The 56417-nt window shown below is 51.0% G+C and carries 56 protein-coding genes and 4 tRNA genes (2 of these 60 only partly in view); 27 read left to right on the top strand and 33 right to left on the bottom strand.

Going from position 1 to position 56417, the window contains the following annotated elements:
* Window positions 1–1035, bottom strand: partial view of a PTS ascorbate transporter subunit IIC gene (ulaA, locus tag BSPA111_RS18195; RefSeq protein WP_183272551.1) — the 5' portion only. Its footprint begins 363 nt before the window's first position; the window shows 1035 of its 1398 coding nt (coding positions 1–1035); the start codon lies at window positions 1033–1035; its stop codon lies beyond the left edge, outside the window.
* A gap of 381 nt (window positions 1036–1416) precedes the next feature.
* Here ulaA and ulaG point away from each other — a divergent pair, with 381 nt between their 5' ends.
* Together ulaG and ulaR are read left to right on the top strand one after the other, a co-directional pair.
* Window positions 1417–2481 carry an L-ascorbate 6-phosphate lactonase gene (gene ulaG, locus BSPA111_RS18190; RefSeq protein ID WP_183272550.1) on the top strand — a complete coding sequence of 355 codons (1065 nt, stop codon included), beginning with the start codon at window positions 1417–1419 and terminating at the stop codon, window positions 2479–2481.
* Window positions 2482–2580: 99 nt separating this feature from the next.
* The gene (gene ulaR / locus BSPA111_RS18185; protein ID WP_183272549.1) at window positions 2581–3336 is read left to right on the top strand and encodes an HTH-type transcriptional regulator UlaR; all 756 of its coding nucleotides are present in this window, start codon (window positions 2581–2583) and stop codon (window positions 3334–3336) included.
* On the opposite strand, the gene yjfP is transcribed toward ulaR, so the two are convergent.
* Window positions 3337–4062, bottom strand: a complete 726-nt coding sequence (gene yjfP / locus BSPA111_RS18180; RefSeq protein ID WP_183272548.1) for an esterase — start codon at window positions 4060–4062, stop codon at window positions 3337–3339.
* A 194-nt stretch (window positions 4063–4256) separates the two neighbouring features.
* Between yjfP and bsmA the strand changes: the two genes are divergently transcribed.
* Together bsmA and BSPA111_RS18170 are read left to right on the top strand one after the other, a co-directional pair.
* Window positions 4257–4586: a biofilm peroxide resistance protein BsmA gene (bsmA, locus tag BSPA111_RS18175; protein WP_183272547.1), complete on the top strand. Its 330-nt coding sequence runs from the start codon at window positions 4257–4259 to the stop codon at window positions 4584–4586.
* 155 nt (window positions 4587–4741) lie between these two features.
* Window positions 4742–5017 (top strand): DUF1471 domain-containing protein, encoded by a 276-nt coding sequence (locus BSPA111_RS18170; protein WP_064540730.1) that lies wholly within the window; start codon window positions 4742–4744, stop codon window positions 5015–5017.
* A gap of 50 nt (window positions 5018–5067) precedes the next feature.
* On the opposite strand, the gene BSPA111_RS18165 is transcribed toward BSPA111_RS18170, so the two are convergent.
* The 15 genes from BSPA111_RS18165 to nnr form a co-directional block, all read right to left on the bottom strand.
* The gene (locus BSPA111_RS18165; RefSeq protein ID WP_183272546.1) at window positions 5068–6702 is read right to left on the bottom strand and encodes an isovaleryl-CoA dehydrogenase; all 1635 of its coding nucleotides are present in this window, start codon (window positions 6700–6702) and stop codon (window positions 5068–5070) included.
* A 102-nt stretch (window positions 6703–6804) separates the two neighbouring features.
* Window positions 6805–7536, bottom strand: coding sequence for a 23S rRNA (guanosine(2251)-2'-O)-methyltransferase RlmB (rlmB, locus tag BSPA111_RS18160; protein WP_034492799.1), 732 nt, complete (start codon window positions 7534–7536; stop codon window positions 6805–6807).
* 178 nt (window positions 7537–7714) lie between these two features.
* Window positions 7715–10168 (bottom strand): ribonuclease R, encoded by a 2454-nt coding sequence (gene rnr / locus BSPA111_RS18155; RefSeq protein WP_183272545.1) that lies wholly within the window; start codon window positions 10166–10168, stop codon window positions 7715–7717.
* A 39-nt stretch (window positions 10169–10207) separates the two neighbouring features.
* A complete protein-coding gene (nsrR, locus tag BSPA111_RS18150) occupies window positions 10208–10633 on the bottom strand; it encodes a nitric oxide-sensing transcriptional repressor NsrR (RefSeq protein WP_183272544.1) in 426 nt (141 codons plus the stop codon).
* Between the two features lie 162 nt (window positions 10634–10795).
* Window positions 10796–12094 carry an adenylosuccinate synthase gene (locus BSPA111_RS18145; RefSeq protein ID WP_183272543.1) on the bottom strand — a complete coding sequence of 433 codons (1299 nt, stop codon included), beginning with the start codon at window positions 12092–12094 and terminating at the stop codon, window positions 10796–10798.
* A 102-nt stretch (window positions 12095–12196) separates the two neighbouring features.
* A complete protein-coding gene (locus BSPA111_RS18140; protein WP_183272542.1) occupies window positions 12197–12394 on the bottom strand; it encodes a DUF2065 domain-containing protein in 198 nt (65 codons plus the stop codon).
* Between the two features lie 63 nt (window positions 12395–12457).
* Window positions 12458–13462, bottom strand: coding sequence for a protease modulator HflC (hflC, locus tag BSPA111_RS18135; RefSeq protein ID WP_183272541.1), 1005 nt, complete (start codon window positions 13460–13462; stop codon window positions 12458–12460).
* A gap of 2 nt (window positions 13463–13464) precedes the next feature.
* Window positions 13465–14727, bottom strand: a complete 1263-nt coding sequence (hflK, locus tag BSPA111_RS18130) for an FtsH protease activity modulator HflK (protein ID WP_183272540.1) — start codon at window positions 14725–14727, stop codon at window positions 13465–13467.
* Window positions 14728–14801: 74 nt separating this feature from the next.
* On the bottom strand, window positions 14802–16082 hold the full coding sequence (gene hflX / locus BSPA111_RS18125; RefSeq protein ID WP_183272539.1) for a ribosome rescue GTPase HflX: 1281 nt from the start codon (window positions 16080–16082) through the stop codon (window positions 14802–14804).
* 76 nt (window positions 16083–16158) lie between these two features.
* A complete protein-coding gene (hfq, locus tag BSPA111_RS18120; RefSeq protein WP_034461169.1) occupies window positions 16159–16467 on the bottom strand; it encodes an RNA chaperone Hfq in 309 nt (102 codons plus the stop codon).
* A 102-nt stretch (window positions 16468–16569) separates the two neighbouring features.
* Complete coding sequence (gene miaA, locus BSPA111_RS18115; protein WP_183272538.1) at window positions 16570–17517, bottom strand: tRNA (adenosine(37)-N6)-dimethylallyltransferase MiaA; 948 nt, start codon at window positions 17515–17517, stop codon at window positions 16570–16572.
* Window positions 17510–19405, bottom strand: coding sequence for a DNA mismatch repair endonuclease MutL (gene mutL, locus BSPA111_RS18110; RefSeq protein ID WP_183272537.1), 1896 nt, complete (start codon window positions 19403–19405; stop codon window positions 17510–17512). The genes miaA and mutL overlap by 8 nt, the downstream gene beginning before the upstream one ends.
* 9 nt (window positions 19406–19414) lie before the next feature.
* A complete protein-coding gene (amiB, locus tag BSPA111_RS18105; RefSeq protein ID WP_183272536.1) occupies window positions 19415–20752 on the bottom strand; it encodes an N-acetylmuramoyl-L-alanine amidase AmiB in 1338 nt (445 codons plus the stop codon).
* Window positions 20753–20765: 13 nt separating this feature from the next.
* A complete protein-coding gene (tsaE, locus tag BSPA111_RS18100; RefSeq protein ID WP_183272535.1) occupies window positions 20766–21227 on the bottom strand; it encodes a tRNA (adenosine(37)-N6)-threonylcarbamoyltransferase complex ATPase subunit type 1 TsaE in 462 nt (153 codons plus the stop codon).
* Entirely contained in the window at window positions 21220–22746 is a 1527-nt protein-coding gene (gene nnr, locus BSPA111_RS18095) for a bifunctional ADP-dependent NAD(P)H-hydrate dehydratase/NAD(P)H-hydrate epimerase (RefSeq protein WP_183272534.1), read from the bottom strand. The genes tsaE and nnr overlap by 8 nt, the downstream gene beginning before the upstream one ends.
* Here nnr and queG point away from each other — a divergent pair.
* Window positions 22745–23884: a tRNA epoxyqueuosine(34) reductase QueG gene (queG, locus tag BSPA111_RS18090; RefSeq protein ID WP_183272533.1), complete on the top strand. Its 1140-nt coding sequence runs from the start codon at window positions 22745–22747 to the stop codon at window positions 23882–23884. The two genes, nnr and queG, sit on opposite strands and share 2 nt — an antisense overlap.
* A 270-nt stretch (window positions 23885–24154) precedes the next feature.
* On the opposite strand, the gene BSPA111_RS18085 is transcribed toward queG, so the two are convergent.
* The 4 genes from BSPA111_RS18085 to orn all read right to left on the bottom strand — a co-directional run bounded on the left by BSPA111_RS18085 (window position 24155) and on the right by orn (window position 25205).
* A tRNA-Gly gene (locus tag BSPA111_RS18085) sits at window positions 24155–24230 on the bottom strand.
* Between the two features lie 37 nt (window positions 24231–24267).
* Window positions 24268–24343: transfer RNA gene (locus tag BSPA111_RS18080), tRNA-Gly, on the bottom strand.
* 67 nt (window positions 24344–24410) lie between these two features.
* Window positions 24411–24486: transfer RNA gene (locus BSPA111_RS18075), tRNA-Gly, on the bottom strand.
* Between the two features lie 173 nt (window positions 24487–24659).
* Entirely contained in the window at window positions 24660–25205 is a 546-nt protein-coding gene (gene orn / locus BSPA111_RS18070; protein ID WP_183272532.1) for an oligoribonuclease, read from the bottom strand.
* A gap of 113 nt (window positions 25206–25318) precedes the next feature.
* Here orn and rsgA point away from each other — a divergent pair, with 113 nt between their 5' ends.
* From rsgA to mscM, 3 genes are all read left to right on the top strand, one after another.
* On the top strand, window positions 25319–26374 hold the full coding sequence (gene rsgA, locus BSPA111_RS18065; RefSeq protein WP_183272531.1) for a small ribosomal subunit biogenesis GTPase RsgA: 1056 nt from the start codon (window positions 25319–25321) through the stop codon (window positions 26372–26374).
* A gap of 204 nt (window positions 26375–26578) precedes the next feature.
* Entirely contained in the window at window positions 26579–27544 is a 966-nt protein-coding gene (gene asd, locus BSPA111_RS18060; protein ID WP_183272530.1) for an archaetidylserine decarboxylase, read from the top strand.
* A 57-nt stretch (window positions 27545–27601) separates the two neighbouring features.
* The gene (mscM, locus tag BSPA111_RS18055; protein WP_183272529.1) at window positions 27602–30940 is read left to right on the top strand and encodes a miniconductance mechanosensitive channel MscM; all 3339 of its coding nucleotides are present in this window, start codon (window positions 27602–27604) and stop codon (window positions 30938–30940) included.
* Window positions 30941–31068: 128 nt separating this feature from the next.
* Here mscM and epmA read toward each other — a convergent pair whose 3' ends face one another.
* The gene (gene epmA, locus BSPA111_RS18050) at window positions 31069–32046 is read right to left on the bottom strand and encodes an elongation factor P--(R)-beta-lysine ligase (RefSeq protein WP_183272528.1); all 978 of its coding nucleotides are present in this window, start codon (window positions 32044–32046) and stop codon (window positions 31069–31071) included.
* 329 nt (window positions 32047–32375) lie between these two features.
* Here epmA and frdA point away from each other — a divergent pair, with 329 nt between their 5' ends.
* The 6 genes from frdA (at window position 32376) to BSPA111_RS18020 (ending at window position 37543) form a co-directional block, all read left to right on the top strand.
* A complete protein-coding gene (frdA, locus tag BSPA111_RS18045) occupies window positions 32376–34169 on the top strand; it encodes a fumarate reductase (quinol) flavoprotein subunit (protein ID WP_183272527.1) in 1794 nt (597 codons plus the stop codon).
* 4 nt (window positions 34170–34173) lie between these two features.
* Window positions 34174–34899, top strand: coding sequence for a succinate dehydrogenase/fumarate reductase iron-sulfur subunit (locus tag BSPA111_RS18040; RefSeq protein ID WP_373925643.1), 726 nt, complete (start codon window positions 34174–34176; stop codon window positions 34897–34899).
* Window positions 34900–34909: 10 nt separating this feature from the next.
* Window positions 34910–35305 (top strand): fumarate reductase subunit FrdC, encoded by a 396-nt coding sequence (gene frdC, locus BSPA111_RS18035; protein ID WP_183272525.1) that lies wholly within the window; start codon window positions 34910–34912, stop codon window positions 35303–35305.
* A gap of 9 nt (window positions 35306–35314) precedes the next feature.
* A complete protein-coding gene (gene frdD, locus BSPA111_RS18030) occupies window positions 35315–35674 on the top strand; it encodes a fumarate reductase subunit FrdD (protein ID WP_064540797.1) in 360 nt (119 codons plus the stop codon).
* A gap of 90 nt (window positions 35675–35764) precedes the next feature.
* The gene (ampC, locus tag BSPA111_RS18025; RefSeq protein ID WP_183272524.1) at window positions 35765–36916 is read left to right on the top strand and encodes a CMY2/MIR/ACT/EC family class C beta-lactamase; all 1152 of its coding nucleotides are present in this window, start codon (window positions 35765–35767) and stop codon (window positions 36914–36916) included.
* Window positions 36917–37015: 99 nt separating this feature from the next.
* Window positions 37016–37543: a lipocalin family protein gene (locus tag BSPA111_RS18020; protein ID WP_183272523.1), complete on the top strand. Its 528-nt coding sequence runs from the start codon at window positions 37016–37018 to the stop codon at window positions 37541–37543.
* 11 nt (window positions 37544–37554) lie between these two features.
* On the opposite strand, the gene sugE is transcribed toward BSPA111_RS18020, so the two are convergent.
* The gene (gene sugE, locus BSPA111_RS18015) at window positions 37555–37872 is read right to left on the bottom strand and encodes a quaternary ammonium compound efflux SMR transporter SugE (protein WP_183272522.1); all 318 of its coding nucleotides are present in this window, start codon (window positions 37870–37872) and stop codon (window positions 37555–37557) included.
* A 373-nt stretch (window positions 37873–38245) separates the two neighbouring features.
* On the opposite strand from sugE, the gene BSPA111_RS18010 reads away from it, so the two are divergent.
* A complete protein-coding gene (locus BSPA111_RS18010) occupies window positions 38246–38761 on the top strand; it encodes a LuxR C-terminal-related transcriptional regulator (RefSeq protein WP_255459301.1) in 516 nt (171 codons plus the stop codon).
* 47 nt (window positions 38762–38808) lie between these two features.
* Here BSPA111_RS18010 and ecnB read toward each other — a convergent pair whose 3' ends face one another.
* From ecnB to efp, 3 genes are all read right to left on the bottom strand, one after another.
* Window positions 38809–38955, bottom strand: coding sequence for a lipoprotein toxin entericidin B (gene ecnB / locus BSPA111_RS18005; protein WP_034492730.1), 147 nt, complete (start codon window positions 38953–38955; stop codon window positions 38809–38811).
* 102 nt (window positions 38956–39057) lie between these two features.
* Window positions 39058–39192 (bottom strand): entericidin A/B family lipoprotein, encoded by a 135-nt coding sequence (locus tag BSPA111_RS18000; RefSeq protein WP_183272520.1) that lies wholly within the window; start codon window positions 39190–39192, stop codon window positions 39058–39060.
* Between the two features lie 61 nt (window positions 39193–39253).
* On the bottom strand, window positions 39254–39820 hold the full coding sequence (gene efp, locus BSPA111_RS17995; protein ID WP_034461125.1) for an elongation factor P: 567 nt from the start codon (window positions 39818–39820) through the stop codon (window positions 39254–39256).
* A gap of 40 nt (window positions 39821–39860) precedes the next feature.
* Here efp and epmB point away from each other — a divergent pair, with 40 nt between their 5' ends.
* Window positions 39861–40889: an EF-P beta-lysylation protein EpmB gene (gene epmB / locus BSPA111_RS17990; RefSeq protein WP_183272519.1), complete on the top strand. Its 1029-nt coding sequence runs from the start codon at window positions 39861–39863 to the stop codon at window positions 40887–40889.
* A 172-nt stretch (window positions 40890–41061) separates the two neighbouring features.
* On the opposite strand, the gene BSPA111_RS17985 is transcribed toward epmB, so the two are convergent.
* From BSPA111_RS17985 to BSPA111_RS17970, 4 genes are all read right to left on the bottom strand, one after another.
* Entirely contained in the window at window positions 41062–41415 is a 354-nt protein-coding gene (locus BSPA111_RS17985; protein ID WP_183272518.1) for a DUF4156 domain-containing protein, read from the bottom strand.
* 157 nt (window positions 41416–41572) lie between these two features.
* The gene (groL, locus tag BSPA111_RS17980; protein ID WP_183272517.1) at window positions 41573–43216 is read right to left on the bottom strand and encodes a chaperonin GroEL; all 1644 of its coding nucleotides are present in this window, start codon (window positions 43214–43216) and stop codon (window positions 41573–41575) included.
* 48 nt (window positions 43217–43264) lie between these two features.
* Window positions 43265–43558 carry a co-chaperone GroES gene (locus BSPA111_RS17975; protein WP_034461121.1) on the bottom strand — a complete coding sequence of 98 codons (294 nt, stop codon included), beginning with the start codon at window positions 43556–43558 and terminating at the stop codon, window positions 43265–43267.
* Window positions 43559–43696: 138 nt separating this feature from the next.
* On the bottom strand, window positions 43697–44182 hold the full coding sequence (locus BSPA111_RS17970; RefSeq protein WP_183272516.1) for an FxsA family protein: 486 nt from the start codon (window positions 44180–44182) through the stop codon (window positions 43697–43699).
* Window positions 44183–44534: 352 nt separating this feature from the next.
* On the opposite strand from BSPA111_RS17970, the gene aspA reads away from it, so the two are divergent.
* From aspA to BSPA111_RS17915, 11 genes are all read left to right on the top strand, one after another.
* Window positions 44535–45971: an aspartate ammonia-lyase gene (gene aspA / locus BSPA111_RS17965; RefSeq protein WP_183272515.1), complete on the top strand. Its 1437-nt coding sequence runs from the start codon at window positions 44535–44537 to the stop codon at window positions 45969–45971.
* A gap of 112 nt (window positions 45972–46083) precedes the next feature.
* A complete protein-coding gene (locus tag BSPA111_RS17960) occupies window positions 46084–47385 on the top strand; it encodes an anaerobic C4-dicarboxylate transporter (protein WP_183272514.1) in 1302 nt (433 codons plus the stop codon).
* A 98-nt stretch (window positions 47386–47483) separates the two neighbouring features.
* Window positions 47484–47807 carry a divalent cation tolerance protein CutA gene (gene cutA / locus BSPA111_RS17955; RefSeq protein ID WP_183272513.1) on the top strand — a complete coding sequence of 108 codons (324 nt, stop codon included), beginning with the start codon at window positions 47484–47486 and terminating at the stop codon, window positions 47805–47807.
* Window positions 47783–49609: a protein-disulfide reductase DsbD gene (locus BSPA111_RS17950; protein ID WP_183272512.1), complete on the top strand. Its 1827-nt coding sequence runs from the start codon at window positions 47783–47785 to the stop codon at window positions 49607–49609. Before cutA ends, BSPA111_RS17950 begins: the two co-directional genes overlap by 25 nt.
* 105 nt (window positions 49610–49714) lie before the next feature.
* The gene (locus BSPA111_RS17945; RefSeq protein ID WP_183272511.1) at window positions 49715–50290 is read left to right on the top strand and encodes a transcriptional regulator; all 576 of its coding nucleotides are present in this window, start codon (window positions 49715–49717) and stop codon (window positions 50288–50290) included.
* A 114-nt stretch (window positions 50291–50404) separates the two neighbouring features.
* Window positions 50405–50480 (top strand) — tRNA-Phe (locus BSPA111_RS17940).
* A gap of 288 nt (window positions 50481–50768) precedes the next feature.
* Window positions 50769–51176: a PPC domain-containing DNA-binding protein gene (locus tag BSPA111_RS17935; protein ID WP_183272700.1), complete on the top strand. Its 408-nt coding sequence runs from the start codon at window positions 50769–50771 to the stop codon at window positions 51174–51176.
* 45 nt (window positions 51177–51221) lie between these two features.
* Window positions 51222–51800: an ECF transporter S component gene (locus BSPA111_RS17930; RefSeq protein WP_183272510.1), complete on the top strand. Its 579-nt coding sequence runs from the start codon at window positions 51222–51224 to the stop codon at window positions 51798–51800.
* Window positions 51800–52510: an energy-coupling factor transporter transmembrane component T gene (locus BSPA111_RS17925; RefSeq protein ID WP_183272509.1), complete on the top strand. Its 711-nt coding sequence runs from the start codon at window positions 51800–51802 to the stop codon at window positions 52508–52510. Before BSPA111_RS17930 ends, BSPA111_RS17925 begins: the two co-directional genes overlap by 1 nt.
* The gene (locus tag BSPA111_RS17920; protein ID WP_183272508.1) at window positions 52495–53169 is read left to right on the top strand and encodes an energy-coupling factor ABC transporter ATP-binding protein; all 675 of its coding nucleotides are present in this window, start codon (window positions 52495–52497) and stop codon (window positions 53167–53169) included. Before BSPA111_RS17925 ends, BSPA111_RS17920 begins: the two co-directional genes overlap by 16 nt.
* Window positions 53163–53837: an ABC transporter ATP-binding protein gene (locus BSPA111_RS17915; protein ID WP_183272507.1), complete on the top strand. Its 675-nt coding sequence runs from the start codon at window positions 53163–53165 to the stop codon at window positions 53835–53837. The genes BSPA111_RS17920 and BSPA111_RS17915 overlap by 7 nt, the downstream gene beginning before the upstream one ends.
* A gap of 16 nt (window positions 53838–53853) precedes the next feature.
* Here BSPA111_RS17915 and BSPA111_RS17910 read toward each other — a convergent pair whose 3' ends face one another.
* From BSPA111_RS17910 to BSPA111_RS17900, 3 genes are all read right to left on the bottom strand, one after another.
* On the bottom strand, window positions 53854–54312 hold the full coding sequence (locus BSPA111_RS17910) for a GNAT family N-acetyltransferase (RefSeq protein WP_183272506.1): 459 nt from the start codon (window positions 54310–54312) through the stop codon (window positions 53854–53856).
* 97 nt (window positions 54313–54409) lie between these two features.
* Complete coding sequence (locus tag BSPA111_RS17905) at window positions 54410–55531, bottom strand: DUF4056 domain-containing protein (protein ID WP_183272505.1); 1122 nt, start codon at window positions 55529–55531, stop codon at window positions 54410–54412.
* Window positions 55531–56417, bottom strand: the 3' portion of a protein-coding gene (locus BSPA111_RS17900) for a BamA/TamA family outer membrane protein (protein WP_183272504.1). 247 nt of this gene lie beyond the right edge of the window; the window shows 887 of its 1134 coding nt (coding positions 248–1134); the start codon falls outside the window, past its right edge — the gene reads right to left on this strand; its stop codon occupies window positions 55531–55533. The genes BSPA111_RS17905 and BSPA111_RS17900 overlap by 1 nt, the downstream gene beginning before the upstream one ends.

The following is a 56417-nucleotide window of genomic DNA, read 5'->3' as shown; positions in this document are numbered from 1 at the left end:
AATCAGAATACCCACGGCAATAAGCTGACCTATCGTTCCCCAGATAAAGCCCCACACCACGGCATTCGGCGCAAAGCTGTATATCGCTGCGCAGTCGATGGCGAGTACTGCGCCGGGGATGAGCCGTTGTGAAATACCATTGAAAGCTTCTGACAGTTCCGCAACGAACATGCGGACACCTTGTACGATGATGAAAATCGCAACGGCGAACTGGAAACCGGTTTGCAGGATGTAGATGGTCCAGTGAGTTTTACCGGCCATCGCTTGCACGACATCAATCCCGAATGAGCAAAGAATGACCCCGAAGAATAGTGTCATCACAATCGCGGTAGAGACGATGTTGTCATGGAAAATATTCAGCCAGCCTGGCAGGTTGAGGTCCTCAACACTTTCCTCTTTTTTGCCGAGATACGGGGCAATTTTGTAGGCAATCCACGACGCGAATTGTTGCTGATGACCAATGGAGAATCCGCTATTTTCAGTAATAGCTTGCGTGGGTTTGAACATCATATTGGAGGTAATTCCCCAATACAGCGATACCAGAATGGCGGTACATATGATCGTCGTCCACATTGAGTAGCCGAGGATAAAGAAGAACACCGCAATCAGCCCGGCTTGCTGGAACATGATGTGCCCAGTAAGCATGATGGTACGAATCCCTGTGACTCGCCGCAGCAACACATAGCCAATATTGAGCGCCAGAGCCAGTAAAACGGCGTATCCCACCCAACTATAGGCATCACCCATTCTTTCGATGGTTGCCATCATCGATGCGTAGGTATCCGAAATTGCGCCGTTGATCCCGTAGACCTCTGACATTTTTGCCACCACGGGTTTAAAGGTGCCGGTCAAAATCCCGGAGCCCGCCTGTAGCAACATAAAACCGATAATTGTTTTGATCGTTCCTTTGATGATTACATTCGCACTTTTACGCAACAGCACGTAGCCCAGGCAAGTGACAATCCCCAGTAGTAAAGGGGCATTAGTCATTACCTGATTAAAGAAAATAGTAAAGGCGCTGTAGAGGGTCTCCATAAAGCTCTCCGTTGGGTAGTCGCTCCCTGTCCCCGGTCAGAAAACAGGCGGATGTTGTGTTCGCACTCACTCTATTCGTCAAATATAATCACAACAAGATTGAATTTGATTATTTGTGAGATGCGCCGCAAATTATTATCCATGGTTAGAATATGGCTAATAGCCATCAAAAAAATAAATGATAAATTACATAAAAATCAATTATTTGAATGATTATAGCAACAACTAATCAAACCAGTCTCAGCTGAGCAACACCTAAAAACCTGACATGACGCACATAAAAATGACTTCTCAATGATGATTTTTAATGTCAGTATCAATCATATCAAGTCAATAAATGATTATTTTTGATTAAAACCGTATTAACTGAGGAGAGATTGAATGAGCAAAGTGGCAACCATTACTCGTGAATCCTGGATACTAAACACCTTCCCGGAATGGGGTAGCTGGCTAAATGAAGAGATTGAGCAGGAAGTGGTCGCACCAGGTACCTTTGCTATGTGGTGGTTGGGCTGTACCGGTATTTGGCTGAAATCACAGGGAGAGACAAATATCTGTGTCGATTTCTGGTGCGGTACAGGTAAACAAAGCCACGGTAACCCACTGATGAAAACGGGCCATCAGATGCAACGCATGGCTGGCGTGAAGAAGTTACAGCCGAATCTGCGAACCACGCCGTTTGTACTCGATCCTTTTGCTATTCGCAGTATTGATGCGGTACTTGCCACTCATGATCACAACGATCATATCGACGTGAACGTTGCAGCGGCAGTGATGCAGAACTGTGCCTCTGATGTGCCATTTATCGGGCCGCAAACTTGCGTTGATATCTGGGTTGGCTGGGGTGTACCGCGTGAGCGCTGCATCATGGTGAAACCAGGTGATATCGTAAAAGTGAAAGATATTGAAATTCATGCACTTGACGCATTCGATCGCACCGCTCTGATCACCCTCCCTGCGGAAGAAAAAGCGGCTGGAGTGCTGCCGGATGGTATGGACGAACGGGCGGTGAACTATCTGTTTAAAACGCCGGGCGGTTCGCTGTATCACAGCGGTGACTCCCATTATTCCAATTACTACGCCAAACATGGTAACGACCATCAGATTGACGTTGCACTGGGTTCCTATGGTGAAAACCCGCGCGGCATTACAGACAAAATGACCAGCTCAGACATCCTACGCATGGCTGAATCTTTGAACACCAAAGTGGTGATCCCATTCCATCATGATATTTGGTCAAACTTCCAGGCTGATCCACAAGAGATCCGCGTGCTGTGGGAGATGAAGAAAGATCGTTTGAAATATGGCTTTAAGCCATTTATCTGGCAAGTGGGTGGCAAATTTACCTGGCCATTAGATAAAGATCAGTTTGAATACCACTATCCACGCGGGTTTGAGGACTGCTTTACGATCGAACCGGATTTACCGTTTAAATCCTTCCTTTAATGTTAAGCCGGGTAATACCCGGCTTTTTCAGTTTACTCATAGGTATTTCATCCTATTTCAAATATCATCTTTAAAAATCATCATCCATCGGAAACACGCATGACTGAAGCACAACGCCACCAGATACTGCTCGAACTGCTACAGCAAACAGGGTTTGTTACTGTCGAGCAAGTGATGGAACGTCTCGCCATTTCGCCAGCAACCGCACGGCGCGACATCAATAAATTGGATGAAAGTGGCAGGCTGAAGAAAGTCCGTAACGGTGCCGAAGCTATCAGCCAACAGCGCCCACGCTGGACTCCGATGAACATTCATCTGGCGCAAAATCATGATGAGAAAAGCCGTATTGCCAGTGCGGCTTCAGCGCTGGTAAAACCAGGAGAAAGCGTCGTTATTAACTGTGGCTCAACTGCTTTTTTGCTTGGGCAGCAAATTTGTGGGAAGCCGGTACAAATCATCACTAACTACCTGCCACTGGCAAATTATCTTATCGATCAAGAGCATGAAAGTGTTGTGATCATGGGCGGTCAATACAATAAAAGTCACTCCATCACGCTTGGTCCGCAGGACAATGAAACCTCGCTCTACGCGGGACACTGGATGTTTACCAGCGGAAAAGGGCTGACAGCAGAAGGCCTTTATAAAACAGATATGCTGACTGCCATGGCAGAACAGAAAATGTTGGGTGTGGTGGGTAAACTGGCGGTACTGGTCGACAGCACAAAGATTGGTCAGCGTGCTGGAATGCTATTTAGCCGGGCAGAACAAATTGATTTGGTCATTACCGGTAAACAAGCAAACCCTGAAGTCATCAAAAAGCTTGAAGAACAGGGTGTGCAAGTCATTCTGGTTTAGTCATAAATTTGTGTTAAAGAAGCGGCTTGTTGCCGCGAGTGCGGAGGGGGTAATACGATGCTTCACGCCCGGCTCGCGTAAACAGATCAGCTGTTTATCCAGCCCCTTCTCAATCATCGCCTGTTGTAAGCGCCATGTTTCGGCTGCCGGAACCACATCATCTTCCTCGCCGTGCCACAACATAAGTGGCCGGTTACCGAGAGTTTCCAGTTGGTGGCTAATGTCATAGCCCGCGAGTGCGTTAAGCGATTCGGGCTCTTCTACTCGAGGCGGGAACAGTGTTTTCCCAAGCGACAGGAAATATCCAGAGCCCATCAGACATGCCACACAGCGCACTTGTGGGTAACGCGCCATAATACCTAGAGCGGTCATGCCTCCCATCGAAGCGCCGCCCACGGCGACACGATGCTCATCGACAGGATAATTCTCGCAGAGTGCCTGGTGAAGTAGAGAAAACTCATCAATGTTTTGTTTGAGAATCGACCAGAATTGATAAAGGCGTGCCGTGTCATCACCATCGAAGCGGGAACCATGCTGTTCGGCATCGGGCATAATCACTCGCATGCCGGCCTGAGCGAGTGCTACAGCAAAGTAGCTGTACACCAGTTTGGATGAAGTAAAACCATGATAGAAAAAAACCACCGGCAGCGTGTTCTCTTTTTTCCCGGCAGGTACCGCATGCAGAACTTCGATACCGCCTAACTGTTCAGTGTACATTTCTATCATTGGAATCGCTCCGTATCATTGTGCGCATTCCTTTGTAAGCCAGCATTCACTACATGGCAAGCCAAAGGCTTACAGAGATTATTATTCACTATGCGATCTGCTTAGCGATTTTCATTCGAAAGTGATTAAAAAGCGCGGGGAAGCTAACAGAATGGGAACATTCCCTCTTCCCAGAAAAAAACCGGGGCTACAATATGGCTATTAAGAGACGAGAAACGATCATGCGACTGCTATCTGCTTTGCTACTTGCGACAGCACTCAGTGCTTGTAGCGTGTTACAGGGTACACCACAACCCGCACCACCGGTAACCGGAACTCCCCAGGAAATTCAGCGTTCGCAAACGCAGGGATTAACCAAAATAGGGACAGTATCAGCACTCGAACGCGGCTCTCCAATGGACTCAGAGCGGGTGATAAAAGAGAAAGCTGCTGCTGCGAAAGCGGATTACTACCAAATCGTGTTAAACGATGAGACGGTGATTCCAGGCCAATGGTATGCCCAGGCAATTTTGTTCCGCAAGTAATGTAGCGCTGTGTTTACTTTATTAAGATTTACATAGCTTTGCGCCAACTGATCGTTTGTTATGCACAATGAGCTTCAGCCACTGGACAGGCCAGGAGTTCACCTAACGCGAAGGAATGCCCTACTGATTTAGGGTAAGTATTAAAGGAGCTCACTATGAAACGATCGCTTGCCTTAACGTCATTACTGCTGTCCGTGGGGCTAATCACAACGTCGGCGCAATCGGCAGAGGATGTTGCCGCAGATTGTGTGACGGGCTTGAACGAAATCGGCATGATTTCAGTTAATGGTATCGCCGGTACCGTACAAGATGTGGAAAAAGTCATTGCCTTAAAAGCTGATGAGCATGGTGCGTCGTACTATCGCATCGTTAAAATGCAGGAAAACCAGCTTGCCGAAGGTTGGCGTGTACAAGCCATTATTTATGCGTAAATAAGCCAGCGACCATTTAATTCAACTGTATGGCGCTGGCTTTTATATTTCTATCCTGTTCGCCCCGTCGCTCGCAACAGCACATCAGTCAATACTTGATTCGGTAATACACTTTCCCCTCGCGAATCCAGCATCATACGACACCATGCCTCGCCCAACGGTGGAGAGAGATGTTGTAATACTTGCGCACCAGTTGCCAGTAGTGCCAGCAGCCGTGTGAGTTCCCTGCCCCACTCCTCTTGTGGTTTATGCAAACGTTGTTGCAATTGCCGCCAACTACGATCGAAATGCCGGTTTTGCCCCTTCACCTCATCAAATTCAGCGTGCAACATTTCCATCGAACCCGGTTGTTTGGCCAGAACACGCAATACATCCAGGCTCATGATATTACCGGAGCCTTCCCAAATACTGTTCACCGGCATTTCTCTATAGATACGTGGCAGTTCGCTGTCTTCGCAATAACCGATACCCCCGAGAACTTCCATCGCCTCCGCAACAAACGGGATACCCGATTTACAGACGCTGAACTTGGCGGCTGGGGTAAAGAGTCGGCTATATGCCAATTCATGCGGGTTACCGGGTGATTCCCAGGCGCGCGCCAGACGGAACAGAAACGCCGTTTGGCCTTCAAGTTGTAAAGCCATACGCCCAAGCACCTGGCGCATAATGGGCAAGTCGATCAGCGTTTTGCCGAATGCTTGTCGTTGATGTGCGTGATACAACGCAACCGAAAGTGCACGACGCATCAGGCCATGACTGCCCAACGCGCAATCAAAGCGCGTATAACCGCCCATTTGCAGAATCGAGCGAATCCCCTCGCCTTCTTCGCCGATAAGCCATGCTGTTGCATCGAAAAATTCAGCTTCACTGCTGGCATTTGAGCGATTACCGAGTTTATCTTTCAGGCGCTCAAAGCGAACCTGATTGCGTTGCCCATCGGGTAAAAATCGCGGCAGGAAAAAGCAGGATAGTCCGCCTTTCGCCTGAGCAAGTACCAAATGCGCGTCGCTTTGCGGAACGGAGAAAAACCATTTATGACCTACCAGGCGATACATTTCACCTGCGCCACGTTTGTCGATAGCTTCCGCTCGCGTGGTGTTGCTGAGTACATCCGAGCCACCCTGTTTTTCGGTCATGCCCATGCCAATCAGCAGGCCACGTTTTTGGGAGCCAGCAGAGAGATGCGCATCATACCGATCGCTAAGTAACGGTTTCAGCCACGACTGAAACTCCTTAGGAAGATGCTTTTGCAACAATGGGATCGCACCAAAAGTCATGGTTATCGGACATAACGTGCCTGCTTCCACCTGTGCGTGCTGAACAAAACGCGCGGCACGGGCAACGAATGAACCCTGGCGAGCATCTTCCTGCCACGGCAAATTGTGTACTCGATTGGCACACAATCCCTGCATCAGCAGATGCCAGGCCGGATAAAAACGTACATCATCGAGTCGTTCGCCGCTGGCGTCGTAACGCAGTAATTCGGGAGGATTGGTGTTTGCCAACCGCCCGAGCTCCAGTGATTCAGCCGAGCCCAGTTGCTGACCAATACTCGCCAGAAGCTCAGCATCCCAACTCGCACCTTCACGGGCAACAGCTTCAGTTAACGAGATATCAGAAAGAAAAAGATTACTGTTATTGAGGGGTATTGGTTGGTTAAAAACGGTATGAGTTTGCCAGCGCATCGTGTTCCCTCCATTTATGGCAATGCCATTAGTATGGACGGTGACAGCAGTTATGCATGGAGGAGGATCACAAAGCGGGGTGCGAGCGCACCCCACTGGGAATTAACTGCGTTGACGCACAGCTTCGAACAGGCAAATACCCGTCGCAACAGAGACGTTCAATGAAGAAACCGTCCCGGCCATTGGGATGCTTATCAGCTCATCACAATGCTCACGCGTCAGGCGACGCATGCCTTCACCTTCAGCGCCCATCACCAGTGCCATTGGGCCAGTCATTTTGCTCTGGAATAAAGTGTGGTCAGCTTCACCCGCTGTACCGACGATCCAGACGTTCGATTCCTGCAATAAACGCATAGTCCGAGCCAGGTTGGTCACACTGATAAGCGGAACGTGCTCTGCGGCACCGCAGGCCACTTTCTTGGCAGTCGCGTTCAACTGGGCAGATCTATCCTTCGGAACGATAACCGCATGCACGCCAGCGGCATCTGCGCTACGCAGGCAGGCACCGAGGTTGTGGGGATCGGTAACGCCATCCAGAATGAGCAGGAACGGGGTATCGATACTGGCAAGCAGGTCCGGAATATCATTTTCCTGATACTGACGACCCGGTTTCACACGAGCAATAATGCCCTGGTGCACCGCGCCTTCAGATTTTTCATCCAGCCATTGGCGGTTTGCCATTTGCACTGGCACACCCTGAGCTTCCAGCGCATGAATTAAAGGCATCAGACGTTTGTCTTCGCGGCCTTTAAGAATAAAGACTTCCCGAAAACGCTGGGGGGCGTTATCAAGTAGCGCCTGGACGGCGTGGATGCCGTAAATCATTTCACTCATTGATGTCACTCGTTTCAGCCGCTGATGCGACTGTGTTTAATGCTGATATGGTTGCCCTCACCCCAGCCCTCTCCCGCAGGAGAGGGAGAAAACAGATCCGGTTCCCCATCCCTCAGCAGAGGGAGAAAACAGATCCGGTTCCCTCTCCCTCAGGGAGAGGGCCAGGGTGAGGGTGGTGTTAGCTTGGTTGCTTTTTCGCTGCACGCTTAGCTTTAGTCGCTGCGGCTATTTTACGGGTTTTATCAGACGGAGTTTTTGCTTTCTTCTCCTTCTTCTCGTTCTTGTCAGCTTTCGCTTTCTTCGGTTTGGCAGGTCCTTTCTCTTTACGGAAAGCACTGTCTGGCTCGAAGTTTACGCGTTTACCACCTTGACGACGTTTTGGCCCGTTGCCGTTAGCACCTTTTTTAGCTTTGTCTTTTTCCGTTTTACCAGCACCACGTGGTGCACGAGTACTGGAGATCAAAGCAAAATCAATCTTGCGTTCATCCATGTGGACGGCTTCAACACGCACTTCTACGCGATCACCCAGACGATATGTCTGACCACCAGATTCGCCAATCAGGCGTTGCCCAATTTGGTCGAAACGGTAGTAATCGTTATCCAGAGACGAAACATGTACCAGACCATCGATGAACAGGTCCGTCAGACGTACAAAGAAGCCGAAACCGGTAACGCTTGCGATGATCCCGGTAAAGGTCTGGCCGACTTGATCCTGCATAAAGTCACACTTCAGCCAGTCAGAAACATCACGAGTGGCTTCATCGGCACGACGTTCCGCCATAGAACAGTGCTGGCCAAGTTGCAGCATCTCTTCCATGTCATAGTGCCAGCCACCAGACTCGGTGCTATTGCCTTTGTGCCCCTGCTCTTTTGCCAGCAGATATTTAATCGCACGGTGCAGCAGCAAGTCCGGATAACGGCGAATCGGCGAGGTAAAGTGCGCATAAGATTGCAGCGCAAGACCAAAGTGACCGCGGTTTTCTGGGTCATAAACCGCCTGTTTCATGGAACGCAGCAACATCGTTTGCAGCATTTCATGATCCGGACGATCGGCAATCGAATTCAGCAATTCGGCGTAATCACGTGGTTCAGGCTTCTGCCCGCCAGGCAGTTCCAGGCCCAGCTCTGCCAACACAGTACGGAACGAGGTGATCGCATCAGTACTTGGGCGATCGTGATCGCGGAACAGTGACGGTTCGTTATGTTTTTCAACAAAACGCGCCGCCGCAATGTTCGCAAGGATCATGCACTCTTCGATAAGCTTGTGCGCATCGTTACGAACGGTTTGTTCGACGCGCTCAATACGGCGCTCGGCGTTGAAGATAAACTTCGCTTCTTCGCTTTCAAACGAGATGCCACCGCGCTCGGCACGGGAAACATCCAGCACTTTATACAGGTTATGCAGCTCTTCGATGTGTTTGACCAGCGGCGCATACTGCTCACGCAGTTCCTGGTCGCCCTGCAACATATGCCACACTTTGGTGTAGGTCAGACGTGCATGGGAGCTCATTACCGCTTCGTAGAATTTCGAACCCGTCAGGCGCCCCGTCGAAGAGATGGTCATTTCGCAAACCATGCACAGACGATCAACCTGTGGATTCAACGAGCACAAACCGTTGGACAGCACTTCCGGCAGCATCGGGATAACCTGCGACGGGAAGTAGACTGACGTACCACGGTTGCGCGCTTCGTTGTCCAGCGGAGTTGGTGGACGAACGTAGTAACTTACGTCGGCAATGGCCACCCACAAACGCCAGCCACCGCCACGTTTTTTCTCACAGAACACGGCGTCATCGAAGTCACGCGCATCTTCACCATCAATGGTGACGAGCGGCAGGTCACGCAAATCGACGCGGCCCACTTTGGCTTCTTCCGGCACTTGTTCTTTCAACGACGCAACTTGCGCTTCAACTTCTGGCGGCCAGACATAAGGGATTTCATGGGTGCGCAGCGCCATATCAACGGCCATGCCAGTGCCCATGTTATCGCCCAACACTTCGACAATTTTACCGATCGCTTTAGTGCGGCGAGTTGGGCGTTGGGTGAGTTCAACCACCACTACAAAGCCCATTCGTGCGCCCATCAGTTCTTCTGGTGGGATCAGAATGTCGAAGCTCAAACGGCTGTCGTCTGGCACCACAAAACCAATGCCTGCATCGGTAAAGTAGCGGCCAACGATTTGCCCTGTTCTTGGCTCCAGCACACGTACAATACGCGCTTCGCGGCGACCTTTACGATCGGCCCCCAGTGGTTGCGCCAGTACGATGTCGCCATGCATACACATTTTCATTTGTTCAGATGAAAGGTAGAGATCGTCTTTACGGCCTTCTACACGCAGGAAGCCGAAACCATCGCGATGGCCAATAACTTTGCCTTTTAGCAAATCAAGACGTTCTGGCAGGGCGTAACACTGGCGACGGGTAAAGACCAACTGACCATCGCGTTCCATGGCCCGCAGACGGCGGCGCAACGCTTCTAGTTGCTCTTCACCGGTAATATTGAGTTCTTCAGCCAGTTCGTCACGATTGGCTGGTTTTTCACGTTTGGAGAGATGGGCGAGAATAAACTCCCGGCTTGGGATCGGGTTTTCGTATTTTTCGGCTTCTCGTTCCTGAAAAGGATCTTTTGACATTGCGGTTCCTCCGTTGTCATCTGCTGAGGAAATCGTAATTTATTCCACCAGCAATAATTTGTAGAGCGGTTGGTTTTGGTCCACCAAATCGGCCAGCGTGTGCTTATCTAGCTCTGTTAGAAAGCTTTGCACCGCCTGGGCCAGTGCCTGTTTCAGGCGACATGCGGGTGTAATATGACAAAACTCACTACTACAGTTCACCAAAGAAAGCGGTTCCAGCTCGCGCACCACATCACCAACGCGGATAGATTCCGCCGGTTTGCCGAGGCGAATGCCACCGTTTTTGCCGCGCACTGCCGTCACGTAGCCTGCACGGCTGAGTTGATTGATGATTTTCACCATATGATTACGTGACACGCCGTACACCTCTGTCACCTCAGAAATGCTAGTCATCTTGCCTTCTGGCAAAGACGCCATATAAATCAAAGCACGTAAACCGTAATCAGTAAAACTCGTTAACTGCACATCAACCTCTTGGGTGGGAGGGGAAACACTTGTCGCCATTGTGGCGATATATTGATGATAAACCAGCCGTATGTTTGGCGGCTAATTTATTTAACGGGGAAGGTGGATAAAACGACAGGGGGAAAACAATATGGGGCGTGCCAGGCACACCCCATCACACAATTATGCGTCGAACGGATCGCGCAGAATCATGGTTTCAGAACGGTCTGGACCAGTAGAAATAATATCTACAGGAACTTCAGTCAGTTCTTCAATACGTTTGATGTAGTCCAGCGCTGCCTGAGGCAAACCACTACGCTCTTTCACACCAAAGGTGGTTTCGGACCAACCAGGCATCGTTTCGTAGATTGGCTCGATGCCTTCCCAGTCGTCCGCAGCCATTGGGGTGGTGGTCACTTCGCGACCATCTGGCAGGCGGTAACCGATGCAGAGTTTAACTTCTTTCAAGCCGTCCAGTACGTCCAGCTTGGTCAGGCAGAAACCTGACAGGGAGTTAATCTGCACTGCGCGACGCACAGCAACGATGTCCAGCCAGCCTGTACGACGGCGACGACCCGTTGTTGCACCGTACTCGTTACCTTGTTTGCACAAGAACTCGCCGATGTCATCAAACAGTTCAGTTGGGAATGGACCTGCGCCAACGCGAGTCGAGTACGCCTTAATAATACCCAGAACGTAATCAACATAACGTGGACCGATGCCGGAACCTGTTGCCACGCCACCCGCGGTGGTGTTGGAAGAGGTTACGTACGGATAGGTACCGTGATCGATGTCCAGCAGCGTGCCTTGAGCACCTTCGAACATGATGAAGTCGCCGCGCTTACGTGCCTGATCCAGCAGATCGGACACATCAACTACCATGCTGGTCAGAATGTCAGCCACTGCCATGACATCGTCCAGGACTTTCTGGTAATCAACCGCTTCAACTTTATAGAAGTTAACCAGTTGGAAGTTATGGTATTCCAGAACTTCTTTCAGTTTGTCTGCAAAGGTGGCTTTGTCGAACAAGTCGCCAACGCGCAGGCCACGACGGGCCACTTTGTCTTCGTATGCAGGACCGATACCACGACCGGTAGTCCCGATTGCTTTAGCACCACGAGCTTTTTCACGAGCCACATCCAGCGCTACGTGATAATCAAGGATAAGTGGGCATGCTTCAGATAACAGCAGGCGCTCACGTACCGGAATCCCACGGTCTTCCAGCTCTTTCATCTCTTTCATCAGTGCAGCAGGAGACAGCACAACGCCATTACCGATGATGCTGGTAACGTTATCACGCAGAATACCTGATGGAATAAGATGAAGAACGGTTTTTTCACCGTTGATTACGAGAGTATGGCCTGCGTTGTGACCGCCCTGGTAGCGCACAACATATTTAGCCCGTTCAGTCAGAAGATCTACGATCTTTCCTTTACCTTCGTCACCCCATTGGGTGCCCAGTACGACGACGTTGTTACCCATTTTTCAAAATCACCGTTTGCTTAAAAAAGGATTCTACCATCGGTTTCCCTGATGATCAGCCCTTTTAGTCCACAAAATGACAATCAGTATCCTGAATGATATTCAGCCACTCATACGACTCAACATATAGTAGATAACGACTCCCGCAACCACTAGTCCGCCACCAAAACGGCGCAACGTGTTGTCGGGAAGCTGAGTTAAAGCGGCAATCATTCGGCGCCACATACGCGGATAAAGCACTGGCCCGAGTCCTTCGAGCACTAAAACTAACGCTAATGCCATCCAGATAGTCGAATTCATATTTCCCTCAAACACCAATAAAAAAAGAGCCGGTTAGACCGGCTCTTGTATCACTCGCGAAGATTAACGTGAGCTGTTCGCTGGTGTTTTCATGTAGCGGAAGAAATCGCTATCCGGGCTTAACACCATCACGTCCTGGCCAGACTGGAAGCTTGATTCATAAGCACGCAGGCTACGAATAAAGGCATAGAAGTCTGGATCCTGGCTGAATGCGTCAGCAAACAGTTTGGCAGCTTCAGCATCACCTTCACCACGGCTAATACGGCCCTGACGCTCAGCTTCTGCCAAAGTACGAGTGACCTCGTAGTCGGCGGTAGCACGCAGCTTCTCAGCTTCTTCCTGACCTTGTGAACGGTGACGACGAGCAACAGCTTCACGCTCTGCACGCATACGGTTGTAGATGGCTTCAGAAACTTCTGCTGGCAGGTTGATCTGCTTGATACGCACATCGACCACTTCGATACCCAGCGCCGCCATACTGTTCGGGTTCACCACTGGCACTTTGCCTTTGGTTTCCGCCGTTACACGTGCAGCCGCCGAGGCAATGGCATCGTCCGCAGCAGGTGTTGACACTTCATCATCAGCGCCCGCGGTACCAGAGTTCAGCGCATCACGTACATCCAGAGTCAGACGGCCACGAGAATCAGTCACGATGTCTTTTACATCAAGACGACCAATTTCAGAACGCAGACGGTCACTGAATTTACGTTTTAACAGCACTTCTGCCTGAGAAACATCACCACCACCGGTTGCCAGGTAGTAACGACTGAAATCGCTGATACGCCATTTGATATAAGAATCAACGATCAGGTCTTTTTTCTCTTTGGTAACAAAGCGATCGGCCTGGTTGTCCATGGTCTGAATACGCGCATCAAGCGTTTTTACCGACTCGATAAACGGTACTTTGAAATGCAGACCTGGCTCATAGACCACGGGTTTGTTTTCATCGTCACGCAACACTTTACCGAAGCGTAACGTAATCCCGCGCTCGCCTTCCTGTACCACGAAGACCGAGGTAAACAGCACTACCAGCACGATGATAATTAAAGCAATGACTGACTTACGCATCGTTATTCACTCCCTACGCGCTGGTTATCAGTGCGCTGTGCATCGGCACGGCGCTGATCCATGATATCGCCCCGACTTGATGAGGACTGTGTGCTGGCGCTACCGCTGCTAGAGCTGGATGCCGGCGGCAGACGTAACAAGTTGTTTGCCGCACTGGTGTCACTCTTTGCTGCTGGTTGTGAGCCACCTTTCAGCATCTGATCCAGAGGCAGAACCATCAGGTTGCCACCTTTGTCGTTAACCAGAACTTTACGGGTATGGCTAAGCACTTTTTCCATGGTTTCGATATACAGACGCTCACGGGTAATTTCCGGTGCGGCTTTATATTCCGGCAACATCTTGGCAAAGCGAGCAACTTCACCCTGCGCTTCTAACACGGTCTGTGTTTTATAAGCACGAGCTTCTTCAAGAATACGTTGCGCCTGACCATTAGCACGTGGCTGAACTTCGTTGGTATAGGCTTCTGCTTCACGGATATATTGCTGTTCGTTTTCACGTGCGGAAATCGCATCATCAAACGCAGCTTTCACCTCTTCCGGCGGACGAGCAGCCTGGAAGTTAACGTCCAGCAAGGTGATACCCATGTTGTACGGGCGAATGGTTTCTTCCAGCTCGCGCTGAGTATCATTACGAATGATGGTACGACCCTCTGTGAGGATCTTATCCATGGTGTATTTACCAATTACACCACGCAGTGCGCTGTCGGTAGCCTGTCGCAGGCTGTCGTCTGCGCTGGTTACGCTGTACAGATAGTTGCGTGGATCGGTCACACGATACTGGACGTTCATTTCGACACGAACCACGTTCTCATCGGACGTCAGCATCACACCAGAAGCCGCCAATTCGCGGACTGCTTCAACGTTGACTGCTGTGACTTTGTCAATAAAGGTCGGTTTCCAGTTCAGGCCCGGCTCAACCAAATGGCTGAATTGACCAAAACGCGTCACAACACCACGTTCAGCTTCTTTAATGGTATAGAACCCAGTTGCAGCCCAAATAACCACGGCTACAGCAGCAACGATGCCGACCATACGGCCACCGACGTGAGGACGCGGAAGTTGTGAAGAACCACCACCGGTACCACCACCACCGCTTTTACCGCCACCGAGGCCGCCGAGTTTTTTGCTTAATTTCCGGAAGATATCATCCAGATCAGGAGGCCCCTGATCCCGCCCTCCTTTCTTCTCCCCAGAGTCGCCGCCAGGTTTGCTGCTTCCCCACGGGTCGCGGTCCTGTCCGTTATTACCGGGCTGATTCCACGCCATGTTTATGCTCCATATTTGTTGTGCGGTGATATCCCCCGAAGGGGAAAAAGTCTTCAGGACATTCCCTTGACTTGCTAGACAATATAGTCAGCGAGTGCCGGTTCTTGTTTACAGAGGCGGCGCCAGTCAACAATAGGCATACGAATTTGTAAGCCAACACTGCCGTCCTCCTCCATCCACTCTTTTTCTATTGCCTGAAGCTGATAAAAACGGCTTCGCAGTCGCCCAGCCTGGGGGGGCAAGCACAATGTATGTTGTGCAATTTCACCAGATAAACGCTCAGTCAAAGCCTGGAAAAGCAGTGGAACGCCGTCACCGGTCTGGGCAGAAAGCCAGACCCGTATCGGCATATTTTCATCATCTCTGTCGATACGCGGAACAAAGTCATCCAACATATCTATTTTATTCATCACTAGCAGCGTAGGAATTTCATTGGCCTCAATCTCTTCGAGAACGGTATCAACCGCGGCAATGTTTTCCTGGATCCTGAGGTCGCTTGCATCAATGACATGTAATAACAATGTCGCCTGACGCGTTTCCTGCAAGGTCGCTTTAAAGGCAGCCACTAAGTCATGTGGCAGATGACGAATAAAACCTACTGTATCTGCCAGAATGGTTTCGCCAACATCCACCACGTCAATACGACGCAATGTTGGATCCAGTGTGGCAAATAACTGATCTGCGGCATACACGTCAGCCGCTGTTATTTGGTTAAACAGAGTGGATTTACCGGCGTTGGTGTAGCCCACAAGAGAAACGGTTGGAACGTCAGCCTTGGCACGCGATCTTCGCCCTTGTTCACGCTGTTTTTCGACTCGTTCTAAGCGACCAAGGATCTGCATTATCCGATTGCGCAGCAAGCGGCGGTCGGTTTCGAGCTGAGTTTCCCCAGGGCCTCGTGAACCTATCCCCCCTCCCTGACGCTCAAGGTGGGTCCAGCCGCGCACAAGGCGAGTTGCCATGTGACGTAACTGAGCCAGTTCAACCTGCAACTTACCTTCATGGGTACGTGCACGTTGAGCAAAAATATCTAATATCAGGCCGGTTCTGTCGACGACACGACATTCACACAGCGCTTCGAGGTTACGCTCCTGAGCTGGAGACAACGCATGATCAAACAAAATGACCGATGCCCCAGTGGCTTTCACTGCATCGGCAATTTCACTTGCCTTACCTTCACCAACAAAATACTTCGGGTGAGGAGCTTTACGGCTACCAGTAACGACCTCTAACGCTTCGACGCCAGCTGAAGAGACCAGGGATTCAAACTCATCCAGATCTTCTTTATTTTTGTCTTGCGTAAAATAGATGTGTACCAGCACCGCCTGCTCACCGGCATCATAACGGTCAAACAAGCGTATAACCTCTTAAAAAAGACCAGCGGGGAACCCAGCATCCCTGGTTCCCCGGCTTGGAAAAACAACGTTAGCCTTATTCGGCGTCTTCGTTGTCTTGTTGTGGCGCAGAACCTTGCGCACTTCCACCATGGTGGTAGCTGCCAGAACCGCTAGTACCGGTGTTATTGCTGTGATGAGATACCGGACGAGACGGAACAACAGTTGAAATCGCGTGCTTATAGACCATCTGGCTAACCGTGTTTTTCAACAGGATCACAAACTGATCAAAAGACTCAATCTGACCTTGCAGCTTAATACCATTCACCAAATAAATAGAAACTGGAACACGTTCGCGACGCAGTGCGTTCAAGAACGGATCTTGTAATGATTGCCCCTTAGCCATTCTATCTTTTCCTTATATGCTTGTTGTTTGTAACTCAAGAACCCTGAGGCTCTGAAAAACTGCGTAAGATACTGCGCACCATAACGATTCAATTGTACACATTCATTGATGCTTCGCACTAACTACCTGTACTACTTCGTTGTAAGACTGAGACGGATTATCACTGTCTAACCAGTGAACCCCTTCCCAACCTCGCAACCAGGTCATCTGTCGCTTAGCCAATTGTCTCGTCGCGCAAATACCACGATAAACCATTTCATCATGTGAAATTTCACCCGCCAGATAAGACCACATCTGTCGGTAACCCACACAACGAATGGAAGGCATGTCCGTATGCAAATCACCACGGGCAAAAAGAGCCCGTACTTCAGCTTCAAATCCGGAAGCTAACATCTGATGAAAACGCTGCTCAATTCTTTGATGGAGCAGTTCACGGCTCGCCGGGGCGATGGCGAACTGATGCACCTGGTAAGGCAGAGCTTCTCCTGACGTTTGTGTCAGTTCCGTTAAAGTTTTACCCGAAATGAAAAAAACTTCCAGTGCTCGGGAAAGCCTTTGTGGATCATTTGGATGAATACGAGCAGCGGCTACCGGATCAACCTGTGCCAGCTCACGATGCAACGCATCCCATCCTTGCTCTGCCGCCTGTTTTTCTATCCGCTCCCTAACGTGTGGATCGGCGGATGGCAACGGCGATAAACCTTCTAACAATGCCTTGAAGTAGAGCATCGTTCCCCCTACTAACAAGGGGATACGTCCGCTCGCGGTAATTTCCGCCATTTCAGCCAGCGCATCACGCCGGAAATCTGCGGCGGAATAAGACAGTGCCGGATCGAGAATATCAAGTAACCGATGCGGAGCCTGGGCTTGTTCTTGTGCCGTTGGCTTCGCTGTACCGATGTCCATCCCTTGATAGATAAGGGCCGAATCGACGCTTATCAACTCTACCGGCAACGTTTTACGCAAATTAATGGCTAACGCTGTCTTACCTGAGGCCGTCGGCCCCATCAGAAAAATTGCCTGTGGCAGGTTTTGCTTAACTTCAGTCATGTTTCAGGGCGTTCATCGCCAATTGTAAATCAACAGGTTGTAACAAACCGCCAGGTGGTGATTTCACCAGCTGCGGACAAAGGCGCTCCACATCAGCGAGCAGGGCAATAGCCTGCGCCTGGTTCCATTGCTCATGAGAGCCGTCCATTTGACGAGCAAACCATTGAGCAATCTGTGTTGCGTTAACCTCTGTCTGTTGCGCCAGGTATCCTGGCAGTTCGTGAATCAAGATTTGTAAATTTTGTTTACGCAAAGGTAAAGGTACCGTGCGAATTGTTATTTGACGCGACTCCACAACAAATTCGATGCCCATTTCCAGCAAAAGCGGCTGATTTTTCACCAAAACGTCCTGCTCTTCTTTGGTGACTTTTAAACGAACAGGGATCAGTAATGGTTGAGCTCGCGCACCTTCACTACCAGGTACGAGCTGCGCCATTCTCAACCAGCGCGCAGCGACGCTCAGTGAGAGCAGCATCAATTTGCCATCGCGTTCCAATAGGGCGACATCCGGCGCAAGAACCATCAGCACGCGGCCAAAACTCTGCGCATGTGCATCTAACACGTCGAATACTTCAGGCTCAGCAACACGATTTTCCACCGCAGGTGCAGGCGTATTCAGTAATTCGCGGTACAACGCGCCTTCTTTCTTTTGAAAACCCGGTGCCGCGTGGGGCCACAACGGTGCACTTTTATTCGTGCTACCGCCACTATCCCCAGTGAAATTTTGCCCAGAACTGCGAGGTGCAGTTTCACGATATGGCGCTTCGCGATGTGCCGTCGCAGGAGTCGGCGTCGTAAATTGATTACGCCCCGACGCCACGCGGTTTTCGGGTTCCCAGCGCGGCTGCGGAACTTCGGCTGATTCCTCCAGCGGCAGACGATTTTCGCTCTGCTGCTGTAAGACGCTCAGCACCCCCTGGTAGATAAAATCATGCACCAGGCGCGACTGATGAAAACGAACTTCATGCTTAGCCGGATGTACATTCACATCCACTTGATGGGGGTCAATTTCAAGATATAGCACAAACGCAGGTTGCTGAAGGGCCCCAAGTTTATCTTCACAGGCCTGGCGAATCGCATGGTTGATCAGGCGATCGCGCATCATACGTCCGTTCACATAGCAGTATTGGATTTCAGCTAATGCAGGCGTCGTCGCTGACGGTTCAGCCACCCAGCCTCGCAGCGCCAAATCACCATGCTGCCATTCGATGGCCAACGCGTGTTCGAGAAACGCGGTACCACAAATCGCCCCAAGGCGTCGCTCACGTGGTGCGCCTTCCGCGACTGCACGATATTGGCGTATCACTTTGCCGTTATGCGTGAGATTAATCGACACATCAAACCGCGCCAGCGCAATACGTCTGACGATCTCATCAATGTGGTTAAATTCGGTTTTCTCGGTGCGCATAAATTTGCGACGTGCTGGCGTGTTGTAGAACAGGTCCAGCACTTCGAGCGTAGTTCCAACCGGATGCGCGGCGGGTTTCACCGTCACAGCTTGCTCGCGTCCTTCGGCATAGGCCTGCCACGCCTCGCTTTGTTCAGCGGTTCGAGACGTTAGCGTCAGCCGTGCAACCGAGCTAATACTCGCTAGCGCTTCGCCGCGAAAACCGAGGCTAATAATGGCCTCCAGGTCATCAAGTGTGGCGATTTTACTGGTGGCATGACGAGCCAGCGCCAATGCCAGCTCGTCTTTTTTAATACCGCAGCCATTGTCACGGATGCGAATAAGCTTGGCGCCACCGCGTTCGATATCAATATCAATCCGCGTCGCGCCTGCATCAAGGCTGTTCTCAACCAACTCTTTCACCACCGACGCGGGGCGCTCTACCACTTCGCCAGCAGCAATCTGGTTGGCAAGTTGCGGCGGCAAAACCTGAATCGGCATGAAATATCCTTATTGAGTAATCGCGACCTGATCAATACCCACGCCAGAGCGTGCGGTCTGAGAAGATTCAGGGGCAGATTGTAACGGATGCGTCTGGAAATAATCCCTTAACCCTTGATAAATAGCCTGGGCAATTTTTTGCTGATAGTCATCGCTATCCAGCAGACGCTCTTCCGAGTTATTACTGATAAACCCGGTTTCCACCAGCACAGAAGGAATATCAGGGGAACGCAATACCCCGAGGCTCGCATGTTCAGGACGACGTTTATGTAACGATCCTACTCGCTGCATCTGCGACAGCACTTTGGTTGCCACATCATACCCGACACGCTGCGAATGGCCGAATTGCAAATCCAGTACCGCCTGGCTGAGATAAGGGTCAGCCTGGCTGTTGGCCAGTACGTCACCCGCACCGCCGAGTAGCTCAGATTGTTTTTCGTGTTGCTCGAGCCAACCCGCCATTTCGCTATTCGCACGCCGATTTGATAGCACCCAGACTGAAGCCCCGGTTGCATCACGATTAGGTGCGGCATCAGCATGAATCGAAACCAGAATATTGGCGTTCTGCTTACGAGCAACATCCGAGCGCCCCATTACCGAAATGAAATAGTCTCCATCGCGGGTCAGCACGCCTTTAAACATAGGGTCGTCATTAAGCAGTGAGCGAAGTTTACGCGCAATCGAGATGGTGACATTTTTCTCTTTGGTGCCACCAGGCCCAATTGCGCCAGGATCTTGACCACCATGCCCGGCATCAATAGCGACTACGACAGCATCAGATTGGGTGCTGACACGCTTAGGGTGTTCTGTACGTGCGGGGTGCATCGCAGTATTCGAACTTATTGCGCCAGTAACGGTTTGTGAATTAAAGGGATTTTTTGCTGGTTCCGTTGAGCGGGTAACCGCTGGCACTTCAACGCGTTTGGCCACGACTGGCGGCGGAGGTGGCGGTGGAGGAACATCAGCATTGATGGTGAACACCACTGTGTAATTAGCACCATTTTGCTGTTTCACGGCGCGCGTTTTACCCGCCTCGGTGAGATCAACAACAAGACGCAGGGAATCGCTATCTTTCGGTTGCCCCGAACGGATGCTTTTCACCAGGTTATTACCACTGAATAGCAATGGCAGACCTTTGATCACACCGGTTTGTTTGATGTCCAGAGCAACGCTTTTCTTATCATCCTGAGAAAATGCATATTCAGGATCGCCAATAAAACTGAACGTGATTCTGGCCTGAGAATCACCGTTTGATACCTGAATATCTGCCAAATTTGCGGCGCTGACCTGTGACGTCAACACCAGTATACACACAGCCATCAACCAACTTTTTACGCGATAGATCATCCCGTCATCCTTGTTATTTGGCTAACCGCGCCAGTAACGACTCACCAGATGAGGAAACTGCTTTCAGACACGCTTCGCGCCCGTCAGCCTGGTAACTTAGGTGGATTTCGACATCCGGTTCTGGAAGCACACCCTGACCTTTTTGCGGCCACTCCACCAGACTGATAGCGTCATTAGTGAAATAGTCACGAATTCCCATAAACTCGAGTTCTTCTGGATCGGCAAGTCGGTACAGATCAAAGTGATACACCATTAATTCGCCGAGCGTGTAAGGCTCCACCAATGTATATGTTGGGCTTTTAACGTTCCCTTTATGGCCTAGCGCTTGCACAAAACCGCGGCTGAATGTGGTTTTCCCCGCGCCCAGGTCACCATACAAATGAATGACGGTAGCACCGACACAGGCTTTAGCCAGACAGGCGCCTAACGCTAATGTCGCGTCTTCATCAGGTAATGCGATAACTCGATTAATCATTTTCTTTGCTATTCAAATCCGGGTTAACAAAAGGGTAAAGCATCGTTAATAAGTCGCTTGCTAACATGCCACGTGTACCGTAGCGATGGGCCAACATGTCAGCAGCGGCTCCATGAGCAACGCATCCAGCGCAAGCTGCATCATACGGGGTTAGCTTCTGTGCCAGCAATGCTCCGATAATTCCGGATAGCACATCCCCCATTCCACCACTGCCCATTCCAGCATTGCCCACATCAATGATTGCGCATTCACCGTGTTGGCTGGCAACAACCGTACCGGCACCTTTTAAGACCACAATTCCGCCATAACGTTTTACCAGGCGGTCAGCTGAAAGTAAGCGGTCACTCTCAATTTGAGATATTGAGCAATTTAATAACCGGGCAGCTTCGCCAGGATGCGGCGTAATCACGCGATTCTGACGTTTATCGGGATTGATTGCCAGAAGGTTCAACGCATCGGCATCCCAGAGCATCGGTTTGCGGCTGTTCTCTACTTTTTGCAGGGCTTTTTTTCCCCATTCTTGTAATCCTAAACCTGGCCCAATGACCACGACATCTGCCCATTCAAGGCATTCATCCAGTGAATGTGGTGTCAGTTCCTGGACCATTAATTCAGGACGTGCCGTCAGCAATGGAGCGACGTTCTCAAGGCGAGTCAACACCTTGACCAGGCCAGCTCCTGCACGTAATGCGGCCTCACCCGTCATGCGAATCGCGCCCGCCGTTCCGTGGTCGCCACCAATAATCACCAGACGCCCGTTACTACCTTTGTGCGATGTCGGTTTTCTTGGGTGCAGCCAGCCGGATAATTGCGCGCTATCCACGCGAGAAATTGGCGCGGTCTGTCCGCTCAACCACTCTTCAAGTCCGAGTGCATTGAAATGCAGCGTTCCCACGACATCACGCGCTTTTCCAGTCAGTAAACCAGGTTTGAGGGTAATAAACGTAAGGGTATGTGACGCGTGTATCACCGCACCGGGTGTTTCGCCTGTTTCTGCAAGCAAACCGGAAGGAATATCAAGCGCTATGACGGGCGCTGAACACTGATTACACTTTTCGATAAGCTGTGCGGCAGCTTCGCGCGGGGCACTATTCAGACCGATTCCCATCACGCCATCAATGACAAGGTCGATATCATCAGCCCAGAGATGTTCAGCTGCATGTATGACGCCCGCAGCATTCAGCCAGGCTTCCCGCGCAGTGGCGGCTTCTTCTGGCAATGCTTTATCACTTTCTAGCGCCAACAATGTCACACGGATCCCGGCAGCCTGAGCGAGGCGAGCCACCACGTATCCATCACCGCCGTTATTCCCATGCCCGCATACCACGAGCCAATGCTGACTCTGTGGATAGAGTTCGCGAGCCAGATTAAACGCCGCCGCTCCCGCTCGCTGCATCAATTCATACAGCGTTAATCCTAAGTCATCTGCTGCCTGCTTTTCCGCTGTACGTAGCCAGTCTGCTGACCAGACTGAGTGTGGTATACTTTTAGCGGTTATTTTTAGGCTCAGGTCCGTCATGTCACAGCCCCTCGATCTCAATCAATTAGCGCAAAATATTAAACAGTGGGGAATCGAACTCGGCTTCCAGCAAGTGGGGATAACCGATACCGATCTCACCGCCAGTGAGCCCGCGCTTCAGTTGTGGCTGGATAAACAATACCACGGCGAGATGGACTGGATGGCTCGTCACGGCATGATGCGTGCCCGACCTCACGAATTGCTCCCCGGTACATTACGTGTGATTAGCGTGAGGATGAACTATCTTCCAGCTAATGCCGCGTTTGCATCAACGCTCAAAAACCCCAAAATTGGCTATATCAGCCGTTATGCCCTGGGACGCGATTACCACAAACTGCTGCGTAATCGGCTCAAAAAACTGGGTGAAATGATCCAGTCACACTGTTCCACGCTGAATTTTAGACCTTTTGTGGATTCAGCGCCGCTTCTTGAGCGCCCTCTGGCTGAAAAGGCCGGTTTGGGTTGGACAGGTAAGCACTCACTTATCCTAAATCAAGAAGCAGGCTCGTTCTTTTTCCTGGGGGAATTGTTGGTCGACATTCCTCTTCCTGTTGATGAAGCAATCGAGGAAAAGTGCGGGCGCTGCGTGGCCTGCATGACAATTTGCCCTACCGGCGCAATTGTTGAGCCTTACACCGTGGACGCCAGGCGTTGTATCTCTTACCTGACCATTGAACTGGAAGGGGCAATTCCAGAAGAGTTCAGACCGTTAATAGGTAACCGCATCTATGGTTGTGACGATTGCCAGCTGATTTGCCCGTGGAACCGTTTTTCGCAATTAACCGTAGAAGACGATTTTAGCCCGCGCCGCGCGTTGCATGCACCGCCACTCGTTGAGCTATTTGGCTGGAGTGAAGATTACTTCCTCCGCGTGACGGAAGGTTCAGCGATTCGACGGATTGGACATTTGCGCTGGCTGCGAAATATTGCTGTGGCGATGGGCAATGCACCCTGGGACGAAACAATGTTGGAAGCGTTACAACAGCGAAAAGGTGAGCACCCACTTCTTGATGAACACATTGACTGGGCGATTGCGCAACAATTAACCAAGCGAAGCGCGGATGCTACGGAAGTCCAGCTACCGCAAAAACAGCGTCTGGTCCGCGTCATTGAAAAGGGGTTAAAACGTGATGCGTGACATGTCCACAGGATGTGAATAAAAATTAGAACACCTTATGGCGTAAAAAGAAAAAAAACGTCAAGCGATAGAGTTAACATTTCTAATTATTTAAAACATGATAAAAATCAATAGTTTAAAATATTCATGTAAAAGTTAAGAAATAATTAGCAATCTAAGAGAAAGGAAGCGAGCTGTGGATAACTCTGTTTACAACAATTTATCAGGAACGTAAAAACCACCACCGACGCTGCTTAGCGTTGTGGATAATTTGTACTGGAGATAAGAATTTGGAGCGGGAAACGAGACTCGAACTCGCGACCCCGACCTTGGCAAGGTCGTGCTCTACCAACTGAGCTATTCCCGCTTGGGTGGTGCTGGCTTTTAAAAGCCAAATCAAATTTTGGAGCGGGAAACGAGACTCGAACTCGCGACCCCGACCTTGGCAAGGTCGTGCTCTACCAACTGAGCTATTCCCGCATATTCTTCGTCTTTTAAGCTGATGCTTAAAAGCCATCGAATTTGGTGGTACTGCTGTAATCAAATTTGGAGCGGGAAACGAGACTCGAACTCGCGACCCCGACCTTGGCAAGGTCGTGCTCTACCAACTGAGCTATTCCCGCTCTGTGTAACGCTGCAAATTCTGCATCGGTACGGGAGGCGCATTATACGAGAAATCGTTTTAGTCGCAAGCCCCTCAAACCACTTTTTTCAAAAATTATGTTCAAGTGGTTACTTAACCAACAAGATGATTACTTTATCAACGAAGGAGGCGAAATGCCTCCTTCCGTAAGCTTTAAAGCTTAATAAAATTCTCACGGTAGAATGCTAACTCTGCCACCGACTCGCGAATATCGTCCATTGCCTGATGAGTGCCCTGCTTTTTGAAATCAGCCAAAATTTCAGGTTTCCAACGACGAGCCAGCTCTTTTAGCGTGCTGACATCCAGATAACGGTAGTGGAAGTACTCTTCCAGCTCAGGCATGTACTTAAACAGGAAACGGCGATCCTGGCCTATGCTATTACCACAAATTGGTGAGCTATTTGCCGGAACCCACTGTTTCAGGAACTCAAGCGTTGCCAGTTCCGCCGCACGGTCATCCATTGTACTGGCTTTAACACGCTCAACCAGGCCGCTGCCGGTATGGGTACGCACATTCCAGTCATCCATCAGTGCCAACTGCTCATCAGACTGATGAACAGCGATAGTTGGCCCTTCGGCGAGGATATTCAAATTGGCATCAGTAACCAGAGTGGCAATTTCAATTATGCGATCCCGCTCGGGGTCCAGGCCGGTCATTTCTAAATCAATCCAAATGAGATTGTTTTCATTTCCACTCATGCTATTTTCCACCCTTCTTGTGCGTAGCCCACCTTTGTCGATGGGTTAATTCGTATAAAATAGTGTGTATCATAGAGGTTTTGCCCATCACGGGCGACCAGGAGCCAGTAAGATTGAGCAAAAATAAACTCTCCAAAGGACAGCAGCGCCGGGTTAGTGCAAACCACCAGCGTCGGCTTAAACAGACTGTGGAGAAAGCCGATCCTGACGACTCTCAGTTTGGCGAGCCGCGCGATGGTCGCGTAATCAGCCGCTTCGGCCAACATGCCGATGTTGAATCTCCCGGTGGTGACATTCACCGCTGCAATATTCGTCGCACCATCCGTTCGCTGGTAACCGGCGATAACGTGGTCTGGCGTCCAGCGAAAGAAGCTGCGACAGGTGTCACAATCAAAGGCATCGTTGATGCAGTACACGAACGCAAAACCGTTCTGACACGCCCTGATTTCTATGATGGCGTAAAACCGATTGCCGCCAACATCGACCAAATCATCGTTGTTTCCGCAATCTTGCCTGAGCTGTCACTGAATATTATTGACCGTTATCTGGTCGCGTGCGAAACCCTCGACGTTGAACCGCTGCTGGTGCTGAACAAAACCGATCTGCTCGACGAAGAAGGCCTGAAGTTCGTCAACGAACAAATGGATATCTACCGCCGCATTGGTTATCGCGTGCTGTTGGTTTCCAGCCACAAAGTAGAAGGCCTGAAAGAGCTGGAAGAAGCGCTGATTGGGCGCGTCAGTATTTTTGCCGGGCAATCGGGCGTGGGTAAATCCAGCCTGCTGAATAACCTGCTTGGTTTTAAAGAAGTCCAGATTCTGGTCAATGACGTTTCTGACAACTCCGGTTTGGGTCAGCACACAACCACAGCTTCGCGTCTGTATCATTTCCCAGGCGGCGGCGATGTTATCGACTCCCCAGGCGTGCGTGAATTTGGCTTGTGGCACTTAGAGCCGGACCAGGTGACCCATGGATTCACTGAATTCCATGACTATTTAGGCCATTGCAAATACCGTGACTGCAGCCACACCAACGACCCAGGCTGCGCACTGCGCGAGGCCGTGGAACGTGGGGAAATAGCCGAAACGCGTTTCGAAAACTACCATCGCATACTGGAAAGCATGTCCGAGGTAAAATCGCGTAAAACCTTTTCCGATACTGACCGCTGACAATTAAGCTGGGCATCGCTAGAATCGCGCTCCATTTTTCTTTTTGTGTACGCATATATCTCTATGCCCAATGTATTTTGAGTTGCAGGAAGGCGGCAAGAGAACGAGGCCCGATGAGCTTACATAAGTAAGTGATTCGGGCGAGCGAACGTAGCCAACACGCCTGCGGCTTGAAAGACGACGGGCATTAGCCAGGAGGCTATCTTGTTAGATAAATTTAAACTTTCACTCCAATACATTCTGCCTAAACTTTGGCTAACTCGCCTGGCAGGCTGGGGTGCAAGCAAACGAGCTGGCTGGTTGACCAAACTGGTTATCGACCTGTTCGTCAAATACTACAAAGTCGACATGAAGGAAGCACAGAAGCCGGACACCGCCAGCTATCGCACCTTCAATGAATTCTTCGTACGCCCGCTGCGTGACGATGTTCGTCCTGTGAATACCGATCCGAATGTACTGGTGATGCCAGCAGACGGCGTTATCAGCCAGTTAGGCCCAATCGAAGAAGACAAAATCTTGCAGGCAAAAGGCCACAACTACAGCCTTGAAGCCCTGCTTGCGGGTAATTACTTAATGGCAGATTTGTTCCGTAACGGCAGCTTCGTTACGACGTATCTGTCACCGCGCGACTACCACCGCGTTCACATGCCGTGTAACGGTATTTTGCGCGAAATGATTTACGTGCCGGGCGACCTGTTCTCCGTAAACCATTTAACGGCGCAAAACGTACCGAATCTGTTTGCTCGTAACGAGCGCGTTATCTGCCTGTTCGACACAGAGTTTGGCCCGATGGCGCAGATTCTGGTGGGTGCCACCATTGTTGGCAGCATCGAAACCGTTTGGGCTGGGACGATCACTCCACCGCGTGAAGGCGTTATTAAACGTTGGACATGGCCTGCGGGTGAAAGCGAAGGTTCTGTGGCCCTGTTAAAAGGCCAGGAAATGGGTCGCTTTAAACTGGGTTCGACGGTCATTAACTTGTTCGCCCCAGGTAAAGTGAATCTGGTCGAGCAGTTACAAAACCTGTCAGCCACGAAGATTGGTGAGCCGCTGGCTATTTCCACCGAATTCAGAAACGAACCAGAAGTGCCAGTGAGCGAAATCCCTGAAGCAGAAATTGCAGCGGAAACGGAAACCAGCCCACCGCCAGAAAACAAGCCAGACGTTTAACTCGTTATCCTCAGCCCTCATAACGAGGGCTGTTTCACCTATAGGAACCGACGTGCCGTGCGCCTGATAATCACATTTCTGATCGGTTTGTGCCTTAGCTCACCGCTGTACGCCGCAACGGCCCCTGACGCCAGGCAAATCTCCCAGGAACTTGAACAAGCTAAGTCTGCAAAAGACAAACCAGGTAACGCTGAAATCGTGGAAGCGCTTCAGGCTGCCCTCAATTCGCTTGATGAACGCAAAGTCTCCCTGGAACGAGCCACTCAATATCAGCAAGTCATAGATAATTTCCCCAAGCTCTCTGACACCTTACGCCGACAGATCAACAACCTGAGCGATGAACCGCAAAAAGTGCCGGAAGGCATGTCGACCGATGCGCTGAATCAGGAAATCCTGCAAGTAAGCAGCCAGTTGCTGGATAAAAGCCGCCTTGCGCAGCAAGAGCAGGAACGTACTCGCGAAATCACTGATTCACTCAGCCAACTCCCGCAGCAGCAAACCGATGCGCGCCGTCAGTTAAACGACGTTGAACGCCGGATTGGAACCCTGCCGGCCACCAGCACACCGTTAGCACAGGCGCAAAGTTTCTCTTTGCAGGCCGAATCCGTGCGCCTTAAAGCGCTAGTCGATGAACTGGAGCTGGCGCAACTGTCAGCCAGTAACCGCCAGGAACTCGCGCGCCTGAGGGCAGAACTGGCTCAAAAACAGAGCACGCAGTTGGATGCTTATCTTCAGGCATTGCGTAACCAACTTAATAACCAGCGCCAGCGTGAAGCTGAAAAAGCCCTGGAAAGTACCGAATTGCTGGCAGAAAGCAGCGCAAACCTGCCCGCAGATATTGTTGAGCAGTTTAAAAATAACCGCGAATTATCCCAGGCGCTGAACCAACAAGCTCAGCGTATGGATTTAGTGGCGTCTCAACAGCGCCAGGCATCCAGCCAGACGTTGCAAGTTCGTCAGGCACTGAACACGCTACGCGAGCAGTCACAATGGCTTGGCGTTTCGAACGTTCTGGGCGAAGCATTACGTGCGCAGGTTGCTCGTTTGCCTGAAATGCCAAAACCCCAGCAGGTGGATACCGAACTCGGCCAATTGCGCGTTCAACGCCTGCATTACGAAGACCTGCTAAACAAGCAGCAGCAATTACGCCAGATTCGGCAAGCTGATGGCAAGGAGCTCACCAGCGAGCAAAATCGTATCCTGGAAGCGCAACTGCGTACCCAGCGCGAACTGCTCAATTCCCTGCTGCAAGGCGGCGATAACCTGATTCTCGAACTGACCAAACTGAAAGTGGCGAACAGCCAGCTTGAAGATGCGTTAAAAGAGGTGAACGAGGCGACCCACCGTTACCTGTTCTGGACCTCGGATGTCAGCCCGATAGGTATCACCTGGCCGGTTGAGATCGTGCAGGATTTACGCCGCCTGGTGTCGATGGATACATTCAGCCAGCTCGGCAGCGCTACCATCATGATGCTGACCAGTAAGGAAACCCTGCTGCCGTTGTTCGGCGCATTAATACTGGTGGGCTTCAGTATCAGCTCACGCCGCCATTTCACAGCCTTCCTTGAACGATCCAGTGCAAAGGTTGGCAAGGTCACTCAGGATCATTTCAGCTTAACGTTGCGGACGGTGTTCTGGTCAATTCTTGTGGCGCTGCCTTTGCCGGTGCTGTGGGCAACACTCGGGTTCGGACTGCAAGCCGGTTGGCCGTACCCCCTGGCGGTGGCGATAGGTGATGGCGTGACAGCGACAGTTCCACTGCTGTGGGCTGTGATGATTTGTGCGACGTTCGCCCGTCCGAATGGCTTGTTCATTGTGCATTTTGGCTGGCCTCAGCACCGCGTGGCTCGCGCCATGCGTTACTACATGCTGAGTATCTGCCTGATCGTGCCACTGATTATGGCATTGATTATGTTTGATAATCTCAACGACCGAGAGTTCTCCGACTCGCTTGGACGGCTGTGCTTTATTTTAATTTGCGGCGCGATGGCGCTCGTGACTTTAAGCCTGAAACGCGCCGGTATTCCGCTGTATCTGGATAAACAAGGTAATAGCGAAAACATTGCGAACACGATGCTGTGGAACCTGCTACTTGCGGCCCCGTTAATTGCCATTCTGGCAGCGGCTGTCGGCTACCTGGCCACTGCGCAAGCGTTGCTCGCAAGGCTAGAAACGTCCGTCGCTATCTGGTTCCTGTTGCTGGTTGTTTACCATATCTTCCGCCGTTGGATGCTCATCCAGCGCCGCCGTCTGGCATTTGACCGTGCCAAACATCGCCGCGCGGAAATCCTTGCTCAACGTGCCCGTGGCGAAGAAGAACCCGCACATGCCCACAGCACTGAAGGTTCGGCGGAAGCCATCGAGGAGCCGGAAATCGATCTGGATACCATCAGCGTACAATCCTTGCGTCTGGTGCGTTCGATTCTGATGTTGATTGCGCTGTTGTCGGTCATTGTATTGTGGTCAGAAATACATTCCGCCTTTGGCTTCCTTGAGAACATCACGTTGTGGGATGTGACCTCAACGGTACAAGGTGTGGAAAGCCTTGAACCGATTACGCTCGGTGCCGTGCTGATTGCTATTCTGGTGCTGATTATCACCATGCAACTGGTGCGTAATCTGCCTGCGCTGCTCGAGCTCGCGCTGCTTCAGCATCTGGATTTAGCACCGGGCACAGGTTACGCCATTACCACCGTGACCAAATACCTGCTGTTGCTGGTCGGGACGTTGGTGGGCTTCTCAATGATTGGTATTGAGTGGTCGAAGTTGCAGTGGCTCGTCGCCGCTCTGGGTGTGGGTTTAGGTTTTGGTTTGCAGGAGATTTTCGCCAACTTTATCTCTGGCCTGATCATCCTGTTTGAAAAGCCGATTCGTATTGGCGATACCGTAACAATCCGCGATCTCACCGGTAGCGTCACCAAAATCAACACCCGAGCGACCACGATCAGCGACTGGGACCGCAAAGAGATAATCGTCCCTAACAAGGCTTTTATCACCGAGCAGTTTATCAACTGGTCACTCTCGGACTCCGTCACGCGTGTGGTGTTAACGGTCCCGGCACCTTCCGATGCTAACAGCGAAGAAGTAACGAAGGTGCTGTTGCAAGCGGCAGAGCGTTGTTCACTGGTGATTGATAACCCAGCGCCAGAAGCATTCCTGGTGGATTTACAGGCCGGTATTCAAATCTTTGAACTGCGTATTTACGCCGCAGAGATGAACCACCGTATGCCGCTGCGCCACGAGATTCATCAGCTGATTCTGCAAGGGTTCCGCGAACACGGTATCGAACTGCCGTTCCCTCCATTCCAGATGCGTCTGGATAGTTTGGGCGGGCAACGTAGTAGTAAGACGCTGACATCGTCAGGTAAAGCGGGCAGAACGCCGGGGAGTTTGTAAACGTTCCCCCCTCATCCCGGCCTTCTCCCCAGGGAGAAGGAGAAAACCGTACACCCTCTATTTCAGGGGAGAAGGGGAAAACTGTAAATCCCCTCTCCCTCAGGGAGAGGGCCAGGGTGAGGGTTGTTCTATGCCCGGTCTACCGGGAACGCTAACACGTCAGCCAGTCTTTCAGCCTTCAACGCCAGCATAATCAAACGATCCACACCTAACGCCACGCCTGAACAATCCGGCAATCCGGCTTTCAACGCTTCCAGCAAATTCACATCTATTGGCTGTTGCGGTAAACCGCGAGCGGCACGTTTACGGTTATCCTGCTCGAAACGTTGTTGCTGTTCACGCGCGTCCGTTAATTCGTGGAAACCATTCGCCAGTTCAATGCCTCGGAAATAAACCTCAAAGCGCTCGGCTACGCGGTGATCTTCGGTGCTGATCTGCGCCAGTGCGGCCTGGCTTGCCGGGAAGTGGTAAACAAACGTCGGCTTGTCTTTACCAATGTGCGGCTCTACACCCATGCTGAAAAGCAATTGCAGCAATGTGTCGCGGTCTTCTTCCTGATCGGCAATATTGCTCAAATCAAGTTTCGCTGCCGCTTCGCGCAGTTGGTTTTTGTCCGCAGAAAGCGGATCAATCTCCAGGTGGCGCTGGAATGCTTGCTGATAAGAAAGAGTCTCGGCAGCATCGGTTTCCAGAACTAGTTGCAACAAATCATCAACTTCGTTCATCAGACGATACATATCGTAGTGCGGGCGGTACCACTCCAACATGGTGAATTCTGGATTATGGTGGCGACCCATCTCTTCGTTACGGAAGCTACGGCACAGCTGGAATACCGGGCCAACGCCCGCCGCCAGTAGGCGTTTCATGTGATATTCCGGGCTGGTCATCAGGTACAAATTGACGCCCTGAGCGTGGCCTGGGCCAACAAAACGGGTTTCAAACGGGAACAGATTGATGTCCGTTACCGTAGCCTGGCTCATGCAGGGTGTTTCCACCTCCAGTACACCGCGGTCGGCAAAAAAACGCCGAATAACCGCCATGATCGCGGCGCGTTTCAACAGGTTGGGGATGGATGCGCTCGGCTGCCAGGTGGCCGTTTCGCTCATGTGGATGTCTCCGTATTCAAACAAGGCGGAGAAGTCTACTCGCAACGTATTAGGGAGACAAATTTTGCGCAGTAATTTTTCATCGCCAGCCGCACCGATCTGGCGGTACTAATTTGAATTTCGTGACATAACTCATCACCAAAATTAATTAATTGCTGCACTGAACAGCAAAAAAATCGAACACGTCAAATTTCCATAGTAAGCCTACGGCTATAATCCGCTACCTACAAAGGAGCAGGGATAACCCTTTCGCTATAGCTAGCGCCGTATCGGTGAACTACCTTTGGTTAAATCAGCTAAGCGGAATAACTAAAATCTGGAGGAATGTCGTGCAAACCTTTCAAGCCGATCTCGCCATAATAGGCGCTGGCGGAGCGGGCTTACGAGCTGCCATCGCGGCAGCACAAGCCAATCCACAAGCCAAAATTGCTCTGATCTCCAAAGTCTACCCGATGCGTAGCCACACCGTGGCCGCCGAAGGGGGTTCTGCCGCCGTTGCGCAGGATCACGACAGTTTCGAATACCATTTTAATGACACCGTTGCTGGTGGTGACTGGTTGTGTGAGCAGGATGTGGTCGACTACTTCGTCCACCACTGCCCAACTGAAATGACTCAACTTGAGCAATGGGGTTGCCCGTGGAGCCGTCGCCCGGACGGTTCAGTCAACGTGCGTCGCTTTGGGGGCATGAAGATTGAGCGCACCTGGTTTGCCGCGGATAAAACCGGCTTCCACATGCTCCACACCCTGTTCCAGACTTCATTGCAGTTCCCGCAAATCCAACGTTTTGACGAGCATTTCGTGCTCGATATTCTGGTTGATGACGGGGCAGCACGTGGCCTGGTCGCCATGAATATGATGGAAGGTACGCTGGTGCAGATCCGCGCAAATGCTGTGGTGATGGCAACCGGCGGTGCGGGTCGTGTTTACCGCTACAACACCAACGGCGGCATCGTGACCGGCGATGGTATGGGTATGGCGTTAAGCCACGGCGTACCGCTACGTGATATGGAATTCGTGCAATATCACCCTACTGGCCTGCCAGGTTCCGGCATTCTGATGACGGAAGGCTGCCGTGGTGAAGGCGGTATTCTGGTCAACAAAGATGGCTATCGCTATCTGCAAGATTACGGCATGGGGCCTGAAACTCCGCTGGGCGAGCCACGTAACAAATACATGGAACTCGGTCCGCGCGATAAAGTTTCTCAAGCTTTCTGGCACGAATGGCGTGCTGGCCGCACCGTTCCAACGCCACGCGGCGATGTGGTTTATCTCGACCTGCGTCACCTGGGTGAGAAAAAACTCCTCGAACGTCTGCCATTCATCTGTGAGCTGTCAAAAGCCTATGTCGGCGTAGACCCGGTAAAAGAACCGATTCCGGTTCGTCCTACCGCGCACTACACCATGGGGGGTATCGAAACGGATAGCCAATGTGAAAGCCGTATCAAAGGGCTGTTTGCCGTTGGCGAATGCTCTTCAGTTGGCTTGCACGGGGCAAACCGTCTGGGTTCTAACTCCCTTGCTGAGCTGGTTGTATTTGGCCGTATGGCGGGTGAAAGTGCGATGCGTCGTGCGAACGAAGCGCAACCTGCTAATGATGCCGCGCTGAATGCACAAGCCGCTGACGTAGAAACGCGTCTGAAGAAGTTGGTTAATCAGGAAGGTACTGAAAACTGGTCGAAGATCCGCGATGAAATGGGTCTGTCGATGGAAGAAGGTTGCGGTATTTATCGCACTCCAGAACTGATGCAGAAAACTATCGATAAGCTGGCTGAGCTGCAAGATCGCTTCAAACGCGTGCGCATCACTGACACCTCCAGCGTGTTTAATACCGATTTGCTCTACACCATCGAGTTGGGCCACGGCCTGAATGTGGCGGAATGTATGGCGCACTCGGCGATGGCACGTAAAGAGTCTCGTGGGGCACACCAGCGCTTAGACGAAGGTTGTACCGAGCGTGATGACGTGAATTTCCTGAAACATACTCTCGCATTCCGTGACGCAAATGGAACCACGCGCCTGGAATACAGCGATGTGAAAATCACGACTTTGCCACCGGCTAAACGCGTCTACGGTGCGGAAGCAGAAGCGGCCGATAAGAAGAAGGAGACGTCGAATGGCTGATGCGATGAAAACTCTGAAGATTGAAATTGTGCGCTACAACCCGGAAACGGATAGCAAGCCGCACAGCGAAATGTATGAAGTGCCTTATGACGAGCAAACCTCGTTGCTTGATGCGCTGGGCTACATCAAAGACAATTTGGCACCAGACCTGACCTACCGCTGGTCATGCCGTATGGCTATCTGCGGCTCTTGCGGCATGATGGTCAACCGCGTGCCTAAACTGGCCTGTAAAACCTTCCTGCGTGAATACACACAGGGCATGAAGGTTGAAGCGCTGGGCAACTTCCCTATCGAGCGCGATCTGGTGGTCGACATGACCCACTTTATCGAAAGCCTGGAAGCCATTAAGCCGTACATCATCGGCAACCCGCGCACGCCAGATCAGGGGCCAAACACCCAGACGCCAGCACAGATGGCGAAATACCATCAGTTCTCCGGCTGCATCAACTGTGGCTTGTGCTACGCGGCTTGCCCTCAGTTTGGTTTGAATCCTGAGTTCATTGGCCCAGCGGCCATTACGCTTGCTCATCGTTACAACCTGGATAACCGCGACCATGGCAAGAAAGAGCGTATGGCGCAGTTAAACGGCCAGAACGGCGTCTGGAGCTGTACTTTCGTGGGCTATTGCTCCGAAGTTTGCCCGAAACACGTCGATCCGGCAGCGGCCATCCAGCAGGGTAAAGTCGAAAGTTCGAAAGACTTTTTGATTGCCACCCTGAAACCACGCTAAGGAGTGCAAAATGACTACGAAACGTAAGCCATATGTACGGACGATGACTCCGACCTGGTGGCAAAAGCTGGGCTTCTACCGTTTTTATATGATTCGCGAAGGTACAGCCGTGCCGACCGTCTGGTTCAGCATTCTGCTTATCTGCGGTCTGTTTTCACTGAAAAGCGGCCCTGAAAGCTGGGCGGGATTTGTCAGTTTTCTGCAGAACCCGATTGTGGTTATCCTCAATCTGATCACCTTAGCGGCTGCTTTACTGCATACCAAAACATGGTTTGAACTGGCACCGAAGGCCGCCAATATCATCATTAAAGATGAGAAAATGGGCCCTGAGCCGGTGATTAAAGGATTGTGGGCGGTGACGGCTGTCGCCACTGTCGTCATTCTGTTTGTTGCACTGTTCTGGTAAGGGGACGTCATGATTAATCCAAATCCAAAACGCTCCGACGAGCCGGTATTCTGGGGTCTGTTTGGCGCAGGCGGTATGTGGGGGGCGATCATCGCACCCGTCATCGTGTTGCTGGTTGGTATTATGTTGCCGCTGGGTCTGTTCCCGGGCGATGCGTTGGGCTATGAGCGTGTGCTGGCATTTTCTCAAAGTCTGATTGGCCGCTTGTTCATCTTCCTGATGATTGTTCTGCCGCTGTGGTGCGGGCTACACCGTATTCACCATGCGATGCACGACCTGAAAATTCACGTGCCATCTGGCAAGTGGGTGTTCTACGGTCTTGCGGCGATCTTGACCGTTGTGACCTTTATCGGTGTAATTACTCTCTAATTACGCGGATTGTTAAAAAGGCCTGCCATTGTGCAGGCCTTTTTATTTGTACCAGCGCGAACTAAAGTGTCACTTTATGGAGGAACACCAATGATAAAAAAAACGCTTTGCTGCATGTTGATGCTCACGGCCTCTTACCCTGCTTTTGCCGCCCAGAAAACCCTCACCGAAAAGCAGCTTGCTCAGACCGTTGATAGTGTTATCGCTCCATTGCTCAAAGAACAGAGTATTCCAGGTATGGCGGTCGCCGTTATTTATCAGGGGACACCGCATTACTTCACTTATGGCCAAGCGGATATCAGCCACAATTTACCCGTAACGAAAGAGACATTGTTTGAACTCGGCTCGGTCAGTAAGACCTTTACCGGCGTTCTTGGCGGCGATATTGTCGCTCGCGGTGAAATTAAGCTCAGCGACCCGGTTACGAAGTACTGGCCTGCATTAACCGGTAAACAATGGAAAGAGATAAATCTGCTGCAACTTGCCACCTACACCGCAGGTGGATTGCCGTTGCAGGTGCCTGATGACGTCACCAACCAGACGTCCCTGCTCCACTTTTATCAGAACTGGCAGCCACAATGGGTTCCGGGCTCGACTCGTGTGTATGCCAACGCCAGCATTGGCCTTTTCGGCGCGCTGTCAGTGAAACCTTCAGGGATGAGCTTTGAAGACGCGATGTCCAAACGTGTATTCCAGCCGCTGAACCTTTCGCATACCTGGATAACAGTGCCCGCATCTGAACAAAGCAGCTATGCCTGGGGTTACCGCGACGGCAAAACCGTACACGTTTCACCAGGTATGCTGGATGCTGAAGCCTATGGTGTGAAATCGACGATTGAAGACATGGCAAGTTGGGTGCAAGCCAATATGAAGCCTGAACATGTCGGCGACCAAACGTTACGGCAAGGCATCGAACTGGCACAAACGCGCTACTGGCGAATTGGCAGCATGTATCAGGGATTAGGTTGGGAGATGCACAACTTGCCGGTGGATGCCAAAACGCTGATTAATGGTAGCGACAATAAAGTGGCACTCGCCCCGCAAAAAGCAGTAGCCATCGAGCCACCCGCTCCTGTTGTTAAAGCATCCTGGGTCCACAAAACAGGGTCAACCGGAGGGTTTGGTACTTATGTGGCATTTATCCCCGAGCAACAACTCGGCATTGTGATGTTGGCAAATAAAAGCTACCCCAACACCGAGCGCGTAAAAGCAGGATACGCAATCCTCGAAGCATTGCAGTAAAACAAACGGGCCTGCGCAGCAGGCCTTTTTATTTCCAGCCATTCCCCGCATTTTCCCCACCACAATCTACACTTAGCAAAAACAGACAAGGATTTTTCTATGCGCATCTGGCCGATTATCACCACCATTGCAGTTGCGTTTCTCGTCGTCTCTTGTAGCACCCCGACTCCACCACCAGGCACCACGGTGGTTAATAATTTTGATGCTAAACGGTATCTCGGCAAGTGGTATGAAATTGCCAGACTTGACCACAAATTTGAAAGCGGACTGGAGCAAGTGACAGCCACGTACAGCGCCATGGATGATGGCGGTCTTCGAGTGATAAATAGAGGTTTTAACCCGGACAGGCAGATGTGGCAGCAAAGTATTGGCAAAGCCTATTTCACGGGTGACCCAAGCCGTGCGTCACTTAAAGTTTCGTTCTATGGGCCGTTTTACGGTGGTTACAACGTGATTTCGATAGATAAAGATTACCGACACGCACTGGTGTGCGGGCCGGATAAGGACTATCTGTGGATATTGTCACGCACGCCAACCATCAGCCCTGAGGTGAAAGAGCAAATGCTGAAGATCGCGACACAACAGGGCTTCCCGGTGGAAAAACTTCTGTGGATTAAACAGCACTGATGGGATGGCTCTTAATGCGTGCTGATTTTCAGGCCAATAATCCCGAGGACAATCAGCGCCAGGCTCGCAATGCGGGCCAGGCTTGCTGATTCGCCTAACAGCAAGATACCCGTCGTCGCAGCACCCACAGCACCAATACCTGTCCAGATAGCGTATGCCGTGCCGGTCGGCAAGGTTTTCATCGACCATGACAGCAACACGATGCTGACAATCATCGCTACCACCGTGATAACGCTAGGCCACAAGCGGGTAAAACCGTGGGTATACTTCAGGCCGACAGCCCAGACAACTTCTAATAAACCAGCAATAACAAGAATCAACCAGGCCATAAACAGCTCCAGCAATGGGGCCGTCCCCGGAAATCAAGAAGCGCTTAAGGGTCGTCCCCTAAGGCTGGTGAGGCGATGATTCTAGCAACCCATCACGCGCAGAAAAACCAAAATGACACTTTGCTGCCAACAAACCAGTAACGTTTAGTTGCCACGTGTGGGGGTACGCTGACGCTAAGCCAAGAATTGACTGCTAATTAACCCGTAAATCCACAATTCATTTCAGCAGTTTTCTTCATATTATAATGTTTTCTCGAACATTCAGAAAAGGCTGTAATAGTGAGTCACGCGAACGGTAAGTATGCATAAGATATTGTTAGTGGACCGATGTCATTATAGTCGACAAGGTTTTAAAAGCTGGCTGAGCAACAATATGGCATTCTCTATTGTTGAAACAGACAATTTGCTTTTAGCTCGCGAAAAAATAATACAATGGCGGCCAAACCTTGTTATTGCCGACTTTACTAGCTTCGCCAACTCATTACATAATATCCAGCAACTCTCATCTATTTATTCAGCTTGTGGAAAATCTATTCGCCTAATGATATTTAATAGTATTCGACACGAGAAGATTGAAGAATACTGCTTATCACAAGGCTCGCACTCTATATTAAGTAAATCACTGCCGTTACCTGAACTTTATGCGGCTATTCAGGCACAGCTTAGCTCCCGCCCTCCGTTTTACTCTAAGCGTCAGTATACCTCTCCCTTGCTCACGCTGCGGGAAGAACGGATATTAAAATTATGGACCGATGAGGCCAACAATGATTTTATTGCCAACATGATGGGAATTAGCACTAAGACGGTATATACCTACAAACGAAATATCCGGATGAAACTCGGGATAAACAATCGATTTTCATTGTTCATAGAACAGCATCAGCAATAATGAATTAACAACGGTACGGCATGAATACCGTACCGTCCGCTAATATATTAATTCTGTGCTTTTGTTGCTGCACCAGAAATCGCTTGACCACCATCTTGAATATCTTCACCCATGCCTTTAGTCGTATTACATGCAGTCAATAATGACGAAAGCACTATGAGAGAAAAAAACGCTGCAATAGTTTTCTTAATCATGACCGTATCCTTTTTTGACGATTTTGTTTGTGTATAGCAGTTAAAGCATAGTCAAAAAATGGCAGGCTGACGGAAAAAGCAGATTTTTAGGAGTGTTGGAAATTATTTGTTTGCTGCGCGCTCAATAGCGCCGCCAAGGTGTTTCAGGTCTTCGCCAAAGCCGCGGGTGGCGTTACAGCCCGTCAGAATCGTGGTTAGCAACGTGATGAAAAGTAAATGTTTAATTAAACGGCTCATCTTCCCTGCCTTTAGCAATCGGCGGTGATGCGTCAAACGCCCCACCGCCAACCATCACGTATTACTTAACGCGAGAAACGTATTCGCCAGAGCGAGTGTCAACTTTGATGACTTCGCCAGTCTGAACGAACAAAGGTACTTTAACCACAGCACCAGTAGACAGTGTTGCAGGCTTACCGCCGGTACCAGCAGTATCACCTTTCAGACCTGGATCCGTTTCAACGATTTCCAGCTCTACGAAGTTTGGTGGCTGTACTGCGATTGGACGGCCGTTCCACAGGGTCACGATACACTCGGCCTGATCCAGCATCCATTTAGCGTTGTCACCAATCGCTTTCTCATCAGCTGCCAGCTGCTCGAAGGTTTCGTTATTCATGAAGTGGTAGAACTCACCGTCGTTGTACAGGTAAGTCAGGTTCATATCGATAACGTCTGCGCCTTCAGCGGAGTCGGTAGATTTGAAGGTCTTCTCAACGCGGGTGCCTGTCAGCAGGCGGCGCATTTTAACGCGAGCAAAGGCCTGGCCTTTACCTGGTTTCACGAATTCACTGGATTCGACTGCGTAAGGTTCGCCTTCGAACATGATTTTAAGACCGGCACGAAAATCGTTGCTAGAATAAGTCGCCATAAGGCCCTCTGAAATTGTTAATTGGTAGCTTAGCCAAAAAATGGCACACATTGTAACCCTAAATCCCCCCCGCAGAGAAGATTGGTTAACGCAACTTGCCGATGTTATAACCGATCCTGATGAACTGCTGCATATTTTAGAGCTGGACGCCGACAAAGAGTTGTTGGCGGGACGTGATGCACGTCGACTTTTTGCCTTGCGTGTGCCGCGATCTTTTGTCGCGCACATGGAAAAAGGCAACCCAAATGACCCATTGTTGCGCCAGGTACTGACTTCCAGGGAGGAATTTATTGCCGCCCCCGGCTTTAGTACCGATCCGCTCGAAGAGCAGCACAGTGTTGTTCCAGGCCTGTTGCACAAATACCGCAACCGGGCGTTGTTGCTGGTTAAAGGTGGCTGTGCCGTCAACTGCCGTTATTGTTTCCGCCGCCATTTCCCGTATTCCGAAAATCAGGGCAACAAACGTAACTGGCAAGCAGCCATTAACTACATCAGCGAACACCCGGAACTGGATGAAATTATCTTCTCTGGTGGCGATCCGCTGATGGCGAAGGATCACGAGCTCGACTGGTTAATCACCGAAATCGAAGCTATCCCGCATATCAAGCGCCTGCGTATTCATAGCCGCTTGCCGATTGTTATCCCGGCTCGTATCACTGAAACGCTGGTTACACGCATTGCTCGCTCCCGGTTGCAGGTTATTTTGGTTAACCATATCAACCATGCCAATGAGATTGGGGATGAATTTAGAGCCAGCATGAGCCATTTACGCAAGGCTGGTGTGACGCTACTCAACCAAAGCGTGTTACTGCGCGACGTGAACGACAATGCGCAGACCCTCGCGGAGTTAAGCAATGCGCTGTTTGATTCCGGCGTTATGCCTTACTACCTGCACGTGCTGGATAAAGTACAAGGCGCGGCACACTTTATGGTGAGTGACGACGAAGCAAGATTGATTATGCGTGAACTGCTGACGTTGATTTCAGGCTATATGGTGCCGAAGCTGGCACGTGAAATTGGCGGTGAACCGAGTAAAACACCGTTGGATTTGCAGCTACGGCAAAATTGATTGCGGCCCTCACCCTAACCCTCTCCCACAGGAGAGGGAATTGCACGACTCCCCCTCGACCACATGAGAGAGAATTGTACGGTTTCTCCCTCGACCACATGAGAGAGAATTGCACGGTTTTCTCCCTCGCCCTCAGGGAGAGGGTCGGGGTGAGGGTTGTTTTACACAAAAATCAGTTCGGGCACTTATAAACCTGGCCGGTCATTTTGCTCGCAGTTGGCGCAAAGCTCGACAGCAAGTTTTGAGTCGGGCTGCTCACGCCATACAGCACGTTCCCACCCATTGCCGCAGCGTTATTACGCAGGGCATTTGCCGCACCACGCATAGAACCGCCTTCATCGCCATGCTGCCCAGACAACCAGTTGCTTTGTTCACCGGTAGCGGTGCCTAACAGTTGGCAGTTACTGGCCGGTTTTTCCTCAACAAAACGAACGCTCTGCCCGGCGGTACTCAGATCATTGCTGGTACTGCACCCTGCCAGCAGCAATGCTGCCACAGCCATTCCTGCTGAAACTTTTATGCGCATGTTGTTCCCCGTAATCAATGCCGTATTCAGTGTAGTGGGCCATTGTCGCCCCGGTATGACCTTATACCAGACTGCGACCAAAAAGAAAAAACCCTCAGACATTTCTGCCTGAGGGTTTTCTTAACACGGTGCTTTTAGCACGAGAGTGTCAGGGCAATTACATCATGCCGCCCATGCCACCCATACCGCCCATACCTGCGCCACCTAAATCAGGAGCGTCAGATTTTGGCAGGTCGGTAACCATGCACTCTGTGGTAATCATCAGGCCAGCTACAGACGCTGCGTACTGCAGAGCAGAACGAGTCACTTTAGTTGGATCCAGGATACCCATGTCGATCATGTTGCCGTATTCTTCAGTTGCTGCGTTGTAACCGTAGTTACCGTCGCCCGCTTTCACGTTGTTAGCAACAACAGATGGCTCTTCGCCGCAGTTCAGAACGATCTGACGCAGTGGAGACTCCATTGCGCGCAGCGCAACTTTGATACCCACGTTCTGGTCTTCGTTCTGGCCACGCAGTTCAGACAGTTTGCTTGCTACGCGAATCAGCGCAACACCACCACCGGCAACCACGCCTTCTTCAACCGCAGCACGGGTAGCGTGCAGGGCATCTTCAACGCGTGCTTTCTTCTCTTTCATTTCAACTTCGGTAGCCGCACCAACTTTGATTACCGCAACGCCGCCAGCCAGTTTCGCTACGCGCTCTTGCAGTTTTTCACGGTCGTAATCAGAAGTTGCTTCTTCAATTTGCTGACGAATCTGGGATACACGACCCTGGATTGCCGCTTCTTCACCGGTACCATCGATGATGGTAGTGGTGTCTTTATTGATAACGATACGCTTAGCAGTACCCAGGTCTTCCAGGGTCGCTTTTTCCAGCTCCATACCGATCTCTTCAGAGATTACGGTACCGCCAGTCAGAGTCGCGATGTCTTGCAGCATGGCTTTACGACGGTCGCCGAAGCCAGGTGCTTTAACAGCAGCAACTTTCACGATGCCACGCATGGTGTTAACCACCAGAGTTGCCAGCGCTTCGCCTTCAACATCTTCAGCGATGATCAGCAGTGGTTTGCCAGCTTTCGCAACGGCTTCCAGAACTGGCAGCATTTCACGAATGTTGGAGATTTTCTTGTCAGCCAGCAGGATGAACGGGCTTTCCAGTTCGATAGAACCGGTTTCTGGCTTGTTGATGAAGTATGGAGACAGGTAGCCACGGTCGAACTGCATACCTTCAACAACGTCCAGTTCGTCTTGCAGGCCAGTGCCTTCTTCAACGGTGATAACGCCTTCTTTGCCTACTTTCTCCATCGCTTCAGCGATCAGAGTACCCACGGTTTCGTCGGAGTTAGCAGAGATAGTACCAACCTGAGCAATTGCTTTAGAGTCAGAGCAAGGAACAGACAGTGCTTTCAGCTCTTCAACAGCGGCGATAACAGCTTTATCGATACCGCGTTTCAGGTCCATTGGGTTCATGCCCGCAGCAACAGCTTTCAGGCCTTCAGTGATGATGGACTGAGCCAGTACGGTTGCAGTAGTAGTACCGTCACCTGCAGCGTCGTTCGCTTTAGAGGCAACTTCTTTAACCATCTGCGCACCCATGTTCTCGAACTTGTCTTCCAGTTCGATTTCACGCGCTACAGAAACACCATCTTTAGTGATAGTCGGTGCACCGAAAGATTTATCCAGAACAACGTTACGGCCTTTAGGACCGAGGGTAACTTTCACTGCATCTGCCAGTACGTTAACGCCACGCAGCATTTTCACACGAGCGTCATTACCGAATTTTACGTCTTTAGCTGCCATTCTTAACTTTCCTTAAATTCGTTTATGTTCGTTCAGTTTTTGCGCGGATTACGCTTCAACAATTGCCAGGATGTCGCTTTCTGCCATGATCAACACTTCTTCATTGTCGATCTTCTCAGACTTAACACCGTAGCCATCGTTGAAAATTACGATGTCGCCGACTTTTACGTCCAGCGGTTGTACGTTACCGTTTTCCAGGATGCGGCCTTTACCGACAGCGATGATTTCGCCACGAGTTGATTTACCAGCTGCACTGCCAGTCAGAACGATGCCGCCTGCAGATTTAGATTCAACTTCTTTACGTTTGACGATGACACGGTCATGTAATGGACGAATGCTCATGTGATAGCTCTCCTTTGAGAAAGTCAGTATCAATTGTTTAGGTAACGCCGGTCCAAAATGGGTTATCGGCTGGTGACCTGAGAGATGGGGATGCGCTTCCCCCCCTTCAAGGGGGGAAAACAAAAAAATTTTCGATTTTTAGCGATTGTGACGATCATCATTCTCGTGGTCGTCGAGCTGTTTCGGCGCATCATCTTTACGCTGATACTCACCGTCAAACGTTGAACCACCGCCAGTGCCCGCGCTAAAGCCACCACCCGGCATGCGTGAAAAACGCAAATGCGGCATCAGCTTCAGAGTGAGATGTTTTTGTACCGGTGGCAGTAACAGCAGTAAACCGAGGAAGTCGGTGAAGAAACCAGGCAACAGCAACAGCAAACCTGCAATGATCAACGAAACGCTTTTGATCATCTCTGCCGCTGGACTTTCACCCGCCGCCATTTTCTGCTGCATCAGCATGAAATTCTTAAAGCCCTGGTTGCGAACCAGTGACATACCAATAACCGAGGTGAATATCACCAGCACCAGCGTCAGGAAAACCCCCATCACGTGGGCAACCTGAATAAATAACGAGATCTCTATGTAAACATAGAGAAAAATGGCAATTAACGGTATCCAGCGCACCGTACACTCCTGTAGTTGGGAAAGACTGTAGCAAGCGCCATCAAGCCCTTGCGTCAAATAGTTTGGCCATTAAGCGTAGTCAAAGAGATGGCGGCGCCATAGTCAAAAATCAATCTACGCGCTGTATTATTTTTTTGGAAATTTTCAACAATTGATCGGCATCACATATTAATAATTGTTATGTAATATGACGTTTAATAAGTGATCCAGATTACTGCATTTCTCTATCATCAGCATATCATCACGGCGTAGAGACCGAATATGGACATAATCGTCGGTCTATTCATCGCACGACCAAAGATCCTGTGCGTGCTGTGATCAACCAATGGCAGCTTTAATTAAGAAGGTTCACATGTTAAATAACATTCGTATCGAAGAAGATTTGTTGGGTACCAGGGAAGTGCCAGCGGATGCCTATTACGGTATTCATACTCTGAGAGCGATTGAAAACTTCTACATAAGCAACAGCAAAATCAGCGACATACCTGAATTTGTACGTGGCATGGTGATGATTAAGAAAGCAGCGGCAATGGCGAACAAGGAGTTACAAACCATTCCGAAAAGCATCGCAAACACCATTATCCAGGCTTGTGATGAAGTTCTTAATAACGGCAAATGCATGGACCAATTCCCGGTGGACGTTTACCAGGGCGGTGCCGGTACCTCCGTTAACATGAATACCAACGAAGTGCTCGCCAACATTGGGCTTGAGCTGATGGGCCACCAGAAAGGTGAGTACCAGTACCTGAATCCGAACGATCATGTAAACAAATGCCAGTCCACCAACGATGCTTACCCAACCGGTTTCCGCATCGCGGTGTACGCTTCAATTGTGAAATTGGTTGATGCTATCAACCAATTAGGTGATGGCTTCCAGCGCAAAGCAGTTGAGTTTGAAAACGTCCTGAAAATGGGCCGTACTCAGTTGCAAGACGCGGTCCCAATGACATTGGGCCAGGAATTCCATGCCTTCAACGTTCTGTTGAACGAAGAAACACGCAACCTGCTGCGCACCGCAGAACTGCTGCTGGAAGTAAACCTCGGCGCTACCGCTATCGGTACCCGCCTGAACACGCCTGAAGGTTATCAGCAACTGGCTGTGCAGAAACTGGCAGAAGTCAGCAATCTGGCATGCGTTCCGGCTGAAGACCTGATTGAAGCCACCTCCGACTGCGGCGCGTACGTGATGGTTCACAGCACGCTGAAACGTCTGGCGGTGAAATTGTCGAAGATCTGTAATGACCTTCGTCTGCTCTCCTCCGGCCCACGTGCGGGTCTGAACGAAATCAACCTGCCAGAACTGCAAGCGGGTTCATCTATTATGCCTGCCAAAGTGAACCCGGTAATTCCAGAAGTGGTTAACCAGGTTTGCTTTAAAGTTATTGGTAACGACATCACCGTCACCATGGCTTCCGAAGCAGGTCAGTTGCAGTTGAACGTCATGGAACCTGTCATTGGCCAGGCGATGTTTGAGTCTATCCACATTCTGACTAACGCTTGCTACAATCTGCTGGAAAAATGCGTCGACGGCATTACCGCGAACAAAGAAGTGTGCGAAAGCTACGTCTACAACTCGATTGGTATTGTCACGTATCTGAACCCGTTCATTGGCCACCACAATGGCGATATCGTCGGGAAAATTTGTGCGGAGACCGGCAAAAGCGTGCGTGAAGTCGTGCTGGAGCGCGGCCTTCTCACCGAAGCCGAGCTGGATGATATTTTCTCCATCAACAACCTGATGCATCCAGTTTATAAAGCGAAGCGTTATACCGATGAAAATGAACAGTAATCTTTACGGTAGATAACAAAAGGCACGTCCATTGGACGTGCCTTTTTCATTTCTACTTTAAACAAAAACACAACATATAATTATCATATAAGCAAACACCAGGAAGGGAATTATGTTTGGAGCAGAACTTGTTATCGTGCTTTTGGCGATATATCTCGGAGCCCGACTCGGCGGCATAGGCATTGGCTTTGCTGGCGGCTTTGGCGTTCTGGTTTTAACCCTTGTTTTTCAGGTTAAACCCGGGGCAATTCCGTTCGACGTTATTGAAATCATCATGGCAGTTATTGCCGCGATTGCCGCCATGCAGGTGGCTGGGGGAATGGACTACCTGGTAAGTCTTGCAGAAAAACTTTTGCGTCGCCATCCCAAATACATCACCTTCCTCGCCCCGCTGGTCACCTGGTTTATGACTATCCTGGCGGGAACAGGCCACACTGCGTTTTCTACGCTGCCGGTGATTACTGAAGTTGCGAAAGAGCAAGGGATTCGCCCATCGCGCCCACTGTCTATCGCGGTTGTCGCGTCGCAAATTGCGATCACGGCGTCTCCGATTTCCGCAGCCGTGGTGTTCTTCTCGGGTATCCTTGAGCCAATGGGCATCAGTTACCTGACGCTGCTGGGTATCTGTATTCCTGTGACGCTCGTTGCGGTAATGCTGACGGCGGTGGTTTGTAACTTCCTCGGTTGCGAACTGAAAGACGATCCGGTGTACCAGGAACGTCTTGCTAAAGGTGAAGTGAAACTGCGCGGGACTAGCGTGTTTAACCTGAAGCCACACGCCAAACGCTCGGTTCTCCTGTTCCTTATCGGTATTGTCGCGGTGATGTTCTACGCCACCGCCATCAGCGATACCGTTGGCCTGATTAAAAACCCAATTCTGCCGCGTAACGAAGCGATTGTGGTATTCATGCTGACCATCGCTACGCTTATCTGCGTCACCTGTAAAATTGATACCGGCGAAATCCTCAACGCCAGCACGTTCAAATCGGGTATGAGTGCGTGTATCTGCGTGCTGGGTGTGGCCTGGTTGGGTGACACCTTCGTCAAAAACCATATCCAGGATATTCAGGCTGTTGCAGGTGACTTACTGCAAAGTTATCCGTGGTTGTTAGCGGTGGTATTGTTCTTCGCCGCAACGCTGCTTTACTCTCAAGCGGCAACGACTAAAGCCCTGATGCCAGCAGCATTGATGCTCGGCGTAAGCCCGCTGACGGCCATCGCCTCTTTTGCTGCGGTTTCTGCATTGTTCGTCCTGCCGACTTACCCAACATTGTTGGCGGCGGTGGAAATGGACGATACCGGCTCGACGCGTATTGGTAAGTACGTGTTTAACCATGCGTTCTTAATTCCAGGGGTGATTGCTATCACGCTGTGCGTCATCCTCGGTTTTATCGTCGGCGGCATGGTTCTGTAAATCTTTTAAAACACGGGTCGCGCTGCGGCCCGTTTAACACCTCCCTTCTCTCCGCCATGCTATAGTCAACCGCTGTTTCCCCAGATACGAGGTTTGCTATGCCAACGACCCAGGCTGTTGTCATCCTTTGTACTGCCCCTGACGAAGCCACCGCCCAGGACCTTGCCACCCTTGTGCTGTCTGAAAAACTGGCCGCCTGCGTCACCTTATTACCTGGTGCCACTTCGTTGTATTACTGGGAAGGGAAAATGGAACAGGAGTATGAGGTGCAGATGTTGCTAAAAAGCGATATCGACCATCAAGAAGCCTTGATAGCGTGTCTCAAATCGCATCACCCATACCAAACCCCTGAATTACTGGTTCTGCCAGTTACCCACGGAGATAGTGATTACCTCTCATGGCTCTACGCATCTTTGCGCTAATCTTTGCGCTTTTCAGCACCCACGCTTTTGCAGGCCTGTTCGATAACCAGAGCAAATCTCAATTTGTTCCTGTCGACCAGGCTTTTGCTTTCGATTTTCAGCAATCAGGAAACCAGCTCAACCTGAACTGGCAGATAAAACCTGGCTACTACCTTTATCGTCAACAAATCAAGCTGACCCCGGCGCAAGCTGAGCTCGCACCGCTGGAATTGCCGAAAGGCACCTGGCATGAAGACGAGTTCTACGGCAAGACCGAGATTTACACCCAGCAGCTCAATCTGCCCGTCACGCTTCAAACGGCTGCCAAAGGCGCGACCGTCAGCGTGACTTACCAGGGTTGCGCCGAAGCAGGGTTCTGTTATCCGCCTGAAACGCGCGTCGTGCCGCTGAGTGAAGTGGTTACGGGTGATGAAAACCGCCCTCACCCTGACCCTCTCCCCCAGGAGAGGGAACAAACCTCGTCCTCTATTGCCACAACAGCTCCTTCCCCCCTCTCCCCTGGAGAGAAGGAATTAAACACTGGAGCTTCTACCTCCCTCTCCCTTGGGGAGAGGGCCGGGGTGAGGGGCTCAGACAATTCAGCCACCACACAACTTCCATTCTCCGCACTCTGGGCATTCCTGATCGGTATCGGTATCGCCTTCACGCCTTGCGTGCTGCCGATGTATCCACTGATTTCCGGCATCGTGTTGGGCGGAAAGCAGCGCTTATCCACCGCTCGAGCTCTGCTTCTGACCTTTGTTTACGTGCAAGGAATGGCGCTGACCTATACCGCTCTGGGCCTGGTCGTCGCCGCTGCTGGCCTTCAATTCCAGGCCGCGCTGCAACACCCTTACGTGCTCATCGGGCTGTCAGCCCTCTTTGTGCTACTTGCCGCCTCGATGTTTGGGTTGTTTACGCTGCAACTGCCATCATCACTGCAAACGCGTCTGACGCTAATAAGTAATCGCCAGCAGGGGGGATCAGCAGGTGGCGTCTTTGCGATGGGAGCACTGGCCGGATTAATTTGTTCACCTTGTACCACCGCACCATTGAGCGCCATCCTTCTGTACATCGCCCAAAGCGGGAACATGTGGCTAGGCGGCGGCACGTTATATCTCTATGCGTTAGGTATGGGGCTGCCGCTGATGTTGATCACTGTTTTCGGCAACCGTCTGCTGCCAAAAAGCGGCCCGTGGATGGAAACTGTCAAAATCGCGTTTGGTTTTGTGATCCTCGCACTACCAGTATTTTTGCTGGAACGCATACTGGGAGAAACATGGGGGATTCGTTTGTGGGGATTGCTCGGCGTGGCGTTCTTTAGCTGGGCGTTTATCACGAGCCTGCACGCCAAAAATTCATGGATGCGCATCGTGCAGATCATTTTGCTCGGTGCGGCGCTGGTTTGTGCTCGCCCTGTGCAAGATTGGGCATTTGGCAGCACCGTCACGGCAAACCAGGCACATCTCAATTTCACGAAGATTGCCAACGTAGAGCAGTTAGACGCCGCGCTCGCCAATGCAAAAGGTCATCCAGTGATGCTCGATTTGTACGCCGACTGGTGCGTGGCCTGCAAAGAGTTTGAGAAATACACCTTTAGCGATCCTAAAGTGCAGCAACGGTTGGCAAATACTGTTTTACTGCAAGCGGACGTTACAGCCAATAACGCGCAAGATGTCGCATTGTTAAAGCATCTACAGGTTTTAGGGCTACCCACTATATTGTTCTTTGATGATCAAGGGCGCGAGCAGCCGGAAGCACGCGTGAAAGGCTTTATGGATGCGAGCACGTTTGATGCACATTTGCGCAATCAAGCACCGTAAACAACACTACTATGGGACGTACACTAAATAGTTCAAGTTGCATCGCTGCGGCAAGAGAACGCAGAAGCAGCTTGAAGTATGACGGGTACAAGGGAGGAGAATACCGTGCAACGCGAAGACGTACTTGAGCACGCCCTACACGTCCTTGAACGTGTGGGGATTGCAAGCACCACTCTGGAGATGGTCGCGAATGAAGCTGACTATCCGGTAAAAGAAATTCGTCAATTCTGGCCCGATACTGAAGCAGTGCTCTACGATGCCCTGCGCTATTTGAGCCAGCAGATTGATGTATGGCGTCGTCAGTTAATACTCGACGATGAGCTGTCGCTGGAACAAAAACTATTGAAGCGCTACCAGGCGTTGACCGAATGCGTTAACAACCAGCGCTATCCGGGTTGCCTGTTTATCGCCGCTTGCACGTTTTATCCAGATGCAGCACATCCCATTCATCAACTGGCCGATCAGCAGAAAAAAGCCGCATGGGAATTCACCCACGAGTTGCTGACGCAACTGGAAGTGGATGACCCAGCGATGGTGGCTCACCAAATGGAACTGGTGCTGGAAGGTTGTCTGAGCCGCTTACTGGTGAAACGCAGCCAGGCAGATATCGAAACCGCTCGCCGACTGGCCGAAGACATTCTACGGTTTGCGCAGTGCCGACAGGGTGGCGCTTTAACGTGATGAGTGATTTTCTCGCCACTCTGCATGAAAAGCAGGCAGTTAAACGCATTTAACACCTTTTTTATGACAAAGCCGTTGACGGCAAACGGCCTTTACGGTTTAATGCGCCCCGTTGCCCGGATAGCTCAGTCGGTAGAGCAGGGGATTGAAAATCCCCGTGTCCTTGGTTCGATTCCGAGTCCGGGCACCACTATTTAAAGAAACCAGCCTACGGGCTGGTTTTTTGCTTTCTGGATTCTTTTAACTCGCCTGTCAGTAGCCTCTCCCCTTAAAAACTACACCCGCTTTAACTGATGTACGTCATATACATCACTAAAATCCGTCCTTATGATGTGCCCCAACGTCCGAGGTTCGGAGTTATCTGGAAATAATTACCCTCCCAAATGCTGCACCCTGCCCTCTCGACGCCACTTAACTCTATGCTTTGCTCTGAGCTTTAATTTTTGTCTCTCAAGAGGATCTCATCGTGGTGACATCTATGCCATCAACGGCACGTTTCTATGCTCTACGTCTGCTGCCACAACAAGAAGTGCTCAGTGCATTACGCGATTTTATCCGTTTAAACGGGCTTCGTGCCGCGTGGATAAGCGGTTGCGTCGGTAGTCTTAGCGACGTCGCTTTTCGCTTTGCCGGGCGCGAAGAAACCACCTTATTGAGCGGGAAGTTTGAAGTGGTGTCGCTGATTGGCACCCTGGAAAAAGGTGGCGAACATCTTCATTTGTCTATAGCCGATGAAAATGGGCAGATGACTGGCGGACATGTGATGGACGGTTGCCTGGTGCGCACGACGCTTGAGCTGGTGATTGGGGAATTGAGCGAGATTTCATTTAGCCGACAACCTTGTACGCATTCGGGGTATGACGAACTGATCGTCACTCCTCGCTAAAAACACGCTAAACATTACTTGGTTCTTTTTATCTTTGAGGTATTTATGGCACGTAAAGGGTTGTCGAGTCAGACACTGGTTTTGATTGTCATTTCTATCGCGATCAACATGATTGCGGGTCAGTTAGTGTCGATGTTGAAATTGCCTATTTTCCTCGACTCTATCGGGACATTGCTCAGTGCCGTACTGGCGGGTCCAATCATCGGCATGCTGACAGGCTTACTGACGAATATTATTTGGGGATTATTAACCGATCCCATGGCGGCGGCTTTTGCCCCGGTAGCAATGGTCATCGGCCTGGTCGCAGGTTTACTGGCGCGTATTGGCTGGTTCCGCTCGCTGCCAAAAGTTATCGCCAGCGGCGTGGTGATCACTCTGGCAGTTACCGTCATTGCCGTGCCGATTCGTACTTATCTGTTTGGTGGCGTGACGGGTAGCGGCGCTGATTTCCTTGTGGCATACGTGCACTCAATGGGCAACGACCTGATTGAATCCGTCGCCATGACGGTGCTGGGCGCGAACCTGGTGGATAAAATACTGACCGCAATCATTGTCTGGCTGCTGGTGCGTAACATGCCACAACGCACGTTACGTAGCTTCCCAGCCATGGCAGCCGTTCGTTAATGCACCCTTTTACCTCCCTGACAATCTGGGTGGTGCTCGGCATCAGTAGTTTACTGATGCCGCTTGGTTATCCACTACTGGTCTACAGTCTTGCCATATTCCTCGCGCTCATCCTGATGAAAAGCACCCGCCACCGCTGGCGTTATGTGGTGTGGATTATGCTACCGATGGCGGGCGGTTTATGGCTGGTACACAGTGGTTGGCTGGCGTGGTGGTTACACGGCGAGGTGCGAGATAACAGCCAGTTGCTGAGAGCTGCAGCATTATGGTTACGGTTGTTAGCCTTGCTCAGCAGCGGACAAATCCTGCTGCAATTTATGCCGACACAACGCTTTATTCGCGCGCTGTTTGCCAGCCGATTACCACTCTGGCTTTCCTATTTACTTGCCGGACCTCTGCTGATTGTCGAGCAATTACGCGCACAGCTGGCAGCCATCTATGAGGCACAGCTTGCACGCGGTGTCCCCCTTGATGGTCGCTGGTATCAGCGCCTGCGCTACATCCCGGCGCTCGTGATGCCACTGACCCACAGTGCGCTGAATGATTTAACGGCCCGCAGTTCCGCACTGGATATGCGTGCATTCCGCCTGCACCCAAGGCGCACCACGCTTTGGGCTCCACCTGATAGCACTTTTCAGCGTGGTGTTCGCTACGTTCTGTTGTTGGTGATGATACTGGAAACCGGAGTCTGGCTATGGCTGTGGCACTGAATGCGCTGGGTTTTACCCCGCAAGGTAGCCGAGGCTGGCGGCTGCAAAATATCAATTTGCACTGCTCCGCGCCGGGGCTCTACGGCATTATCGGAGGCAATGGCAGCGGAAAAACGACGCTTGCGCAGCTTCTGGCAGGCTGTTTTCCTGACTTCTTACCGGGAACGTTAGTAGGTGAAGGACGAGTACTGGATACGGTATTGGGTTCGCTGCCTCTGGTGGAAATGGCGCAGCAAGTGCAATTGATTCAGCAAGCGCCACAGCTACACCTGTCAGGATGCACCTTTAGCGTCGAAGAAGAGGTTGCCTTCGGACCAGAAAATCTGTGCCTCAGTGAAGCCGAGATTATGGAGCGCATCGACGAGGCGCTGACATTTACCGATTGTCATGCGTTACGTTTACGCCATCCGGCCACCCTTTCTGGCGGTGAAGCGCAGCGTGTCGTGATGGCCTGTGCATTAGCGATGCGCCCGAAGTTATTAATCCTTGATGAAGCCTTTAGCCGCCTGACACCGCAAGCGACCGCGGAATTATTGCAACGGCTGACAGACTACGCCCACCAACAGCAGTGCATCATCATACTTTTTGAGCGTTCACTGGCACACGTTGCTGTCGAGTGCCGACAAACCTGGATGCTGACTGAGGGGACGTTATGCTAAACATTGAATCGCTGGAGTTTCAGTGGCCTTCGGCGGCTCAGCCCACAATTAAAGGGGTGAACCTGACGGTTAAAACCGGCGAATGGGTAGCGTTGATCGGCGATAACGGTGCGGGAAAATCCACACTGCTGCGTTTAATGGCCGGATTATTAAAACCGAACAGCGGGCAAGTCAGTTTGCAGGGAAAAAACATCTCAAGCCTGAAAGCCGCGCAGCGGGCGCCATTACTGGGGGTGTTATTTCAGGAAGCTGAGCGGCAAATATTTCACAATCGGGTACGAGATGAGATCGCGTTTGGTTTACGCCATCAAGGGATTAAAGGTGAGGCACTGGACGAAAAAATTGCGCACACCCTCGCACTGTGTGAATTAACAGACGTTGCAGATGCTCATCCTCTGGACTTGCATGCCGGTCAACGCCGCATGGTCGCCGTCGCAAGCCTCGCCGCCGTTGCACCACCGTTACTGCTATTAGATGAACCCAGCCGCGATTTTGATAGCCACTGGTTGGGGATTTTTAACAAGTGGCTCACGTGCTGCCGCGCTCAAGGTACAACCATTCTGACTATCAGCCATGATTATACGTTTGTAAAACAGCACTTCGCCCGCACTATCCGGCTTGACGATGGACGGATTGCAGAGGATGGAGAAACTCAGCACATCCTCTGAGAGCGGTAAATGTTCACTACAATACCCGCGTCATAAAACGGCTGTTCGGGTCGAATTGATAATCAGCGAACGGTTCGCAATCGACAAAACCATGCTTGAGATAAAGTTGATGGCAGGCCGCAAATCCCGGTTGTGTCCCCGTTTCTAAGCTCAGGCGCTGTAAACCACGCTCGCGGGCAACGTGCAGGATGTGAACTAAAAACTGGTTGGCGACGCCACGGCGTAAAAACGCCGTGGCCGTGCGCATGGATTTCAGCTCGCCATGTCGTTCATCCAGTATTTTTAGCGCCCCAATTCCGGCTAACTGCTCCCCTTCCCACGCCGACCAGAAAGTCACCGCAGGGTCACGCAGCTTTTGCACATCCAACGCATGGCTGCTTTCTGGTGGAGACTGTTCCAGCATTCCAGAAATATGAAAAGCCACTAATGACTGCACCGCGTGATGTGTAAGATCATCAACTTTGATAGTGAACATGCTCTGTTTCCAAATGAGTGTTTTTAGAACCTACAACATATTTGCAACATCAAAGCGGATAACCGAAACCTCGTCCAATACAAAGTACTTATGACACTTACTTATTCATTCGCTGGAGCTGAATCTGATCGGCAGCTTTAGCCTGTTCTGCCAGCTCGGAAAACTGCGATGGCAGATAGAAACTCTCAGGCGCTTTAAGGCTGTGCATATCACTGCCGGTATGGATTTGTAGCTCCCCGAGCTGGCTTAGCGTAACGCCTGCAACTGTCGCGGGCATCTCCAAACGATAAGCCTGGGTATTTTCAAACGGCACTTTGGTCGGGTAGCGGTTTTCGCTCAAATCGTAGTTACGATTGAGCACCAAAAATTTATCCGGCACCCGGCGCTTACTGTTCCACCAGTCACCGTCAACGGCGCGGAATTGCCTTTCGGTTTCTGATTTACTGACAGCGCCAAGTTGCACCAACGCCTTGTGGAGCGCTTTATCCATCGCTTTATTGTATGAATCAACCGACCCCGCATTGCCGTGCAAAATCACGTTTATCGCAAGCCTTGCCCCTAATAAATTGGAATAGAGATCTTCTGGAGAGAAAGCGGATATTTCCTCAGGAAACCCCGGTACAGACTCGAAACCGTACCACTGGGCAATCTCATGCCATTGCGCGAGTTGAAATGCGAGATGCCCCGCAAGCCACGCCGCAATTGTGTAGCGCTCAACCATGGAAGCAGGCGGTGTAAACGCATGCAGTTGAATGCGTCTGACTCCCAGCTCTTCGCTATAGAACAATCGCCAGTCCTGGCCGAGTCGGGAGTAAATCTGCGAGAAAAGATAAAAGGTATTATCGGCAGTATCACGGACGTGGGCGATGTCGATAAAGCCACCACGATGGGTATAAATCAGGCCGCTTTTCTCTTCGCTCAGACCGACGATATTTTTGACCGCCCCCAGCGCACTGTCGTTATAGCGATGCTGGCCGAGCGTCGCGAGTGTCAGAATATTACCAATCTGGTAAACCGGAATCGGTACGCCAACGGCCCGTACTTTCAAGTCATAACCAAATGCGCAGCAAGGGCGCAAGGACTCAGGTGCAATCAAATCTTGTGCCACGGGCCACACACGCCGCGCCTGCTCGATGGGTAAAATATCGGCTGACTGCGGTTGCGCGCCATAACTCAAAGAGGCCACGCCCAGTAGCAGAGTAACAATCCAGACCCGCATTAAAATGCCTCCGCAACTTGAAAGTAAAAACCGGTACTCTCTTTGCCAAATCCCAGATCAAGACGGATGTTCATGTCCGGTTTAACCTCGAAGCGATAGCCCGCGCCGAAAGTGGGTAACAATGGATGATCCCCAAGGTTTTGCGGGCTATCGCCCAATGCACCCGCCCCCACCCACAGAACATAGCCATGTCGCCAGTTGAGCTTCTTGCGATATTCAATCTGAGTGCTGACCACGTCTTTGTCGCGATAACGCCCCTGATAATATCCGCGCAATCTATCGCTATCTCCCGCCTGAGATAAACGATCCCATGGCACATCACCCCGCGCAAAACGTCCCCAAAGATCAAACGCTAATACATCCTGATCATTGAGCGGAAAGTAATAATTATATTGCATCTCAAGCACGGAGAAATGGGTATCCGAGCCAATGGAAGGATCAAAAAGGCTGTATTCGGCGCTAAAAAATTGGCCGTGTCGCGGGCGGGTGATCACGTCTCGCGTATCGTAGTTAATGCTGGTGGTGACGCCGGAGCTTAGTGTCCTCCCGCCTGCATCGTAGCGGGAAAAATTATCGTCAGGATTCGGATCGTCAATGTTCTCAGCATCATAGGTTGAAAAGTCCCACCCCACGCCAACATACAGATTATCAACGATTTGGCGCATTATCTGCGGATGGAGACTAAACGACTGCTGGGTATATTTCTGCTCGTTGCCTTGGGCCGCGTCATAACCAATACCCCAAAACCCAGTTGGGATTTTCGCAAGCGATCCATCAACAAACAGCCGCCATTCGTCACCCGTGAAAAACGTGTAGTTTTTCATTCCCAACCCCAGCGCACCGCTGGTGCTGACAAATCCAGTTAAGGAAATAGATGAGTTTTGGG

Origin of the sequence: Buttiauxella sp. A111, from assembly GCF_014189855.1 — a bacterium.
Lineage (GTDB): Bacteria > Pseudomonadota > Gammaproteobacteria > Enterobacterales > Enterobacteriaceae > Buttiauxella > Buttiauxella selenatireducens.
This window is presented reverse-complemented; position numbering and strand designations above follow the sequence as displayed.

What these genes read in the sequence shown, in the direction of transcription:
- ulaG (WP_183272550.1), top strand. Translation starts at nt 1,417, where the DNA reads ATGAGCAAAGTGGCAACCATTACTCGTGAATCCTGGATACTAAACACC.
- ulaR (WP_183272549.1), top strand. Translation starts at nt 2,581, where the DNA reads ATGACTGAAGCACAACGCCACCAGATACTGCTCGAACTGCTACAGCAA.
- yjfP (WP_183272548.1), bottom strand. Translation starts at nt 4,062, where the DNA reads ATGATAGAAATGTACACTGAACAGTTAGGCGGTATCGAAGTTCTGCAT.
- bsmA (WP_183272547.1), top strand. Translation starts at nt 4,257, where the DNA reads ATGGCTATTAAGAGACGAGAAACGATCATGCGACTGCTATCTGCTTTG.
- BSPA111_RS18170 (WP_064540730.1), top strand. Translation starts at nt 4,742, where the DNA reads ATGAAACGATCGCTTGCCTTAACGTCATTACTGCTGTCCGTGGGGCTA.
- BSPA111_RS18165 (WP_183272546.1), bottom strand. Translation starts at nt 6,702, where the DNA reads ATGCGCTGGCAAACTCATACCGTTTTTAACCAACCAATACCCCTCAAT.
- rlmB (WP_034492799.1), bottom strand. Translation starts at nt 7,536, where the DNA reads ATGAGTGAAATGATTTACGGCATCCACGCCGTCCAGGCGCTACTTGAT.
- rnr (WP_183272545.1), bottom strand. Translation starts at nt 10,168, where the DNA reads ATGTCAAAAGATCCTTTTCAGGAACGAGAAGCCGAAAAATACGAAAAC.
- BSPA111_RS18145 (WP_183272543.1), bottom strand. Translation starts at nt 12,094, where the DNA reads ATGGGTAACAACGTCGTCGTACTGGGCACCCAATGGGGTGACGAAGGT.
- BSPA111_RS18140 (WP_183272542.1), bottom strand. Translation starts at nt 12,394, where the DNA reads ATGAATTCGACTATCTGGATGGCATTAGCGTTAGTTTTAGTGCTCGAA.
- hflC (WP_183272541.1), bottom strand. Translation starts at nt 13,462, where the DNA reads ATGCGTAAGTCAGTCATTGCTTTAATTATCATCGTGCTGGTAGTGCTG.
- hflK (WP_183272540.1), bottom strand. Translation starts at nt 14,727, where the DNA reads ATGGCGTGGAATCAGCCCGGTAATAACGGACAGGACCGCGACCCGTGG.
- hfq (WP_034461169.1), bottom strand. Translation starts at nt 16,467, where the DNA reads ATGGCTAAGGGGCAATCATTACAAGATCCGTTCTTGAACGCACTGCGT.
- miaA (WP_183272538.1), bottom strand. Translation starts at nt 17,517, where the DNA reads ATGACTGAAGTTAAGCAAAACCTGCCACAGGCAATTTTTCTGATGGGG.
- mutL (WP_183272537.1), bottom strand. Translation starts at nt 19,405, where the DNA reads ATGCCGATTCAGGTTTTGCCGCCGCAACTTGCCAACCAGATTGCTGCT.
- amiB (WP_183272536.1), bottom strand. Translation starts at nt 20,752, where the DNA reads ATGATCTATCGCGTAAAAAGTTGGTTGATGGCTGTGTGTATACTGGTG.
- tsaE (WP_183272535.1), bottom strand. Translation starts at nt 21,227, where the DNA reads ATGATTAATCGAGTTATCGCATTACCTGATGAAGACGCGACATTAGCG.
- queG (WP_183272533.1), top strand. Translation starts at nt 22,745, where the DNA reads ATGTCACAGCCCCTCGATCTCAATCAATTAGCGCAAAATATTAAACAG.
- nnr (WP_183272534.1), bottom strand. Translation starts at nt 22,746, where the DNA reads ATGACGGACCTGAGCCTAAAAATAACCGCTAAAAGTATACCACACTCA.
- orn (WP_183272532.1), bottom strand. Translation starts at nt 25,205, where the DNA reads ATGAGTGGAAATGAAAACAATCTCATTTGGATTGATTTAGAAATGACC.
- epmA (WP_183272528.1), bottom strand. Translation starts at nt 32,046, where the DNA reads ATGAGCGAAACGGCCACCTGGCAGCCGAGCGCATCCATCCCCAACCTG.
- BSPA111_RS18040 (WP_373925643.1), top strand. Translation starts at nt 34,174, where the DNA reads ATGAAAACTCTGAAGATTGAAATTGTGCGCTACAACCCGGAAACGGAT.
- frdC (WP_183272525.1), top strand. Translation starts at nt 34,910, where the DNA reads ATGACTACGAAACGTAAGCCATATGTACGGACGATGACTCCGACCTGG.
- frdD (WP_064540797.1), top strand. Translation starts at nt 35,315, where the DNA reads ATGATTAATCCAAATCCAAAACGCTCCGACGAGCCGGTATTCTGGGGT.
- ampC (WP_183272524.1), top strand. Translation starts at nt 35,765, where the DNA reads ATGATAAAAAAAACGCTTTGCTGCATGTTGATGCTCACGGCCTCTTAC.
- BSPA111_RS18020 (WP_183272523.1), top strand. Translation starts at nt 37,016, where the DNA reads ATGCGCATCTGGCCGATTATCACCACCATTGCAGTTGCGTTTCTCGTC.
- sugE (WP_183272522.1), bottom strand. Translation starts at nt 37,872, where the DNA reads ATGGCCTGGTTGATTCTTGTTATTGCTGGTTTATTAGAAGTTGTCTGG.
- BSPA111_RS18010 (WP_255459301.1), top strand. Translation starts at nt 38,246, where the DNA reads ATGGCATTCTCTATTGTTGAAACAGACAATTTGCTTTTAGCTCGCGAA.
- ecnB (WP_034492730.1), bottom strand. Translation starts at nt 38,955, where the DNA reads ATGATTAAGAAAACTATTGCAGCGTTTTTTTCTCTCATAGTGCTTTCG.
- BSPA111_RS18000 (WP_183272520.1), bottom strand. Translation starts at nt 39,192, where the DNA reads ATGAGCCGTTTAATTAAACATTTACTTTTCATCACGTTGCTAACCACG.
- efp (WP_034461125.1), bottom strand. Translation starts at nt 39,820, where the DNA reads ATGGCGACTTATTCTAGCAACGATTTTCGTGCCGGTCTTAAAATCATG.
- epmB (WP_183272519.1), top strand. Translation starts at nt 39,861, where the DNA reads ATGGCACACATTGTAACCCTAAATCCCCCCCGCAGAGAAGATTGGTTA.
- BSPA111_RS17985 (WP_183272518.1), bottom strand. Translation starts at nt 41,415, where the DNA reads ATGCGCATAAAAGTTTCAGCAGGAATGGCTGTGGCAGCATTGCTGCTG.
- groL (WP_183272517.1), bottom strand. Translation starts at nt 43,216, where the DNA reads ATGGCAGCTAAAGACGTAAAATTCGGTAATGACGCTCGTGTGAAAATG.
- BSPA111_RS17975 (WP_034461121.1), bottom strand. Translation starts at nt 43,558, where the DNA reads ATGAGCATTCGTCCATTACATGACCGTGTCATCGTCAAACGTAAAGAA.
- aspA (WP_183272515.1), top strand. Translation starts at nt 44,535, where the DNA reads ATGTTAAATAACATTCGTATCGAAGAAGATTTGTTGGGTACCAGGGAA.
- BSPA111_RS17960 (WP_183272514.1), top strand. Translation starts at nt 46,084, where the DNA reads ATGTTTGGAGCAGAACTTGTTATCGTGCTTTTGGCGATATATCTCGGA.
- cutA (WP_183272513.1), top strand. Translation starts at nt 47,484, where the DNA reads ATGCCAACGACCCAGGCTGTTGTCATCCTTTGTACTGCCCCTGACGAA.
- BSPA111_RS17950 (WP_183272512.1), top strand. Translation starts at nt 47,783, where the DNA reads ATGGCTCTACGCATCTTTGCGCTAATCTTTGCGCTTTTCAGCACCCAC.
- BSPA111_RS17935 (WP_183272700.1), top strand. Translation starts at nt 50,769, where the DNA reads ATGCCATCAACGGCACGTTTCTATGCTCTACGTCTGCTGCCACAACAA.
- BSPA111_RS17930 (WP_183272510.1), top strand. Translation starts at nt 51,222, where the DNA reads ATGGCACGTAAAGGGTTGTCGAGTCAGACACTGGTTTTGATTGTCATT.
- BSPA111_RS17925 (WP_183272509.1), top strand. Translation starts at nt 51,800, where the DNA reads ATGCACCCTTTTACCTCCCTGACAATCTGGGTGGTGCTCGGCATCAGT.
- BSPA111_RS17920 (WP_183272508.1), top strand. Translation starts at nt 52,495, where the DNA reads ATGGCTGTGGCACTGAATGCGCTGGGTTTTACCCCGCAAGGTAGCCGA.
- BSPA111_RS17915 (WP_183272507.1), top strand. Translation starts at nt 53,163, where the DNA reads ATGCTAAACATTGAATCGCTGGAGTTTCAGTGGCCTTCGGCGGCTCAG.
- BSPA111_RS17910 (WP_183272506.1), bottom strand. Translation starts at nt 54,312, where the DNA reads ATGTTCACTATCAAAGTTGATGATCTTACACATCACGCGGTGCAGTCA.
- BSPA111_RS17905 (WP_183272505.1), bottom strand. Translation starts at nt 55,531, where the DNA reads ATGCGGGTCTGGATTGTTACTCTGCTACTGGGCGTGGCCTCTTTGAGT.